36 protein-coding genes (2 of these 36 cut by a window edge) are annotated in these 57,671 nt (G+C 74.7%); 29 read left to right on the forward strand and 7 right to left on the reverse strand.

Annotation, left to right across the window (positions count from 1 at the left end):
• The 11 genes in view from ACFY9E_RS38765 to ACFY9E_RS38815 are tightly spaced (at most 34 nt apart) and all read left to right on the forward strand, a layout consistent with a single transcriptional unit that may run on beyond the window.
• Window positions 1-886, forward strand: partial view of a beta-ketoacyl synthase N-terminal-like domain-containing protein gene (locus ACFY9E_RS38765; RefSeq protein ID WP_390993088.1) — the 3' portion only. It extends 6,425 nt beyond the left edge of the window; the window shows 886 of its 7,311 coding nt (coding positions 6,426-7,311); its start codon lies beyond the left edge, outside the window; it ends in the stop codon at window positions 884-886.
• A 23-nt stretch (window positions 887-909) separates the two neighbouring features.
• Complete coding sequence (locus ACFY9E_RS38770; RefSeq protein WP_390993089.1) at window positions 910-1,161, forward strand: phosphopantetheine-binding protein; 252 nt, start codon at window positions 910-912, stop codon at window positions 1,159-1,161.
• Window positions 1,158-2,420, forward strand: a complete 1,263-nt coding sequence (locus ACFY9E_RS38775; protein WP_390993092.1) for a beta-ketoacyl synthase N-terminal-like domain-containing protein — start codon at window positions 1,158-1,160, stop codon at window positions 2,418-2,420. The genes ACFY9E_RS38770 and ACFY9E_RS38775 overlap by 4 nt, the downstream gene beginning before the upstream one ends.
• A gap of 27 nt (window positions 2,421-2,447) precedes the next feature.
• A complete protein-coding gene (locus ACFY9E_RS38780) occupies window positions 2,448-3,698 on the forward strand; it encodes a hydroxymethylglutaryl-CoA synthase (protein WP_390993095.1) in 1,251 nt (416 codons plus the stop codon).
• Window positions 3,695-4,429: an enoyl-CoA hydratase-related protein gene (locus ACFY9E_RS38785; RefSeq protein WP_390993098.1), complete on the forward strand. Its 735-nt coding sequence runs from the start codon at window positions 3,695-3,697 to the stop codon at window positions 4,427-4,429. Before ACFY9E_RS38780 ends, ACFY9E_RS38785 begins: the two co-directional genes overlap by 4 nt.
• Entirely contained in the window at window positions 4,426-5,202 is a 777-nt protein-coding gene (locus tag ACFY9E_RS38790; RefSeq protein WP_390993101.1) for a polyketide synthase, read from the forward strand. The genes ACFY9E_RS38785 and ACFY9E_RS38790 overlap by 4 nt, the downstream gene beginning before the upstream one ends.
• A gap of 34 nt (window positions 5,203-5,236) precedes the next feature.
• The gene (locus tag ACFY9E_RS38795) at window positions 5,237-11,272 is read left to right on the forward strand and encodes an SDR family NAD(P)-dependent oxidoreductase (protein ID WP_390993103.1); all 6,036 of its coding nucleotides are present in this window, start codon (window positions 5,237-5,239) and stop codon (window positions 11,270-11,272) included.
• A 21-nt stretch (window positions 11,273-11,293) separates the two neighbouring features.
• Entirely contained in the window at window positions 11,294-18,979 is a 7,686-nt protein-coding gene (locus ACFY9E_RS38800; protein ID WP_390993106.1) for an amino acid adenylation domain-containing protein, read from the forward strand.
• Between the two features lie 19 nt (window positions 18,980-18,998).
• Window positions 18,999-19,901, forward strand: coding sequence for an ACP S-malonyltransferase (gene fabD / locus ACFY9E_RS38805; RefSeq protein WP_390993109.1), 903 nt, complete (start codon window positions 18,999-19,001; stop codon window positions 19,899-19,901).
• Window positions 19,898-20,752 (forward strand): 4'-phosphopantetheinyl transferase superfamily protein, encoded by an 855-nt coding sequence (locus ACFY9E_RS38810; protein WP_390993112.1) that lies wholly within the window; start codon window positions 19,898-19,900, stop codon window positions 20,750-20,752. The genes fabD and ACFY9E_RS38810 overlap by 4 nt, the downstream gene beginning before the upstream one ends.
• Window positions 20,749-21,270: a flavin reductase gene (locus ACFY9E_RS38815; protein ID WP_390993115.1), complete on the forward strand. Its 522-nt coding sequence runs from the start codon at window positions 20,749-20,751 to the stop codon at window positions 21,268-21,270. Before ACFY9E_RS38810 ends, ACFY9E_RS38815 begins: the two co-directional genes overlap by 4 nt.
• Window positions 21,271-21,289: 19 nt before the next feature.
• Here the strand turns inward: ACFY9E_RS38815 and ACFY9E_RS38820 are convergent, their stop codons facing one another.
• From ACFY9E_RS38820 to ACFY9E_RS38840, 5 genes are all read right to left on the reverse strand, one after another.
• A complete protein-coding gene (locus tag ACFY9E_RS38820; protein ID WP_390993118.1) occupies window positions 21,290-22,279 on the reverse strand; it encodes a BTAD domain-containing putative transcriptional regulator in 990 nt (329 codons plus the stop codon).
• Between the two features lie 43 nt (window positions 22,280-22,322).
• On the reverse strand, window positions 22,323-23,471 hold the full coding sequence (gene solA / locus ACFY9E_RS38825) for an N-methyl-L-tryptophan oxidase (protein WP_390993120.1): 1,149 nt from the start codon (window positions 23,469-23,471) through the stop codon (window positions 22,323-22,325).
• Complete coding sequence (locus ACFY9E_RS38830; protein ID WP_390993121.1) at window positions 23,468-24,208, reverse strand: alpha/beta fold hydrolase; 741 nt, start codon at window positions 24,206-24,208, stop codon at window positions 23,468-23,470. Before ACFY9E_RS38830 ends, solA begins: the two co-directional genes overlap by 4 nt.
• Before the next feature lie 11 nt (window positions 24,209-24,219).
• A complete protein-coding gene (locus ACFY9E_RS38835) occupies window positions 24,220-25,317 on the reverse strand; it encodes an LLM class flavin-dependent oxidoreductase (protein ID WP_390993123.1) in 1,098 nt (365 codons plus the stop codon).
• A 112-nt stretch (window positions 25,318-25,429) separates the two neighbouring features.
• Complete coding sequence (locus ACFY9E_RS38840) at window positions 25,430-25,735, reverse strand: phosphopantetheine-binding protein (protein ID WP_390993125.1); 306 nt, start codon at window positions 25,733-25,735, stop codon at window positions 25,430-25,432.
• A gap of 251 nt (window positions 25,736-25,986) precedes the next feature.
• Between ACFY9E_RS38840 and ACFY9E_RS38845 the strand changes: the two genes are divergently transcribed.
• The 7 genes from ACFY9E_RS38845 to ACFY9E_RS38875 all read left to right on the forward strand — a co-directional run bounded on the left by ACFY9E_RS38845 (window position 25,987) and on the right by ACFY9E_RS38875 (window position 33,301).
• A complete protein-coding gene (locus ACFY9E_RS38845; protein ID WP_390993126.1) occupies window positions 25,987-26,808 on the forward strand; it encodes a BTAD domain-containing putative transcriptional regulator in 822 nt (273 codons plus the stop codon).
• Between the two features lie 83 nt (window positions 26,809-26,891).
• Window positions 26,892-27,650 carry an alpha/beta fold hydrolase gene (locus tag ACFY9E_RS38850; RefSeq protein WP_390993127.1) on the forward strand — a complete coding sequence of 253 codons (759 nt, stop codon included), beginning with the start codon at window positions 26,892-26,894 and terminating at the stop codon, window positions 27,648-27,650.
• Window positions 27,651-27,660: 10 nt separating this feature from the next.
• Window positions 27,661-28,926 carry a beta-ketoacyl-ACP synthase II gene (locus ACFY9E_RS38855; protein WP_390993129.1) on the forward strand — a complete coding sequence of 422 codons (1,266 nt, stop codon included), beginning with the start codon at window positions 27,661-27,663 and terminating at the stop codon, window positions 28,924-28,926.
• A complete protein-coding gene (locus ACFY9E_RS38860) occupies window positions 28,923-30,173 on the forward strand; it encodes a beta-ketoacyl synthase N-terminal-like domain-containing protein (RefSeq protein WP_390993130.1) in 1,251 nt (416 codons plus the stop codon). The genes ACFY9E_RS38855 and ACFY9E_RS38860 overlap by 4 nt, the downstream gene beginning before the upstream one ends.
• Window positions 30,174-30,237: 64 nt before the next feature.
• Window positions 30,238-30,501: a phosphopantetheine-binding protein gene (locus ACFY9E_RS38865; RefSeq protein ID WP_390993132.1), complete on the forward strand. Its 264-nt coding sequence runs from the start codon at window positions 30,238-30,240 to the stop codon at window positions 30,499-30,501.
• A gap of 3 nt (window positions 30,502-30,504) precedes the next feature.
• Window positions 30,505-31,857 (forward strand): FAD-dependent monooxygenase, encoded by a 1,353-nt coding sequence (locus ACFY9E_RS38870; RefSeq protein WP_390993135.1) that lies wholly within the window; start codon window positions 30,505-30,507, stop codon window positions 31,855-31,857.
• Window positions 31,841-33,301: an FAD-binding protein gene (locus ACFY9E_RS38875; RefSeq protein ID WP_390993137.1), complete on the forward strand. Its 1,461-nt coding sequence runs from the start codon at window positions 31,841-31,843 to the stop codon at window positions 33,299-33,301. Before ACFY9E_RS38870 ends, ACFY9E_RS38875 begins: the two co-directional genes overlap by 17 nt.
• Window positions 33,302-33,434: 133 nt before the next feature.
• Here the strand turns inward: ACFY9E_RS38875 and ACFY9E_RS38880 are convergent, their stop codons facing one another.
• On the reverse strand, window positions 33,435-33,653 hold the full coding sequence (locus ACFY9E_RS38880) for a DUF6059 family protein (protein WP_390993140.1): 219 nt from the start codon (window positions 33,651-33,653) through the stop codon (window positions 33,435-33,437).
• Between the two features lie 249 nt (window positions 33,654-33,902).
• On the opposite strand from ACFY9E_RS38880, the gene ACFY9E_RS38885 reads away from it, so the two are divergent.
• Window positions 33,903-34,835, forward strand: coding sequence for an MBL fold metallo-hydrolase (locus ACFY9E_RS38885; RefSeq protein ID WP_390993143.1), 933 nt, complete (start codon window positions 33,903-33,905; stop codon window positions 34,833-34,835).
• A 16-nt stretch (window positions 34,836-34,851) separates the two neighbouring features.
• Here ACFY9E_RS38885 and ACFY9E_RS38890 read toward each other — a convergent pair whose 3' ends face one another.
• Window positions 34,852-35,304, reverse strand: a complete 453-nt coding sequence (locus tag ACFY9E_RS38890; protein ID WP_390993145.1) for a nuclear transport factor 2 family protein — start codon at window positions 35,302-35,304, stop codon at window positions 34,852-34,854.
• 191 nt (window positions 35,305-35,495) lie between these two features.
• Here ACFY9E_RS38890 and ACFY9E_RS38895 point away from each other — a divergent pair, with 191 nt between their 5' ends.
• From ACFY9E_RS38895 to ACFY9E_RS38940, 10 genes are all read left to right on the forward strand, one after another.
• The gene (locus tag ACFY9E_RS38895; protein ID WP_390993148.1) at window positions 35,496-37,088 is read left to right on the forward strand and encodes an AMP-binding protein; all 1,593 of its coding nucleotides are present in this window, start codon (window positions 35,496-35,498) and stop codon (window positions 37,086-37,088) included.
• A gap of 83 nt (window positions 37,089-37,171) precedes the next feature.
• Complete coding sequence (locus ACFY9E_RS38900) at window positions 37,172-37,495, forward strand: antibiotic biosynthesis monooxygenase (protein ID WP_390993151.1); 324 nt, start codon at window positions 37,172-37,174, stop codon at window positions 37,493-37,495.
• Window positions 37,492-39,231, forward strand: coding sequence for an FAD-dependent oxidoreductase (locus tag ACFY9E_RS38905; protein ID WP_390993154.1), 1,740 nt, complete (start codon window positions 37,492-37,494; stop codon window positions 39,229-39,231). Before ACFY9E_RS38900 ends, ACFY9E_RS38905 begins: the two co-directional genes overlap by 4 nt.
• Window positions 39,228-40,031 carry a 3-oxoacyl-ACP reductase FabG gene (fabG, locus tag ACFY9E_RS38910; RefSeq protein ID WP_390993157.1) on the forward strand — a complete coding sequence of 268 codons (804 nt, stop codon included), beginning with the start codon at window positions 39,228-39,230 and terminating at the stop codon, window positions 40,029-40,031. Before ACFY9E_RS38905 ends, fabG begins: the two co-directional genes overlap by 4 nt.
• Window positions 40,032-40,077: 46 nt before the next feature.
• Window positions 40,078-41,034 (forward strand): SRPBCC family protein, encoded by a 957-nt coding sequence (locus ACFY9E_RS38915; protein ID WP_390993159.1) that lies wholly within the window; start codon window positions 40,078-40,080, stop codon window positions 41,032-41,034.
• Window positions 41,031-42,821, forward strand: coding sequence for an acyl-CoA dehydrogenase family protein (locus ACFY9E_RS38920; protein WP_390993161.1), 1,791 nt, complete (start codon window positions 41,031-41,033; stop codon window positions 42,819-42,821). Before ACFY9E_RS38915 ends, ACFY9E_RS38920 begins: the two co-directional genes overlap by 4 nt.
• A gap of 128 nt (window positions 42,822-42,949) precedes the next feature.
• Window positions 42,950-43,756, forward strand: a complete 807-nt coding sequence (locus tag ACFY9E_RS38925) for a 4'-phosphopantetheinyl transferase superfamily protein (protein ID WP_390993163.1) — start codon at window positions 42,950-42,952, stop codon at window positions 43,754-43,756.
• 124 nt (window positions 43,757-43,880) lie between these two features.
• On the forward strand, window positions 43,881-44,582 hold the full coding sequence (locus tag ACFY9E_RS38930; protein WP_390993166.1) for a LuxR C-terminal-related transcriptional regulator: 702 nt from the start codon (window positions 43,881-43,883) through the stop codon (window positions 44,580-44,582).
• Window positions 44,583-44,686: 104 nt separating this feature from the next.
• The gene (locus ACFY9E_RS38935) at window positions 44,687-52,477 is read left to right on the forward strand and encodes an amino acid adenylation domain-containing protein (RefSeq protein WP_390993168.1); all 7,791 of its coding nucleotides are present in this window, start codon (window positions 44,687-44,689) and stop codon (window positions 52,475-52,477) included.
• Window positions 52,474-57,671 carry the 5' end (the start) of an amino acid adenylation domain-containing protein gene (locus ACFY9E_RS38940; protein ID WP_390993170.1) on the forward strand. 9,337 nt of this gene lie beyond the right edge of the window, so the window shows 5,198 of its 14,535 coding nt (coding positions 1-5,198); its start codon is at window positions 52,474-52,476; its stop codon lies beyond the right edge, outside the window. The genes ACFY9E_RS38935 and ACFY9E_RS38940 overlap by 4 nt, the downstream gene beginning before the upstream one ends.

Below are 57,671 nucleotides of genomic sequence, written 5' to 3' on the forward strand. Positions count from 1 at the left end.
CCCCGTGCCCGAGCCCGCCCCTGCCCCGGCCGCCGCTCCCGCCGCCGCTCCGGCCGCGGCCCGGGACGGCGCCCTGAGGGACCGGGTGGCCGAGGGAGTGGGTGAAGTGCTCGCCGGAGTGCTCTACATGGACCCGGCCGACCTCGACCCGGAGCAGACGTTCCAGACGCTCGGCGTCGACTCCATCCTCAGCGTGGAGTTCGTGGCGCTGGTGAACGCCCGGTTCGGCACCGACATGAAGGCCACCGAGCTCTACGACCACCCCACACCGAGCGCCTTCGCGCGACAGGTCGCCGCCAGGGCCACCGGCGGACAGCCGACCGCTCCGGCTCCCGTGGCGCAGACACCCGCCCCCGCGTCCGTGGCGCAGACACCCGCTCCGGCTCCCGTGGCGCAGACACCCGCCCCCGCGTCCGTGGCGCAGAACGCCGCTCCGACTCCCGTGGCGCAGAACGCCGCTCCGGTTCCCGTGGCGCAGACCCCCGCCCCCGCACGCGCCGACGGTGACCGCGCCGCCGCCGTGCTGCAGACCCTGCGTGAGCAGCTCGCCGAGACCCTGTACTGCGAGGTCTGGGACATCGACGTGCACGCCACCTTCAACACGCTGGGCCTCGACTCGATCCTCGGCGTCGAGTTCGTCGCGTTCCTCAACAACGCGTACGGCCTCGACGAGAAGGCGGGGGTGCTCTACGACCACCCGAGTCTGACGGCCCTCGCCGCGCACGTCGCGGCCCGCACCGCCGCCGCCGCGCCCGCCGCCGAGGCCCCGGCCGCTCCGGCCGCCGGCCAGATCAGCGCCGCCGACCTGGAAGCCCTGCTCGGCGCCGTACGCGGCAGCCGGCTCACCGTGGAGCAGGCGCTCGCCCTGCTGCCCCAGCACTCCTGAGCTCCGGAAAGGACCCGCCCATCATGACCGACGAAGAGATATTCGCCGTGCTCCGCACCCAGATCGTGGACGTCCTGCCCGAGGCGGCCGACATCGAGATCACCCTCGACCACAGCATGCGCGACCTCGGCGCCAACTCCATCGACCGCATGGACGTCGTCATCGCCGCCCAGGACGAGCTGGGCATCAAGGTGCCCAACGCGGAGCTGACCCGGGCGAACGACCTGCGCTCCCTGGTCGCGGTGTTCCGCGCGCACGCGAGCGCCCACGCGTGAGGCACATACCCGGCGCCGTGGCCGTCACCGCCGCCTCGGTCCTCAGCCCGCTCGCCGACGACCTCGACGGCTTCACCGCCGCGCTGCTCGCCGGCCGCAGTGCCGTGCAGCTGTCGCCCACGGACGGCGGCAGCGGCCTGCCCGTCGCCGCGCTCGACGGGTTCGCCCTCGCCGACTGGGCGCGGCGGCACCTGCCGGACGATCCGGCCACGACGGCCCGGTTGCGCAAGGTCGCGGGCCGCGCCGCGCTGCCCGCGCGCACCGCCGCGTGCGTCGCGCTGCGCGCGGTACGGGACAGCGGACTGAGCCGGGACCGGCTCGCGGACGGCACTGCCCTGCTGGTCGCCGGGAGCAACCTCGCCCTGGCCCACCAGGCCGAGACCGTCCTGGGCCACGACCGCGCGCCGGGCCGGCTGCGTGCCTCGTACGCGCTCACCCACCTCGACGTGGACGTGGTCGGCGTGGTCAGCGAGCTGACCGGCATCCGCGGCGAGGGCTGGACGCTGGGCGGCGCCTCCGCCAGCGGCACCCTCGCCCTGGTGCAGGCCGCCCGCACCATCGCCGCCGGCTGGGCCGAGCGTGTCCTGGTCGTTGCGCCGGCCGCCGAACTGTCGCCCGTGGAAGCCGAGTCCTTCCGGCGTACCGGCGCCTTGGCCCACGAGCACCTGAGGGCCGAACCCACCCGGATGTGCCGCCCCTTCGACCGCGACCGCCAGGGCTTCGTCCGCGGCCAGGCGGCGGCGGCCGTCGTCCTGGAGCGGGCCGACGCGGCCCGGGAGCGCGGCGCCGGGGTGCTCGCGGAGATCGCCGGGCACGGGCAGCGCCTGGACGCCCGGCGTGGCACCGAACCGGACGCCGAGGGGCAGGCGGCGGCCATGCGCGCCGCCCTGGCGACGGCCGGCCTCGCCCCCGGCGACATCGACTACGTCAATGCCCACGGCACCGGCTCGGTGCTCGGCGACGAGACCGAAGCCGCCTCGCTGCACAAGGTGTTCGGCGGGTGCACGGGCCTGCGCGTGAACTCCACGAAGCCGCTGACGGGCCACTGTCTCTCCGCGGCGGGTCTCGTCGAGGCCGTGGCCACGATCGCCCAGTTGCGGGCCGGGTCGGTGCACCCCAACCCGAACCTCGAACACCCCGTCGCGGACCTGCCGTGGGCCGGCCGGACGGCCGAACGGCGGCCGCTGCGCACCGCCCTCAGCAACAGCTTCGCGTTCGGCGGCATCAATGCCTCCGTCGTCATCCGCGTCCAGCCCTGAAGCAGCCCTGTAGTTACGGAGAAGACCATGAAGCAGGTCGGCATCGAAGCCATCAACGCCTACTGCGGTGAGACCTACATCGACGTCCCGACCCTGTTCGCGGCCCGCGGCCTCGACGACAGCCGGATCGGCAACCTGATGATGGCGCGCAAGAGCGTCGCGCTGCACTGCGAGGACGCCGTGTCCTTCGCCGTGAACGCGGCCAAGCCCCTCGTCGACGCCCTCAGCGACGAGGAGCGCGACTCCATCGAGCTGCTGATCGTCGGCACCGAGTCCGGGGTCGACTTCGGCAAGTCGCTGGCCACCTACGTCCACGACCACCTGGGACTGTCGCGCAGCTGCCGCCTGTTCGAGACCAAGCAGGCCTGCTACAGCGGCACCGCCGCTCTGCAGATGGCCGCCGCCGTCGTCGCCGCCAGCCCCTTCGAAGGCGCCAAGGCCCTGGTCATCAGCAGCGACGTCGCCCGCCCGGTGCCGCACACCTACGTCGAGCCCAGCCAGGGCGCCGGGGCCATGGCGATGCTGGTGAGCGACAAGCCGGTCGTCGCCGCCTTCGACCACGGGGCCAACGGCTTTCACAGCTACGAGGTCATGGACACCTGCCGCCCCGACCCGGAGCGCGAGGCCGGCGACACGGACCTGTCACTGCTGACCTACATCGAATGCCTCAAGGGCTCCTTCACCGACTACGCGAGCAAGGTCGACGGGGCCGACTTCGTCGACTCCTTCGACCTGCTCGCCATGCACACCCCCTTCCCCGGCATGGTCAAGGGCGCCCACCGGGCCGCGCTGCGCAAGCTGAAGCGCGGCCTGTCCCCGCAGGCCATCGAGGACGACTTCACCGACCGCCTCGGCGCGGCCATCCGGTACCCGCAACAGGTCGGCAACATCTACGCGGGCACCGTCTTCCTCGCTCTCGCGTCCACCATCGACAACGCCGTCATCGACCGCGAGCGCCGGATCGGTGTCTTCTCCTACGGATCCGGCTGCGCCTCCGAGTTCTACAGCGCCGTCGTCAACCCCGCGTCGCAGCGTGCCGTACGGGCCATGGGCATCCGCGAGGCGCTGGACGCGCGATACCCGCTGAGCATCGAGGAATACGACGAACTGCTCACCGCGACCGCCGAGCTGAAGTTCGGGACGCAGGACTTCACCTTCGACCTCGACCGCTTCCCGCAGATCACCAAGGCGCGCTTCGACGCCGGCCGCCGCCTGGTCCTGCGCGGAGTGCGCGACTACCACCGCGAGTACGTGTGGCTGGGAGGCGAGCAGCGATGACCGCCGTCACCCTGACCCGGGCCCGTGGGGTGATCCACGCCCGGCTCGACCAGCCCGAACTGCGCAACGCCGTCACCCCGGCGCTCCTCGACACCCTGCACGCGGCCGTCGACAGCGCCGAGGCGGACCCGCACTGCCGGGTTCTGGTCCTCCGCGCGCGTGGCGAGGACTTCTGCGCCGGCACCGACCTGTCGGACGGCGCCCCCGCCGAGGTGCCCGCTCCGGACGCGGACGAGCTGCCGTACTGGACACTGCTGGAGCGGCTGACCCGCACTCCCGTGGTCACCGTCGCCCTCGTCGACGGCCGCGCCACCGCGGGCGGCGTCGGGCTCGCCGCCGCCTGCGACCTGGTGATCGCCGGGCCGCGCGCCCGTTTCCGGCTGACCGAGGCCCTCGTCGGCCTAGTGCCCGCCATGGCGCTGCCGTTCGTGGCCCGCAGGACCGGTGAGCAGCGGGCGTTCTCGGCGACGTTGCTCGCCGAGGAGCTGGACGCCGCCGCGGCCGTGGCCGTGGGGCTGGCCGACACGGCCGCCGACGACGCCGAGGAGGCCCTGCGGCGCGTCCTCGTGGGCCTCAGCAGGGTCGACCGTGCCACCGCCGGCGCGCTCAAGGAGTACCGGGCGCGGCTCTTCCCCCGCGACGAGCGGCTGGGCCGCGACGCGGGCCGTGCCTTCCTCGACCGTCTCACCGACCCCGCCGTGCACCGGCTGATCGAGGAGCGTGCCGCATGACCGCACCGACTGTTCCCGCCGGTCTCTCCGTGGTCCGGCTGGCCTGGCAGGGGCCCGTCGCCGTGGTCACCCTGGACGACCCGGACGGCCGCAACACGTTCTCGGCCGGGCTGACGACGGGGCTCGTCGACTCGATCGAGCGGGCCGCCGCCGACCCGCGCACCCGGGCCGTCGTCGTCGAGGGCAGGCCCGAACTGTTCTGCGCGGGCGGGACCCAGCGCGAACTGATCAACTTCGCGCGGGGCAACGGGAGTTTCGACACCGACGACTTCTTCCGGGTGTTCGCGCGGTGCCCGCTGCCCGTGATCGCCTCGGTGCAGGGGCATGCCATCGGCGGCGGGCTCGTGCTCGCGCTCTACGCCGACTTCGCCGTCTTCAGCGAACGGTCCTTGTACGCGGGCAACTTCATGAAGTACGGCTTCACGCCCGGCATGGGCGCCACCCATCTGTTCCCGAGCCGCTTCGGGCGAGAGCTGGGTACGGAGATGCTCTTCACCGCCCGCACCTACCGGGGCGCCGAACTGCGCGATCGGGGCGCGCCGGTGCGGGTCGTGCCGCACCAGGACGTGCCGGGCACCGCCCGCGAACTGGCGCGGTCCATGACGCACGCCCCGCGGGCCTCGCTCGAGCTGCTCAAACGGGAGCTGGCCGCACCGCTGCTGGCCGCGACGGGCGAGGCGGTGGCCCGCGAGGCGGCGCTGCACCGCACCTCGTTCCGGCTGCCCGAGGTGATGGAACGCATCGTCGGCGCGTACGGCGCCGAAGCCCACTGACCGAGCACCGGCAACGAAGGAACCGAAGGACGGCATGGACGCGAAAGAGATCCTGACCCGAGTCAAGACCGGTGCGCTGGACGCCGCGTCCGCCGCCGCGCTGCTACGCGCCCCGCGCCCGCCCGAGCCTCCCGCGGGCGTGGACCGCGCCACCGCGGAAACGCTCCTGCGTGCCGCGGCGCTCCAGGCCCAGGCCCAGGCTCAGGCACCGGCAACGGCGACGGGGGCGGGGCCGGGCCAGGCCCGACCCCCGGCGGCCCAGGCCCCGGGCCCGGCACCCGCGCCGGCCCCCGCCGGGTCCGCTCACCGGTTCGAGCCCGTGGCCGTCGTCGGCTACAGCGCCCGGTTCCCCGGGGCCGATGACGCCGACACGTTCTGGCAGCGGGTCCTGGACGGGGACGACCTGGTCACCGAGGTGCCCGCCGACCGGTGGCGCGTCGGTGAGCACTACGACGCCGACCCCGGCGCGGAGGGCAAGTCGGTCTCCAAGTGGGGCGGGTTCGTGGACGGCGTCGACCGGTTCGACGCCGACTTCTTCCGGATGACGCCGCGCGAGGCGGAACTCACCGACCCGCAGGCCCGCCTCTTCCTCCAGGAGGCCTGGCGCGCCCTGGAGCACGCCGGGCAGCGCACCGGCTCGCTCGCCGGAGCCCGGGTCGGCGTACACGCCGGCGTCATGATGAACGACTACCAGGACCTCATCGAGCGGGAGAGCGCACACACCCGGCTGGCCCAGGTCATGCAGGGCAACTCCAACTCGCTGCTCGCCGCCCGCATCGCCTACCACCTCGACCTCAAGGGCCCGGCCGTCACCGTCGACACGGCGTGCTCGTCGTCCCTGGTCGCCCTCCACCAGGCGTGCCAGTCGCTCTGGCTCGGCGACGCGGACATGATGCTCGTCGGCGGCGTCACCCTCTACCTCACCGAACTGCCGCACGTGTTCATGAGCCGAGCCGGGATGCTCTCGCCCGGCGGGCGCTGCCGCCCCTTCGACGCGTCCGCCGACGGCATCGTCCCCGGCGAGGGCTGTGCCGTCGTCGTCCTCAAACCCCTGTCGAAGGCGCGCGCCGACGGTGACCCCGTGCACGCGGTGATCCGCGCCAGCGGCCTCAACCAGGACGGCAGGACCAACGGGATCACCGCGCCCAGCGCCGCCTCGCAGGCCCGCCTCATCGGCGGCACGCTCGACCGGTTCGGCCTGGACCCGCACGGCATCGACTACGTCGAGTGCCACGGCACCGGCACCCCGCTCGGCGACCCCATCGAGGTCACCGCCCTCAACCAGGTGTTCGCCCCCGCCGGCCGCCCCGCGGGCAGTGTGCCGATCGGCTCGGTCAAGGGCAACGTCGGTCACACCTCCGCCGCGGCGGGCCTCGCCGGACTGCTCAAGGCCATCGGCGTCGTACGGACCGGACAGGTGCCCCCGTCGCTGCACTGCTCGCCCGCCACCCTCAACCCGGGCATCCCCTTCGCCGACGGACCGTTCACCGTCGCCACCGAGCGGCAGACGCTGCCCGACACCGGGGGCCGGCCGCGCCGCGCCTCCGTCAGCTCGTTCGGCTTCAGCGGCACCAACGCCTACGTCGTGGTCGAGCAGGCCCCGCCCGTCGCGCACACCCCGGCGCCCGACGGTCCCGTCCTCGTGCCGCTGTCCGGCCGCCGCCCCGCGGCGATCGCCGACCGCGCCGCCGAACTCGCCCGCTGGCTGCGTTCGCCCGGCGGCGCCGACGCCGCCCTCCGGGACCTGGCCCACACCCTGTCCTGCGCCCGTGACCACCACCCGTACCGGACCGCCCTGCTCGTCGCCGACCGGCCCCAACTCCTGGACGCTCTCGACCGGCTGACGGCGGGCGACAGCGACGACCGGCGCATCGACGGGCCGGCCGCCGAGACGCGCGACGTGGACCGGGAGACCCGCCGGGCCCGCGCCGCCCGGGTGGACCGCCTCCTCGACCGGGCCGCCGACGAGCCCGGCCACCCCGGGCACCTTCGCGAACTCGCCCGGCTCTACACCGAGGGCCACGACGTCGACTTCACCCGGCTCTGCCCGCCCGGCCGCCACCGGCGCATCCCGGCCCCCGGCTACGCCTTCGCCCGCGACCGCCACTACGTGACGGCGGCAGAACCCGCGCCGGGCGAGGACCACCGGTCCGGCCTGGACGACCTCGTCCTGTACACGCCCGGCTGGCAGGACGACCCCCTGCCGGCCGAGGCGCCGCAGCCCGCCGGCGGACCGCTCCTCGTGCACGACCCCCAGGGCGACCTCGTCACCGCGCTCGACGGCACCGGCCTCGACGCGATCGACACGGTGCGGGCCACGAACCCGGACGCCGTCACCCTCGTGGTGCGCCTCGGGCCGGAACCGGACGCCGACACTGCCGCGTTCGCCGCGCTGCGCACCGCGCTCGCCGCCTTCCGCACGCAGCGGCTCACCGTCCTCGTCGTCACCGCCGACGCGCTGAAGGCCGACGCCGCCCGCGCCCTCGTACAGACACTGCGCCAGGAGAACCCGCGGCTGGACGGGCGGGCCCTGCTCGTCGCCGACGACCTGGCCCTCGCCCCGGCCGTCCGAGGCGAACTGGCCGTCCCGCAGGCGGAGTGGGGCCACCTCGCCGAGGTGCGCGACGGCCGGCGGGCCCGCCGCGTGCTGCGCCCCGCCGCCCTGCCCGAGCAGAGCTTCGTCCCCCGCCCCGCAGGTGTCCACCTGGTCACCGGCGGCATGGGCGGCATCGGCCGCGTACTGGCCCGTCGGCTCGCCGCGCAGCCCGGCACCCGCGTCGTCGTGTGCGGGCGCACTCCCTGGGACGAGCTGGATCCGGCCGAGCGCCCGCCGGCGGACGGTTCCGGAGGCATCCGCTACGTACGCGCCGACGTCACCGTCCCGGACGGCGCCCGGGCGCTGGTCGACGACATCCTCAGCCACGAGGGCGCCCTGCACGGCGTGTTCCACGCGGCGGGTGTGGTGCGCGACGCGTACCTGCTGCGCAAGACCCCCGACGACGTGGCAGCGGTGCTCGCCCCCAAGACGGTCGGTGCCGCTGCCCTCGACGAGGCGACGGCCGGGCTGCCGCTCGACGTCTTCGTCCTGTTCTCCTCGGTCGCCGCGCTCGGCGGCAACATCGGCCAGGCCGACTACGCCTACGCCAACGGCGTTCTGGACGCCCTCGCCGAGCACCGCGCGGATCTCGTCGCCGCGGGGGAGCGGCACGGGCGGACCCTGTCGGTGCAGTGGCCGCTGTGGGACGTGCCGGGGATGACGATTCCCGACCCGGTGCGAGAGGTGGTCGAGGAGCGCGTCGGCATGGTCCCGCTCCCCGCGGAACTGGGTCTGCGGGCACTGGAACGGCTGCTCGGCGCGGACGGCCCGTGCGTCGTGTCGCTCTTCCACGGCCGCGCGGACGCCTGGCGCCGAAACCTGGCCGACCTGCACCTGCTGCCCCGCCGCCGGACCCCGGCCCCGCCTTCCGCTTCCGCTTCTGCTTCGGTCCGGGTTCCGGGTGCGCTCCCGGCCTCGACCCCGCCCCCGCCGGCTTCCTCGCCCGCCGCGGCCCCCGACGGCCTGCTGGAGCGGGTCTGCCGCACGGTCGCCGACACCCTGGGCCACGACCCGGCCGCGGTCGGCCCGCGCACGTCCCTGGAAGCGCTCGGCCTGGACTCGGTGATGATCCGTACGCTGGCGTCGAAGCTGAGTACGCACGTGGCGCCCGTCGGACCGGAAATGCTCTTCGGCCTGCGCGATCTGACCGAGCTCGCGGACCACCTGGCCCGCCTCGCGCCCGCGCGGGAGCCCGCCGCGCCGCCGCCCACGACGCCCGCCGTCCCGGCCCCCGGGAACGCGCCGGACACCGGCGCGGACTCCGGTGCCCAATCCGGTGCGGGCCCCGGCGCGGACTCCGGTGCCCCGTCCGGCGCGGACTCCGGTGCCGACGACGCCGTGGCCATCGTCGGCCTCGCCGGCCGTTATCCCGGAGCGGACGACCCCGAGGCGTTCTGGGAGAACCTGCTCGTCGGCAAGGACACGGTCGCCGACCTGCCCACCGGCCGCTGGCAGAACACCGGCGGCGTCCACGCCAAGGGACACTTCCTCGACGGCGTCGAGGCGTTCGACCCCGCGTTCTTCGGCCTGTCGCCCCGGGAGGCCGCGTTCACCGACCCCCAGGAACGGCTTTTCCTGGAGGTCGCCTGGGAGGCCCTGGAGGACGCCGGGCTCGCCGGCGCCCGTCTCGACGCCCTCACCGCGCCGGACGGCGAACCGCGCAGCGTCGGTGTCTTCGCGGGCATCACCTCGGCCGACTACCCGTTGCTCGGCGCCGAACGCTGGGCTGCGGGCCACCGGGACATGCCCTCCGGCCACTACTGGTCGCTGCCGAACCGGCTGTCGTACCTGCTCGACCTGCGCGGCCCCAGCCAGCCCGTCGACACCGCCTGTTCGTCCTCGCTCGTCGCGCTGCACCAGGCCGTCGAGGCGCTGCGGCGCGGCGAGTGCGCGGCCGCGCTCGTCGGCGGTGTCAACCTCTATCTGCACCCCTCCCGGTTCCGCATGCTGCGGCAGTCGGGCTTCCTCGCCGAGGACGGCCTGTGCCGCAGCTTCGGCGCGGGCGGCGCCGGGTTCGGGCCCGGTGAGGGCGCCGGGGCCGTCGTCGTCAAGCCACTGGCCCGCGCCCTCGCCGACGGCGACACCGTGCACGCCGTGATCCGCGGCACCGCCGTCGCCCACGGCGGCCGCACCAACGGCTTCACCGCGCCCAGCCCGAGGGCCCAGGCCAGGGTGCTGCGTGAGGCCCTGCGCCGCTCCGGCGTGGACCCGGCCACGGTGAACCTGATCGAGGCGCACGGAACCGGCACCGCACTCGGCGACCCGGTCGAACTCGCCGGGCTGCAGGAGGCGTACGGCCGGGGCACGGCCGTCGAGGTGCCCTGCTCTCTCGGCTCGGTCAAGTCCGCAATCGGCCACGGGGAGTCCGCCGCGGGCATCGCCGCGCTCACCAAGGTGCTGCTCCAGATGCGGCACGGCATCCTCGCACCCACGCTGCACGCCGAACCCGTCAACCCCGACCTGAACCTGGCCGGCACACGCTTCCGGCTCCAGCACGACGCCGCGCCCTGGCCGCGGCTGTGCGATGCCGCGGGCCGCGAACTGCCCCGCCGCGCCGGCGTCAGCTCGTTCGGCGCCGGCGGCGTCAACGCCCACGTCATCGTCGAGGAGCACCTGCCACGCCCGGCGGCGGACGAGAGCGCCCCACGGCCGGACGGGCGGCAGCTCGTCGTACTGTCCGCGCCGAGCGCCGCCCACCTCGCCGCCACCGCCGCACGCCTGGCCCGGTGGCTGACCGGCGCCGGGGCGGGCACCCCGCTCGCCGACATCGCCCACACCCTGCACAGCGGGCGAGCGCTCCACGAACACCGCCTCGCCGTCGTCGCCGACTCCGGCCCCCGGCTCGCTGCGGAACTCGCCCGCTTCGCCGAGGACGGCACGGCCTCCGACGCGCTGCGCACAGGCACCGCCACCACCGCCCGGGGTCAGGCTCCCGAGACCGACGACCTGGTGGCCGCCCTGTGGCGGGCGGGCCGCCTGGAGCAGATCGCCGACCTGTGGGTGGCCGGCTGGCAGATCGACCGGACGGCCCTCGACGCCGGGCAGGGACGCATCGTGTCCCTGCCGCCGTCGGCGTACCTCAGGAGCCGCTACTGGCTCGCCGAGGAGGAGCCCGAGGCCGCCCGCCGGCCCGCGGAGCCGCACGCCCCAGCGGCGGAGACCGCCGCACCCGCGCCGTCCGCCGCACCCGCGCCGTCCGCCGCACCCGCGCCGTCCGCCGCACCCGCGCCCGCCGTCGACCCCCGGCTCGACCAGCTCGTCGCGTTCGTCGGCGAACTGGCCGCGGGACCCGGAGCCGAGGGCCCCCTCGACACCGGACGGACCCTCGTCGAACTCGGCGTGGACTCCATCGGCGCGATGAACCTGCGCTTCGAGATCACCGAGCGGTTCGGCCGGACGCTGCCACTCCAGATGCTCAGCGAGTTCACCGTCGACGAACTTGTCGCCCACCTGTCCGCCCTGCAGAGCCAGTAGAGGGAACCGGAGAACCCAGCCATGCCGCAGACCGATCCCACCGACCGGTTCGAGCCGTTCGCCCTCACGGAAGTCCAGGAGTCGTTCTACGTGGGCCGCACGCTCGATGGCGGTACCGGTGCCGGAACCCAGATCCACCTGGAGTTCGAGGCCGACGACTTCGACACCGACCGCGCCGAGACCGCCTGGAACGACGTCGTCGCCGCCACCGACATGCTCCGCGCCCACGTCCTGCCCGACGCCCGACAGGTGGTGCGCGCACAGGTGCCCACCCACCGGTTCGTCCGGGCCGACCTGAGCACCCTCGAACCCGCCGCCCGGGACGCCGAACTGGCGCGGCTGCGCCGCGAGGCGCTGGCCGGCTTCGACCCGCACCGCTGGCCGCTGTTCGCGATCCGCGTCGCCCGCCTGGCGGGCGGCCGGGCCAGGGTGCTGTTCACCGTGGACGAGCTGATCGCCGACGGACCGAGCGTGTCCCTGCTGCTGCAGCAGTGGTACGAGCGGTACGCGCGGGGGACCGCCGTCACCGCGCCCGCGCTCACCTTCCGCGAGTACTGCGCCGCCGGCGCCGGCGCCGAGGTGCCGCGGGCCTCCCTGGCGTACTGGCGCGAGCAACTCGCGGACGTCAACCTCGACCGGCCGCTGCCGCTGGCGGGCGGCTCGGCGTCCGGCCCCGCGCACCGGAGGATCGCGCTGCGCCTGGAGCCGGAGCGCTGGGAGCGGGTGAAGGCCGCGGCGAAGGAGGCCAGGGCGACGCCCACCGCGCTGCTGCTCGCCCTGTGCACGGCCGCGGTGCAGGGGACCGAGGGCGACCCGGCGGCGCTGCCCGTCGTCCTGACGACGTACAACCGGCGTCGGGTGCACCCCGACGTGCCGCGCCTGGTCGGTCCCTTCATCTCGACCTCCGTCTTCGTCGCGCCGCCGGCCACGGGCACGGCCGGCGAACGCCTCGAACTGGTGCGCGCCCGGCTGTGGAGCGACCTGGAACACGCGGCCGTCAGCGGGGTGCGCGCCCTGCGCGAACGCGCCAGGAACGAACCGGGGCGCCGCGGCAGCTCGGTCCCGATGGTCTTCACCAGCCTCCTCGGCAGCCTCACCGCGCTGGGCGACGACCCGGACAGCTGGGCGGCGCGGGTGGACCTGGAGGCCTCCGCGACGCTCACCCCGGGCGTCCACCTGGAGAGCTGCGTCCAGGAACGCGACGGCGCCCTCCTGGTGTCGTGGGACTTCGCGCCGACCGCCGTGGAGGAGACTCGGACCCGGGCCGCCTTCGGCGCGCTGCGCACGGCACTCGAGCGGATCGCGGACGAGGGCGCAGCCGCCTTCGCCCGGCCCGCCGCACTGCCCGCCGCGCCTCCCCCCGCGGGCCAGGACCCGGCCGCCGGAGGAACGGCGGAGCCCATCCCGCTCACCGAGGTCCAGTCCGCCTACCTCGTCGGCCGGATCGGCGGACTCGGCGGGGGCGCCGAGACGCGGGTGTACCAGGAGTTCCTGCTCCGCCGGCACGACGTCGACAGGCTCGAGCACGCCTGGAACCGGCTGGTCGCGCACCACCCCATGCTGCGCGCCGCCGTCCACGAGGACGGCACGCTCAGCGTCGCGCCGGCCGCCGGCCCGTACCGCATCGCCCGCCACGACCTCACCGCGGCGGCCGACCCCGAGGCCGCGCTCGCGCAGACCGCCGCGCGGCTGCGCGACACCACGTTCCCGCTGGGCAGCAGCCCCATGTACGCCCTGGAGGCCAGCACGCTGCCCGACGGGACGGTCGTGCTGCACGTGGTCCTCGACGCCCTCCTCGCCGACGCCCGCAGCTTCGCACTGTTGTTCGGTCAGCTGTTCGCCCTGCACGACGGCGACGACCGGGTGCCGGCAGCCCCCGCCGACCCGACAGCGCACCTGCGCGCGCTGCCCGGGCTGCGGTTCACCGAGGCCGGCCGGCAGGCACGCGAAGCCTGGCGCGAGAAGTTCGCCGCGCTGCCCTCCGGGCCCGCTCTGCCCGAGCCCGCTCCCGGCGCGGCGCGGGCCCACCGCAGGGCACCGCTCGGCTCGTGGCGCGCCCTCACCGAACGCGCGGCGGCCATCGGTGTTCCGGCCGACATCGTCCTGCTCACCGCCTACACCGACGAACTGCGCGCCGAGTTCGGGGACGCGGGCCCGTTCACCGTCACCGTCGTCTCCTGGGACCGCCCCGGCGGGCTCGCGCACGCCGACGCGATGGTCGCCGACTTCACCCAGCTCGCCTGGGTCACCGTCGACGCAACGCTCCCGGACGCCTTCGCCGACCGCGCCCGCGCCCTGTGGGACCGGGTCCGCGCCGACCTGGAGCGGGCCGAACTGGTGCCCGGTCTGACCGAGTTGCGCACGCGTGTGTTCCGCTCCGGCGGCGCCCTGCGGCTGCCCGTCGTCTTCACCCGCGTACCGGAGATCGACCCCGCTCTGCATCCCCGCGACGTGGAACTGCGCACCAGCCAGTCGCAGACCGCCCAGGTGGCGCTCGACCACGTGCCGCTGCTCGTCGGCGACGACCTGGTGGGGCAGTGGGACGCGGCCGAGGGCTCCCTCGCACCGGAGCGTCTCACCGCGATGTTCGAGCGGTACGCCCGACGGGTGCGGGAGTTCGTCATCGGCGAGCGCGAGCCGGCCCGTCGCCCGGCCGTCCCGCAGGACGCCGACGCGCCCGCCGGCGCCCGCGTCGACGACCGCCCCGCCGTCGTCGGGCCCGTGGACGACCGGGTGACACCGGCCCCCACCCTCGTCGAACTCCTCGAGGCTGCGTTCACCGGGCGCGCCGACCGGGACGCCGTCCACTACGCCGGGCACACCCTGACCTACGGCGAGCTCGACCGGCGCACCGCCCGGCTGGCCCGCCACCTGCACGCCCTCGGCGTCCGCCCCGGTGACCACGTCGCCGTCCACATGGACCGCTCCGAACGCCTGGTGGCCGCGCTGGTCGGCATCGTGCGCGCGGGCGCCGTCTACGTGCCCGTCGACCCGGCCAACCCGCCCGAGCGCGTGCGGTACCTGCTGGAGGACAGCGGTGCCCGCGTCGTGGTCGCCGACGCCGCTCTCGCCGCCGTGCCCGCACAGGCCGGCGCGGTGGTCGTCTGCCCCGACCGGGACGCCGACCGGGCCGCACTCCACGCGCTGCCCGGCACGCCGCCGGCCGTCTCGGTGGGCCCCGACGACCCGGTCTACACGATCTACACCTCCGGGACGACCGGCCGGCCCAAGGGCTGCCGCAACAGCCAGCAGGGTGTGGCCAACCGGCTGCTGTGGATGCAGGACCGCTTCCGCCTCACCCCCGAAGACCGGGTCGCGCAGAAGACCCCGTACGGATTCGACGTCTCCGTCTGGGAGTTCTTCTGGCCGCTCATCGCCGGCGCGTCCATCGTGGTGGCCCGGCCCGGCGGCCATGTGGACCCGGCCTACCTCGCACGGCTGCTGCGCGAGGAGCGGGTGACCGTCACCCACTTCGTGCCGTCCGTGCTCGGCATGTTCCTGCGCCACCCCGGCGCCGCCGACGGCACCGCGCTGCGCCTGGTGTTCACCAGCGGTGAGGCGCTCCCGGTCGCCACCATGCGGCGGTTCTACGAAGTGTTCGACGCGCCGCGGCCGCAGACCCCGGTCCCCGAACTGCACAACCTCTACGGGCCCACCGAGGCCGCCATCGACGTCACCCACTGGGCGTGCCGCCCCGACTGGGACGAACCGACCGTGCCGATCGGCCGCCCCGTCGCCCACACCAGCATCCACGTGGTGGACGACCGGCTGCGCCCGGTCGCCCCCGGCGTCGCGGGGGAGATCCTCATCGGCGGCCGGCAGGTCGCTCTCGGCTACCACCAGCGGCCCGAGCTGACGGCGGAACGCTTCGTCACCTCGCCCTTCCCGGACCTCGACCCGTCGCCGCGGCTCTACCGCACGGGGGATCTGGGACTGGTCGGCGAGGACGGCGAGATCCGCTACCTCGGCAGGATCGACGGCCAGTTCAAACTGCGCGGGCTGCGCATCGAGCCGGAGGAGATCGAGGCGGCCCTCGCCGACGTGCCCGGTGTCGCGGAGGCCCGCGTGCTCCCGGTCGACGACCCGGCGTCGGGCGAACAGGTCCTGGCTGCCGTCTGCGTTCCCCGTACACCCGGCCACGCCCCGGCGGTGCCGGAGATCCGCCGCGCCCTGGGCGACCTGCTGCCCGCCTATCTGGTGCCCAGCCGTTTCTGCTTCGTGGAGGACCTTCCGTTGACGACGAACGGCAAACTGGACCGCCCGGCCGCCGCCCGGCTCCTGGGCGCCGGACCGGCGTCCCGGCCGGATCCCGTGACGCCCGCCGCGCCGGCCCCCCTCTCCACCCCGGCGCCGGTCGCCGGGGTCCGCGCCGATCTGCGTGCCGACATCCGCGCCGCCGTCGCCGAGGTGCTCGGGGTCGCCGAAGTCGACGACGGAGCCGACCTGTTCGACCTCGGCGCCACCTCCTTCACCATGATCCGCATCGCGCAGGAGATCGAACGTCTCACCGGCACCGCGCTGCCCGTCGACGCCCTCATCAGCAGGCCGACACTCGACGCGCTCACGGCGGCCGCCCTGCCGGCACCGGACGAGGCGGCCACGGCCGGCGGCGCCTCGCCCGTCACCGCCGGATACGTCGCCCGCCGGGCGGCCGAGGTACTGGGCGTGGACCAGGTCGCGGTGGGCGACGACCTGTTCGACCTGGGCGCGACATCCTTCACGATGATCCGGCTGGCCCAGGAGATCGAGGCGGCGACAGGCGCACAGGTCCCGGTGGACGTCCTCATCCAGAGCCCCACCCCGCGCTCCATCGCGCAGAGCGTCGCCCCGCCGACCACGACCACCGCCGCGTCCCCGCCCGCCACCGGCACCGACGTCCGCATCGCACTGGACCCCCGGGCGAAGGCCGCCTTCAAGGAGGCCAGGGTCGCCGAGCGACGGCTCCCCGCGTCCCTGCGCCGGGTCCCCGTCCCGCCGGCCACCCCCGACGAGACCCGCGCCCTGTTCGACGCCGCTTCCTTCCGGGAGTTCGCCGACGGTCCGCTGCCCGCCGGGGACCTGCTCGCCCTCCTCGCCACCGTCACCTGGGGCGAACTCGACGGTCGCGCCAAACGCCGCTATCCGTCCGGCGGCGGCTTCTACCCGGTCCAGGTGTACGTGTACGTGGCCCCCGGCGCAGTACAGGACCTCGCCCCCGGCCTGTACTACCTGCACCCGGCCGAACGCGCCCTGGTCGCGCTGTCCCCCGGCGCCCGGTACGGCACCGACCTGCACGTCCACCACAACCGTGCGCTCGTGGCCGGCTCCGGCTTCGGCGTCTTCCTGGTCTCGACCCCGGCCGCCATCGCCCCCGCCTACGGCGAACGCAACGCCACCCGCTTCTCCACCATCGAGGCCGGGCACATCGCCCAGTTGCTGCTCACCGGGGCGCCGGAGCGCGGACTCGGGCTGTGCGCGGTCGGCGAGATGGACTTCGACGCGGTGCGCGCCGACTTCGGCGTCACCGACGAGCAGGAGCTGCTGCTGTCCCTGTGGGGCGGCGCGCTCACCGAGGACACGCGCGCCCGCCGCGCCGCGCTCACCCGCACCGCCACCGGGCTCCCGCGGCCCGCCGACCGGCCCGCCGGCCGACCCGCCGACCGGTCCGGCCGGGCTGTGGCCGTCGTCGGCTTCGCGGCCGACCTGCCGGGCGCCCGCACCCTCGACGAACTCGACGGCCTGCTCACCGCCGCCGCCCCGGCCACCGGGCCCGCGCCCGCCGAACGGTGGGCGCCGCTGCGCTCACGGGCGCGGCGGTCCGGGGCGGCCGTCGGCGGCTACCTCGACGACGTACTCGCCCTGGAGGCGGAGGAGTTCCGCATCCCCGAGGACGAGGCCGGCGCCATCGACCCGCAGGAACGCCTCCTGCTGTCCGTCGCCCGCCGCTGCTTCGAGGACGCCGCGCTCACCCCGGACCGCCTCGGCGGCCGGGTCGGGGTCTTCGTCGGATCGATGTGGCACGACCACGCGCTGTACGGGATCGCCGCCCGTGCGGACGGGCGGGCCGAGGACGGCACCCACGCCACCCGCGGCGGCCTGGCCCACCGCACCTCGCACGCCTTCGGCCTGACCGGGCCCAGCGTGCTGATCGACAGCGGCTGCGTGTCCGGGCTCGCCGCGGTCGAAGCCGCCTACCGGGCCGTCGCCGACGGCCGCTGCGAAGCCGCGCTCGCCGCCGGATCCAACCTGGTGCTCCATCCCGACCACCTCGACGTCCTGTCCGAGATGGGTCTGCTCGCCGAGGACGGCGACTCCTGCGCCTTCACGGACCGGGCCAGCGGCTGGCTGGTCGGCGAGGGCGTCGGCGCGCTCCTGCTCAAGCCCCTCGACCGCGCCCTCGCCGACGGGGACCCCGTGCACGCGGTGCTGCGGGGCGGCGCCCTCCAGCACTCCGGCACGACCCGCCAGTTCGGCATCCCGGACCCGCAGCGGCAGGAGGCCACCATGCGGGCCGCGCTCGACGACGCCCGGCTGCGGCCCGCCGACGTGGGATACGTCGAGGCCGCCGCGGCCGGGGCCGCGCTCGCCGACGCGCTGGAGTTCACCGCACTCGGTCGGCTGTTCGGCGACGACGCCCCCAGCGGGGCACCGGTCCCGGTCGGCACCGTCAAGCCCCACACCGGACACCTGGAAGCGGCCTCGGTCTTCGCCCAGCTCGGCAAAGTCATCGCCCAGTTCCGCCGCCGCGACGTGTACCCGACGCTGCTGACCTCGGCGGTGAACCCGGCGCTCGCCCGTGCCGCGGGCCCGGTCGCCCTGGCCGCCGACGGCAACCGCGGATGGCGCACCGCCCCCGGAGCGCCCCGCCGCGTCCTGGTCAACGGCTTCGCGGGCGGCGGCTCGTACGGCAGCCTCGTCGTCGAGGAACCGCCGGCCGTGCGGCCCGGCCCCGACGACCAGGGGACCTGGGCGCTGCCGCTGTCCGCCGACACCCCGGAGAACCTCGCCGCGCTCGCCGACAGCCTCGCCGACATCTGGGAACGGGACCCGTCCCTGGGAGCCGGCCGTGTCGCCCGGGCCCTGCGCGAGGGCCGCACCCACCGCTCGGTGCGCGCGGGTCTGGTCACGGACGCCGCCGCGGCGGCCGGGGCCCTGCGCACCATGGCCCACCGCATCCGCACCCACGGCGCGGGCGCCGTCGACACCGCCGCCGACGCTCCCGCCCAGGAGCGGGACACCCTGCTCGCGTGGGTCGCGGGGGAGCCGGTCGACTGGGCCCCGATCGCCGCGTCCAAAGCGGCGCTGCCGGCCACCCCTCTCACCCGTACCCGCCCGCCGCTTCCGGCCGGCCCGGCCCCCCTGGCCGCCCAGGTGGAGCCCGCCGCGCCCCCGGCCACCGACACGCTGTCCACCCGGCTCGGCTCGGTGTGGGGTATCGGCCTCGCCGAGGAGCCGGCTCCGGCAGCGTCCGACGGCGGCGCCGCGCCCGCCGGTGACCACTTCGCCCGCCTGTCGGCGCTGGTCGCCGCCGAACTCGGGACCGACGTCGGCAGGCTGAGCCCCGACCAGGACCTCTTCACCCTCGGCGCCACCAGCAGGCAACTGCTGCGCCTGGCCGCCCGTATCACCGCCGACGGCGGACGGGAGCTCCCGCTGGAAACCCTGTTCACCGCCGCCGACCTCGGAGAACTGGCCGACCGCGCCTTCCCCGCCCCCGTGACCGTCTGAACCGAAAGCAGTGACCACCATGACGCGGATCCTCATGTTCCCCGGCCAGGGCGCCCAGAGCGTCGGCATGGGCCGGGACCTGTTCGCACGCTTCCCCCACCTGGTGCAGGAGGCCGACGACGTCCTCGGTTACAGCCTGCGCCGGCTCTGCCTGGAGGACCCCGGGGGACAGCTCGGCAACACCCGCTACACCCAGCCCGCCCTCTTCGTCGTGAGCGCCCTGGCCTACCGCGCCCACCTGGAGGAAGGGGGCGACCGGGCGGACCTCGCCGTCGGCCACAGCCTGGGCGAGTACAACGCCCTGCACGCGGCGGGCGCGTTCGGCTTCGCCGACGGGCTGCGGCTCGTCGCCGCACGGGCCGCGGCGATGGCGGACGTCACCGGCGGCGGCATGAGCGCCGTCATCGGCCTGCCCGAGACCCGGCTGCGCTTCCTGCTGCTGCGCGCCGGGTTCGGCTCCCTGGACCTGGCCAACCTCAACACCCCCGGGCAGACCGTGCTCGCCGGGCCGGCCGGCGACCTGGCCGAGGTGGGACCGATCCTGGAGGACGCGGGAGCCCGCATGGTTCGACGGCTCGACGTCAGCGGCCCCTTCCACTCGCGCTACATGGCCCCGGCCGCCGAGCGCCTGGAGCCCCTGGTGCGGGCGACCTCCTTCGGGCCACTGGCGTTCCCGGTGATCGCCAACGCCACCGCCCGCCCCTACGTGCCGGACCACCTCGGCGCGACCCTCCTCCAGCAGATCCACCAGCCGGTGCGCTGGTACGAGACCGTGGAGTCGATCCTCGACGGCACGTACGGGCCCGAGCCCGAGTTCACCGAGATCGGCACCGGCAAGGTGCTCACCGGCCTGCTGCGGCAGATCCGCCGGGAGCGGGACCAGGGCCGGGACCGGGTGCTGACCGGGGCGGGCGCCCGATGAGCGCTGTGCACCCCGACGGCGGGCAGGACACGGTGGGCATCTGGTTCTGTCCCAACGAGGGCCTGGACGAGGCGACCAGCACCCTGCTCGCCCGGCACTGGCTGGACGAGCACGAGCGGGAGACCGCCGGACGGTTCCTCTTCGACCGGGACCGGCGGCAGTACCTCGTCGCCCACTGCCTGGTCCGCCGCGTGCTGTCCCTGGAGACCGGCATTCCGGAGGCCGAGGCCGTCCTCTGGCGGTCCTCACGCGGCCGCCCGTTCCTCCAGACGCCGCCCGGCGGTCTGCCCGGCGGCGGGCGCGAGCTGGACTTCAACCTCTCGCACGCCCACGGCTTCAACGTCGTCGCCGTCACCCGCGACTGCCGCGTCGGCATCGACATCGAGCGCCTCGACCGGGGTGGCGAGCGCGGCTTCGACTGGATCGTGGAGTCCTTCGCCCCGGAGGAGCGCTCCTACCTCGCCGGCCTCACGGCGGGCGGCCGGCGCGACCGGGCCACGCTGCGGCTTTGGACCTTGAAGGAGGCCTACGCCAAGGCCCGCGGGCTCGGCCTCGGGCTGCCGTTCGACTCGTTCGCCTTCGAGCTGGACGAGGAGCAGGGCGTGGTGGGGTTCCGCCCGCCGGACGGCGACAGCGCGGACCGCTGGTGCTTCACCGAACTCGCGCCGCGACCGCAGGTCCTGGTGTCCCTCGCCGTGGAGCGGCGGCCGGACGGTGCCGGACCCCGGCGGATCGAGGTGCACGACGGTTTTCCCTGGGGCCGCGCCGCGCCTCGCGACATCCCGCTGCCCCGGCCGCACCGCGCACTGCCCCCGCGCGCCGGCCGACCCACGATCAAGGAGTTCGTATGACAGCAGTCGAGGAGAAGACCCGCCCCGAGCTCGCCGCGCAGACCTTCCGGGACGCGATGGCCCTGCTGGCCGCGCCGGTCAGCGTGGTCACCGCTCTCGACCCGGACGGACGCCGGCGCGGATTCACGGCCAGCTCGGTCGTCTCCGTCTCGCTGGACCCGCCGCTGATCATGGCGGGTGTGGCGCTGACCTCCAGCTGCCACGCGACGCTGACGACCGCACCGGAGTTCGTGGTCAACGTGCTCGGCGAGCAGCACCGGCACCTCGCGCGGCGCTTCGCGGCCCAGGACGTCGACCGGTTCGCGGGCGGCGGGTTCGCGCCGTGGGAGGGCTCCGGCACGCCGTGTCTGCCGGACGCGGCGCTGCTCGTCCGCTGCCGCACGGCGCGGATCGTCCGCGCCGGCGACCACGACCTGGTGCTCGGCACCCCGGTCGAGTTCCGGCACGGCCCCGAGGCGACCGCTCCGCTGCTCTGGTACCGGCGCGGCTTCCACACCGCGCGCGAGCACCGGGGCTGAGCCGGGCGCCGCAGCGTGCCTACAGGCCCGCCGCGGGGTGCGCGACCAGCCGGTCGAACCGGCGCATCAGCTCCTCCTGCTCCAGGGAGAGCCGCTCGATGCGATGGTGCAGCTGGGCGATCTCCCCGCTCAGGCTCAGTACGGTCGCGTCGGGCCCGGCGCGACCGGCCGGCCCCGGCGGACGGGCCGGCGGTGGTATCGGGTGCACCGAGGCCACCTGGTCGACCACCCCCGGCGCCGCCAGGCCCGGGTCGTGCTGGAGGATCGCGTTCATCCGGCCGCGCAGCGCCGGCCCCGGCTCCACCCCCAGTTCGTGCACCAGGCGCTTGCGGGCCCGGTCGTACACGCTGAGCGCCTCCCCCTGCCGCCCGCACCGGTAGAGCGCCACCATCAGCAGGTCGTAGAACCGCTCCCGCATCGGGTGATCGGTGGTCAGTTCCTCCAGCTCGCCGATGATCTCGTCGTGCCGGGCCGCGCGCAGACTCGCGTCGTACAGGGTCTCCAGAGCGGTCAGCCGGTTCTCCTCCAGCTGCGCCGCCTCGGCCGCGCAGATGTCTCCGCGCACACTGCCCTCCAGCGCCGGGCCCCGCCACAAGGCCAGGGCGCCGCGCAGCAGTTCGGTCGCCTGCTGCGGGTCCTCCGCGGCGGCGGCCCGGCCCCGCGTGGCCAGCTCGTTGAACCGGTCCGCGTCCGTCGTGCTCCGTCCCAGGCGCAGGACGTAGCCGAGCGAGCGCGTCACGATCCACTCGTGGTGCGGCTCGCCCGACCCCGGTTCCGGCACCGGCAGCAGGCGGCGCAGCCGGGCCACGTGCGCCTGCAGCGCGTTCGTCGCGTTGGTGGGCGGGTGTTCCCCCCACAGCTCGTCGATCAGCCGGTGCACCGACACGACGTGCCCGGACTTCACCACGAGCGCGCCCAGCAGGGCGCGTTGCTTGGCGCCCGTCGGAAGGATCCTCAGACCGGTGCGCTCGTCCTGGATCTCCACGGGACCGAGAATGCGGAACTGCATCTGCATCTCTCCCTCGTATCTTCCTCGCGCGTCACGCCGCGCGTCACTCGAACCGGTCGGGATCGGTGAAGCCCAGGGGGAACACCGGCTCCTTGCCCTGAACGAGGTCGGCCAGCACCTCCCCGATGCCCGTGGCGTGCTTGAATCCGTGGCTGCTGCAACCGCCCGCGACGACCAGGCGCGGGTTGCCGCGGGGCCTGCCGATGACGAACTGGCCGTCGGGCGTGCGTGCGTAGATGTTCGCGATGGCCCGCGACGGCTCCCGGCCCACGCCCGGCACCGCCTGCGCCAGCCGGCGCGTGAGCACCGACCAGTCGGCCGGCGAGACGGAGCGGTCCAGGCTTTCGGGGTCCACGACCCTGAAGTGCTTGCCGCCGTCCTCCAGGCCCAGTTTCACCTCGGTGCCGCCCGGCAGCGTGCCGTGACCCCACAGCACGTCCCCGCCGTCCAGTTCCCGCATGAACACGGGCAGCCGCCGCAGCGTGAACCGCTCGTGCGGCGCCTCGGGCGTGAACCACGTGGTGGGCATGCGGACGACCTCCAGCGGCAGGCCGGGCACCAGCTGGTCCAGCCACGGCCCCGCCGTCACCACGACCTGCCCGACGTGCAGGACGCGGCCCGCCGCCGTATGCACCGCAACCCGCGACCTCTCGGTCTCCAGCGCCGTGACCCGCGTGTCGGTGATGACCCGCGCGCCCGCGGCCCGGGCCGCGCCGAGCGCCGCCCGGATCGTCGCCTCCGGCAGCGTCAGGCCGCCCGCGGGCTCGATCACCGCGAGGTGGCCGGGTGACAGGTCCTCGTGCGCCGGACAGCGGCGGCGCAGCGCGTCGCGGTCCACCACCTCGATGTCCAGGCCGTGTTCCCGGGCCGCCCGCAGCGCGCCGCCCACGATCCGGCCGTCCTCGGGACCGATCAGCATCGCGCCGGTCGGCTCGAGCAGCCGGGTGCCGCTCTCCTGCTCCAGCTGCCGCCACAGTGCGCGCGAGCGCTGCGCGAGGGGCACCAGACCGGGGTGCTCCAGGCACGCCGTGCGGAACATCCGGCTCTCACCGTACGAGGAACCGTTGATGTTGGCCGGGCCGTAGCGCTCGACGCCGATCGCGCGGATGCCGCGCCGGGCCAGCTGCCACAGAGCGCTCGCCCCCCAGGCACCGAGACCGACGACGGCTATGTCCGCGTCCGGTCCGCTCACCACGGACTCACCGCCGCCGACAGGGCGGCCGTCGCGTCCCTCTGGATCAGGTCGAGCAGCGGGCGCGGGTCGGCCTGGAAGTAGAAATGCCCGCCCTCGGACATCCGCAGCCCCTGGAAGTGTTCGGCGAACTGCTCCCAGGCCGCGAGGCGCTCAGGCCCCACGACCACGTCCCGCGTGCCGCCGTACACCGCGACCGGCATCGTCAGCGCCGGGGTGCCCGGCAGCGGGCGCCAGCTCTCCACCAGTTTCAGGTCGTTGCGGATCGCGGGGGAGAACATCTCCCACAAATCCGCGTCCCGGAGCACTTCCACGGGCGTGCCGCCCATCGCCGCCAGATGCAGGCGCAGTTCCTCGTCGGGCAGTGCGTGGCGGCGGGTGGCCTCGCCCTGCGGGCGGGGCGCGCCGCGCGCCGACAGACCCAGCCATAGGGGCAGTTCGCGGCCCTCGGCGGCGAGGCGCTGGGCCATCTCGTAGGCGACGAGCGCGCCCATGCTGTGACCGAAGAAGGCGAACGGGCCGGGCCCGTCGGCGGCCAGCCGGCGCAGGAAGAAGCCGGCCAGCTCCCGGGCGTCGTCGATCTGGGGTTCGCCCGTGAGCCGGCCCCGTCCGGGCGCGTCCATGAGCCGGACGTCCCAGTGCGCGGGCAGCAGGCCGGGCCAGTCGCGGTACAGCAGATGGGATCCGCCCGCGTGATGGAAGACGTACAGGCGCAGGGGCTGGTGCGTGCCGTGCATGCCGGCCCCCGTCACGCGGCCACGGCGGCGGGCTCGGCCGCGCCGTCGTGGGTGTCGGCGAAGGCGGGGGCGACCTCGGCGGCGAACAGTTCCATGGCGCGCTCGGCGCGCTCGTAGGGCATGTGTCCGGGATTGAACTGCAGGCTCAGGCAGATGTCCGGGCCGTACCAGCCGCGGATCGTCCCGATCTGCGCGCGCACCTCGTCGGGCGTCCCGGCCAGCACCTTGTGGTCGGCGAGCGCGGTGTCGAAGTCGTAGGCGCGCGCCTTGTCCGCGAACCTCTCATAGCCCGGGTACTGCGCGGAGCGCGCGTCCGCCCAGGAGGCGACGGCGTCCGCCATCATCTCGACGTAGTTGCGCTCGTTGGCCCGGGCGTCCGCGAGGACCACCTCCCGGTCCTCGCCCAGATAGCAGGTGTACTTGATCTGGATGCGGCCCGGGCCCTCGTGGCCCGCGGCGCGGCGCGCGGCGCGATAGGCGGCGGTCATCTCCGTGAGCTGCTCACGGCTGGTCACCGAGGGCACGACCTGGAGGTGGTGTCCCCGGGTGCCGGCCAGCGCACAGGACTCGGCGCTGGTCGCCGACGCGACGAACACCGGCGGGTGGGGGCGCTGGTAGGGCAGGGGGAAACCCGTCACCGGGCCGAACCGGTGCGCCTCACCCTCGAAGCGGACCTCCTCACCGCTCCACAGGGCGACGCACGCCTCGACCACTTCGGTGAAGCGGGTGCGGCTTTGCTCCATGGACACGCCGAACAGGTCGAACTCGTCGGGCAGGAAGCCGCGGCCGAAACCGACGTCGAGGCGGCCGTGCGAGAGGTTGTCGAGAAGCGCGAGGCGCGCCGCCGTCTGGACGGGGTGCGCGAACGACGCGATGACGGCACCGGTGACCAGTCGTATACGGCTGGTGCGGGCCGCGGCGGCGGTCAGGAACACGACCGGATCGGGGCTGTAACCGCCGTACGGGGAGCCGTAGTGCTCGACGGTCTGGACATGTTCAAAATCTAGCGCCTCGGCCAGCTCGACCAGCCGGAGGCTTTCGTCGTAGTAGGTGCTCGCACTCTTCTTCGCCGGGTCGATGACCGGGAAGAAGTTCACGCCGAATTTCATGGGGGCTCCGTCTGGTGATCCGTTTCCGGCTTCCCGGAAAACCATGGAAAGCTCTTCGGCTATCGGACCTTAAGCGGAGCGGGAGCGATCGCGGGGCGGACGCGAGTGCTTCTCAAGGGGCTTTGTGCGCCGCCTCGAGGCCGTGCGGGCCGTCGGCACGCGACATCAGTTCCCACCAGTGGCCGAGCGTGGGCCGGGCCATCAGCTCGGGGAAGCCGACCTCGATACCGCGCCGGTGCCATGCGGAGATCAGCTGCATCGTGCGGATCGAGTCCAAGCCGTGGTCGACCAGGTCATCCTCGTCACCGGGGAGTTCGGACGGGTCGAGCTGCATGGCGCGGGCCACCATCTGACGCAGCAGCTGCTGCGTCAGCGGATCGGCGCCCGCCGGCACATCATGCTTTTCACGGGTATCCATGGAAGGGAAAATAATGGCATTGCGGATCCTGTTGAAGGCAAAGTCGGTGTTCTCTTGGAAAGGGTCAGGTGCGCGTCAGTGCCGTGTCAGGAAGCAGTGCGTGGAGAACTGCTCGAAGGCGGCTGGAGGATGCCGCCGTGAAAGGTCGAGGGCGGCTACGGTTCGTCTCGTTCCACGGTTGTGAGGACGGGACAGGCATACGTTCCGCGGCGCAATATCGACGCTCATCGGATACCGGTACGGAGGAGACCATGAAAATTCGGGTTCTGGGTCCGCTGAGTGCCGACGTCAACGGGATGTCGATCGTTCCGACGGCGGGCAAGCCACGGCAGATCCTCGCACTGCTCGCGCTCTACCCGGGGCGGGTCGTGCCCGTTCCCACGCTCATGGAGGAGATCTGGGGCACCGAACTGCCGCAGAGCGCGCTCACCACGCTGCAGACGTACATCCTCCAACTGCGCCGCAGGCTGGGCACGGCCATGGGTCCGGGCGTGCCGGGCGCCGCCAAGGACGTCCTGGCCACCCGGCACGGCGGCTACCTGCTGCAGATCCCCTCCGAGGCCGTCGACGTGCACGAGTACGAGCGTCTCGTGGCCGAGGGGCAGCAGGCCTCCGACGAGGGCGAGGACGACAGGGCAGCCTTGGCCTACCGCAAGGCGCTCGGCCTGTGGGAGGGCCCCGCGCTGGTCGACGTGCGCGTCGGGCCCATCCTGACGATCGAGGTGATGCGCCTGGAGGAGAGCCGGCTCGTCACCCGTGAGCGCCGCATCGACGCGGATCTGCGGTTGGGCCGCCATGTCGAGGTCATCGCCGAACTCACCGACCTGATCGCCCGTCACCCCCAGCACGAGGGGTTGCACTCGCAGGCGATGGTCGCGCTGTACCGCTCCGGCCGGCAGGCCACGGCGCTCGACGTCTACCACCGGCTGCGGTGCCGCCTCATCGAGGAACTCGGCGTCGAGCCCGCGCCCCAGCTCCAGCGCCTGCACCAGGCGATGCTCGCCGTCGACCCGCAACTCGACATCCCGTGCGGGCCGCGCCGCTCCTCCACCTTCGACCTGTACGCCGCCTGAGGGGGCCGCCCGGTGCCCGCCGCGAAGCCTCCCGGTGGCGGGTTCGAGCCGTTCTCCAGAGAGGTCGGCGAGGCTCGGGTGTCATGGACGTAAGGCTGTACTGCTTCGCGCACGCCGGTGCGGGGGTGTCGAGCTTCGGCCGCTGGCCGCAGCGCTGCGGGCCCGGCGTCGACGTCGTCCCCGTGCTGCTCCCCGGGCGTGAGGCCCGGCGGCGTGAGCCGCGCCCCACCGGACGCGACGAGCTGCTGGACGACCTGCTGGGCGGGATCGCCGACGCCGCCTTTGACGGCCCGTACGTGTTCTACGGGCACAGCCTGGGCGGCATGGTCGCCTACACGCTCGCCCGGGCCCTGCTCGACGCGGGTCTGCCCGGCCCGCGGCTGCTGGCCGTCGGCGGCTCCCCGGCCCCGCACACCGTCGCGCCCGCCGCCGCGACGGACGACATCACCGACGACCAACTGCTGGGCTTCGTCAGTGACATCGGCTCCGCGCCGGACGGGGCGCTCGCCGAGAGGAACAGCGTCTGGCACCGCGCGGTCCTGCCCGTCCTGCGGGACGACCTCAAGCTGGCACGCGCGCTGCGGGCCGCCGCCATGGAGGACGGCGCCCGGGGCCGGCTGCCGGTCCCCGTGCTCGCCGTGGGCGGCAGCCACGACCCCGTGGTCGGGCCGCGGGCACTCGACGGCTGGCAGCGCTGGACCAGCGCCCGCTGCGTGCGCCGCACCGTGCCGGGCGACCACTTCTTCGTACGCGGTCCCGAGCTGCCCCGGCTCATCGGGCGCGCCTGCCGCGTGGCACGCCGCATCGCGCTCGTACCCGAACCTGCTGGAGGACAACTGTGAGGGGCTACCGATGAGACGGGTCGTCATCACCGGCATCGGGGTCGTCGCCCCGGGCGGCGTGGGCACCGGCGCGTTCTGGGAGATGCTGACCGCGGGCCGCACGGCCACCCGCGGCATCACCCTGTTCGACGCCTCCGCGTTCCGCTCGCGCATCGCCGCCGAGGCCGACTTCGACCCGGCCGCCCATGGGTTCACCCCCGGTGAGGCCGCCCGCCTGGACCGGGCCGCGCTGTTCGCCCTGACCTGCGCCCGCGAAGCGGTCGCCGACGCGGGCATCGAGCCCGGCCTGGATCCGGTCCGCACCGGTGTCACCCTCGGCAGCGCGGTCGGCTGCACCACCGGGCTCGACAGCGAGTACGGAGTGGTCAGCGACAACGGCACCAGGTGGGAGGTCGACCACACCAAGGCCGTCGGCCACCTCTTCGACTACTTCGTGCCCAGCTCCATGGCCGCCGAAGTGGCTCGCGCCACCGGCGCGCAGGGTCCCGTCTCGCTCGTCTCCACCGGCTGCACCTCCGGCCTGGACTCCATCGGACACGCCGTCGACCTGATCCGCGAGGGCAGCGCCGACGTCATGATCACCGGGGCCACCGAGGCCCCGATCTCCCCGATCACCGTGGCCTGCTTCGACGCCATCAAGGCGACCAGCCCCCGCAACGACGACCCGGCGACCGCCTCGCGCCCCTTCGACCGCACCCGCAACGGGTTCGTCCTCGGCGAGGGGGCGGCCCTTGTCGTGCTGGAGGAGTTCGAGAGCGCCCGCCGACGCGGCGCCCATGTGTACGCGGAGATCGCCGGATTCGCCGGGCGTTCCAACGCGTACCACATGACCGGACTGCGCTCCGACGGCGAGGAGATGGCCGAGGCCATCCGGGCCGCGCTCGACGAGGCACGCCTGAACCCCACCGACGTCGACTACGTCAACGCCCACGGCTCCGGCACCAAGCAGAACGACCGGCACGAGACCGCCGCGTTCAAACGCTCCCTCGGCGACCACGCGTACCGGACTCCGATCAGCTCGATCAAGTCGATGATCGGGCACTCGCTCGGCGCCATCGGAGCCCTGGAAGTCGCCGCGAGCGCCCTCGCCATCGAACACGACACCGTGCCGCCGACGGCGAACCTCCACGAGGCCGACCCGGCCTGCGACCTCGACTACACCCCGCTCATCGCACGCCGGCAGCGCACCGACACGGTGCTCAGCGTGGGCAGCGGGTTCGGCGGCTTCCAGAGCGCCGTCGTCCTGACCCGGCCGCGACTGAAGGAGGCAGCATGAGCACGGCCACCCTGGAACGCCCGGCCGCCCGGGCCCTCGCGCCGTCCGGCAGGGCGCCCGTCGTCACCGGCGTCGGCGTGGCGGCCCCCAACGGTCTGGGCGCCCAGGCCTGGTGGGCCGCCGTACTGCGCGGCGAGAGCGGGATCCGCCGCCTCACCCGCTTCGACACCTCCGGCTACCCGGTGCGTATCGCCGGCGAGGTGCCCGGATTCGTGGACGAGGACCATCTGCCCAGCCGGCTGCTGTCGCAGACCGACCGGGTCACCAGGCTGTCCCTGGTCGCCGCCAAAGAGGCCCTCGACGACTCCGGAACGGATCCGGCCGACCTGCCCGGCTACGGCGCCGGCGTGGTCACCGCCAGCTCGGCGGGCGGCTTCGAGTTCGGCCAGCGCGAGCTGGAAGCGCTGTGGAGCAAGGGCGGCCGGTACGTCAGCGCCTACCAGTCCTTCGCCTGGTTCTACGCCGTCAACAGCGGCCAGATCTCCATCCGGCACGGGCTGCGCGGCGCCAGCGGAGTCGTGGTGTCCGAACAGGCCGGCGGTCTCGACGCCGTCGCCCACGCCCGCCGCCAGCTCCGCAAGGGCGCGCAGGTCATGGTCACCGGCGGCGTCGACTCGGGGCTGTGCCCCTGGGGCTGGACCGCGCACCTGGCCGGCGGCGGCCTGAGCACGGTCGAGGACCCGGCCACCGCCTATCTGCCGTTCGCCGCCGAGGCGTCGGGGCACGTCGTCGGCGAAGGCGGGGCCCTGTTCGTCCTGGAGGACGCCGCGCTCGCCCGCGCGCGCGGCGCCTGCCCGTACGGCACCGTCGCCGGATACGCCGCCACCTTCGACGGCCCCGGCACCCCCCGCCTCGCCGATGCCGCCCGGCTCGCGCTCGCCGACGCGGGCGTGCGGCCAGACGAGATCGACGTCGTGTTCGCCGACGCGGCGGGCGCCCGCGATGCCGACCGAGCCGAGGCGGCCGCCCTCGCCGAGGTGTTCGGCCCGTACGGCGTCCCCGTCACCGCTCCCAAGTCGATGACCGGCCGCCTGCTGGCCGGCGGCGCCTCGCTCGACCTGGCGGCCGCCCTGTTCGCCGTGCGCGACCAGGTGATCCCACCGACCACCGGCACCGTGCGGCCCGCCGCCGACTGCCCCGTCGACCTGGTCACCGTCCCCCGCACCGGAATACGGCTGCGGCACGCGCTGGTCCTGGCACGCGGACGGGGCGGCTTCAACTCGGCAGCCGTCGTCGGCGCCGCCTGACCGCGCGGCCCCCCGTTGTGGAACGCCCCCGTACCGCCGCTCGAGAAACCGAAAGGGAGAGGCCATGGACCGCCTGGAACTGAGTGATCTGAGGACCCTGCTGCGCGAGTGCGCGGGCGAGGAGGAGGGCGTCGACCTGGACGGCGACGTTCTCGACGTCCCCTTCATGGAACTCGGCTACGACTCGCTCGCGCTCCTGCAGACCACCGGACGCATCGAGCGTGACCACGGCACCACCCTGGACGAGGAGGGGCTCGACGAGGCCGAGACCCCGCGCGACTTCCTCGCCCTGGTCAACCGGGCCCTTGCGGCCAGGACCGTGGGCTGAGGCATGACCGGGCAGGACGACGCCCCGACCGCCACCGCCACCACCGACGTCTGTGTCGTCGGCGCGGGCCCGGCCGGTCTCGCCCTGAGCCTGATGCTGCTGCGCTCCGGCGTACGCGTCACGCTCCTGGAGAAGTCGACCCGTTTCGCACGCGAGTTCCACGGCGAGATCCTGCAACCCGGCGGCCAGCGGATCCTGGACGAACTCGGGGTGCTGGCCGCCGCCCGCGCCCGCGGGGACCGCACCCTGCACGGCTTCCAGGTGCTGGAGGGCGACCGCCTCCTGCTCGACATCGACTACCGGCGGCTTTCCGCCCCGTACGACCGTCTCCTGGCGCTGCCCCAGCGGCACCTGCTGGAGACTCTGCTCGCGGCCTGCCGGGGACTGCCCGGCTTCACCTACCGGGACGGGCACCGGGTCTCGGCGCTGACCGAGGAACACGGCCGGTACACGGGGGCGGTGGCGAGCGGACCGGACGGAAGCCGGCTCGCCGTGCGCGCCCGGGTGGTCGTCGCCGCCGACGGGCGGTTCTCCCGGACCCGCGCGCTCGCCGGCATCGACGCCGGACGCACCGAGGCCTTCGACCAGGACGTGGTGTGGTTCTCGCTGCCCGCCCCCGGCCGGGCGACCGGGCGGGTGCGCATCCACCGCGCGGCCGGTACGGCCGTCCTCGTCCATGACACCCACCCCGACCGGATCCGCGTCGGATGGACGCTGCCGCACCGCTCCTGGCCCGCCGTCGCCGGCCGCGGCATCAGCGCCGTCAAGGACCGGCTCGCCGCGGCCGTACCCCAGTTCGCCGACCTCATCGCCGAGCACCTGACCAGCCGGGCCGATCTGAAACTGCTCGACGTGTTCGCCGCCCGGGCCCCGCAGTGGGCCCGTGACGGGCTCGTGCTCATCGGGGACAGCGCGCACACCCACGGGCCCCTCGGCGCCCAGGGCATCAACCTCGCGTTGCAGGACGCGGCCGTCCTGCACCCCGTCCTCGTGGCGGCGCTGCGGTCCGGCGACGTGTCCCGCGCCCGCCTCACCCGCTTCCAGGAGCTGCGCGCCCCGGCCGCCGACGCGGTGACCCGCGCCCAGCGCCTCCAGGCCAGGGCGTTCTTCGGGACCGCCGGACGCGCCGCGACGCTGGCCCGGGCCGGCGCCGCGAAACTGGTCACCCGGACCCCGATCGGCGCGCGCATCACCGCCGAGGTGGCATACGGCCGCTCACCCGTCCACGTACGGACGGACCTGTTCACGCACCCCATCGCCGAGCCCGTCCTCCTCGACGCGGGTGCCGCCTGCCCCGCGAGCCACGCGCCTCATGCGACACATGCGAGAAAGGTGCACGATGACCACCGCTCCTAGCCTTCGACGCCGCGTCGGCCACCCCACGACACCCGGCGCCGTGTTCCCTCCCCCCACCACGACCGAGGAGGTCGTCCGGGCCGTGGCCGACGCCGCACGCCGGCGGCAGCGCGTCGAGGTCCGCGCCGGCCGGCGCCAGGAGAACCCCGTCGCGGACCCGGAGGCCCGTGCCGTCATCGACCTGAGCGCGATGACCGCCGTCGCCCACGATCCGGCCCGGCGCGCCTTCATGGTCGAGGCCGGCGCGCGCCTGACGGACGTGTACCGGACGCTGTACGAGGGCTGGGGGGTCACCCTGCCGGGCGGCGCCGACGCCGACGCGGTCATCGGCGGGCACGTGACGGCCGGCGGCCATGGCGCCCTCACCCGCTCCTTCGGCCTGGCCGCCGACCACCTCCACGCGATCGAGGTCGTGGTCGTCGACCTCTTCGGGCACGCCCGCGCGGTGGTGGCCACCCGCGAGCGCAACGACCCGCACCGCGACCTGTGGTGGGCCCACACCGGTGGTGGCGGCAACTTCGGGGTGGTCACCCGCTGCTGGTTCCGTTCCCCGGACGCCACCGGCACCGACCCCACGACACTGCTGCCGCGCCCGCCCGGCACCCTGCTGTCCAACGCGGTGATGTTCCCCCGCGCCGGCATGGACCGGGCGGCGTTCCGCCGGCTCGTGCGCAACCACGGGCTGTGGCACGAGCGCAACAGCGGCGCCCACTCCCCGTACGCCGCACTCCACAGCAGCCTCGTCCTGTCCGGCCGGCACGCGCAGAAGGACCCCGGCCACAGCGCGATCGTCAGCACGCACCTCGACGCCACGCTGCCCGACGCCCACGGCATGCTGCGCCGCTACGTCGACGACCTCACCGCCGGGGTCGCGGCCACCGCCCTCGTCAGCGACACGACCACCGCGCCGTGGCTGACCGCGGCGACCGCGCCGCAGGACACCGGCAGCAGCCGCCACCGGACCAAGTCGGCCTATCTGCGGCGCGGCCTCACCGACGAGCAGACCGACGCCCTCCGCACCCATCTGGACGCGGCCGGCGGCTCGGGAACGCTGTCCGTGACCCTCCGGTCCTTCGGCGGCCGTGCCAACACGCTGCCCACCTACGCCACCGCCGGCTCCCACCGCGACTCCGTCCTGGACGCCGCCTTCACGGTCACCTGGCAGGACCCGTCCGTCGACGCCGGCCCTCTCGACCGGCTGCGCCGCTTGTACCGGGACGTGTTCGCCTCGACGGGCGGTGTGCCCGTGCCGGGCGAGGGCGGCAGCGACGGCTGCTGCGCCGACCACCCGGACACCGACCTCGCCGACCCGGCGTGGAACACCTCGGGCGTGCCCTGGCACCGCCTCTACCACAAGCACAACTACCGCCGCCTGCAACGCGTCAAGGCGAAGTGGGACCCGCGCGGCATGTTCCGGCAGGGGCTCGGCATCCGCCCGGCCTAGAAGCGCCCTGCACACCTCGCTCCGGCCGCCCGGCTCGTCGGGGACCGCCTGCCATGCCGGTCGGGACGAACCCGGGCGAGCCGGGCGCGATGTCACGATCCGCGGGACGCTTCCGGGGGAGCACGCCCACGGGTCAGCGCTCGCCCAGCTCCCGCAGCAGTGTCCGCTCCAGGCGGGTCAGCGGCACGTCGGGGCACAGCCGCTCCGGATGGCCCGCGGGCGGCCCGGCGATGGGCGCGTCCGGTGTGTGCGGGCGGCTCGTCTCGCCGGCCAGGTAGACGGTGCCCATGGCGACGAGCCCGGACCACGCCTGCCGCAGCAGGCGAGCCGGCCATCGGCGGCGCTGGCTCATGTGGCTCCCTCGTTCGGTGAACCGGTCGTCCGCAACGGTCTCCGGAATCAGTCGACGTCCGGTCGAGACCCGCTGGTGCCGCGGCGGGCGCCGTCGCCCGTCGCGACGCCCGGCACGCGCTCCGGCCACCCTCCGAAAGCCCGAGCACCTCCAGCAGGAGGGCATCACCGGGCTCGCCCACCGCGCCGCGAGGCGTTCCCAGAAATCCCGACACCCTCGACAGAGGAGAACTTCGTGAGGAGACCGGCCGTGCGCCCCAGTCCCACCCGCCCTGCCCCGGCCGGCCGGGCGACCGAGATCGCCGCAGGCGTGTACGCCTATCTCCAGCCGCCCGGCGGCTGGTGCCTCAACAACGCGGGCCTGCTCGTCTCCGCCGGCGAGAGTGCTCTCGTCGACACCACCGCGACCGAGGTCCGGGCCCGCCATCTGCGCGCCACCGCGCTCGAGCTGAACCCGGCTCCGCCGCGCACCATCGTCACCACGCACTTCCACGGCGACCACGCCTTCGGCAACTTCGTCTTCCCCGAAGCCGTCGTGATCGGCCATGAGCGCACCCGTACCGAGATGCTGGCCGCCGGGCTGCACCTGACGGGCCTGTGGCCGGACGTGGCCTGGGGCGACATCAGGCTCGCGCCGCCCACCGTGACCTACCGCGACGGCCTCAGCCTGCACGTCGGCGCCCTCCGCGCCGAACTGGCCCACGTCGGCCCCGCCCACACCTCGAACGACACCGTGGTCTGGCTGCCCGAGCAGCGGGTCCTGTTCACCGGCGACCTGGTGATGAACGGCGTGACACCCTTCTGCCTCATGGGGTCGATCGCCGGGTCCCGTACGGCGCTGCGAGCGCTGCGCCGATTCGGCGCCACCACCGTCGTACCCGGCCACGGCCCGGTCGGCGGCCCCGAGCTGTTCGACGCCGTCGACGGCTATCTACGGCTGGTGCAGTGCCTCGCCGAGGACGGTCTCCGGGCCGGCCTGACCCCCGTCGAGGCCGCGCACGGCGCACATCTGGGGCCCTACGCGGACCTACTGGACCCGGAGCGGCTCGCCCCGAACCTCCGCCGCGCGTACGCCGAACTGCAGGGGCTGCCCGCCGACGCCCCGCTGCCGATGCCCGAGCGGCAGGCCGCACTCGGCGAGATGATCGAGTTCAACGGCGGGCCGCCCTGCTGTCTGGCCTGAACCGGAACGCCGCGGCTCACACGAGGTCGTCGCGGGTGACCTTGCGCGTCGCCACGAGCAACTGCCCGTCGGCGTCCCGCACCAGCACGTCTTCGCACACACACACCCGGTGCACCCGGGAGGCGCCGCCGACGGCCGAGGCGTAGACGGTGGTGTACGAGCGTACGTCCAGGGCGCCGTCCGGCCGCTCGACAACGTCGAACATGCCCATGAAGTGACGATGCCGCTCGCCCGCCTCGGCCAGCCGCGCCGCGGCGCCCCGGCCGGCGGCGGCCAGCTCGGCACGACCGCGCACCGGCTGCGGCAGTGTCGGCACGTCGAACAGCGCGTCCTCGGTGAAGGTGGCCGCCCACTCCCGCGAGGCGTGGCGGTCCAGGAGCTGCATCTGGTGCGCGTAGAACTGCTGCACCTGCGCGTACAGGGCGGCGAACGCGGCGCCGTGCGGGGCGGTTTCGAGCTGCGTGGTCATGGCCACTCCGTTCGGTGAGGAGCCGCACCGTGCTGTGCGGTGCCGCGCTCCGGCGGGTCCGGTCAGCATCTGTGGCCGGGATCGAGCGGCTTTCGAACATCCCTCAAGCCCCGGCGCCGAGCGTGGTGGGTGACAGCCGGCCAACCCGCCGGCCCGTCAGCCCGTCAGCCCGTCGAAGGGGGCCGCTCGCCGTGCCGCGCTTCACGTACCCGGAACTGCCACTGGACGGACTCCTGCGTCGCGCGGCCGCACGCGCCCCCCGAGCAGCCGCCCTCACGACCGAGCGGGACACCGTCACCTACGGGCAGCTCGACGCCCGCGCCGACCGGATCGCCTCCTTCCTCGCACGGGCGGCGGGCCGCCGGGGCGCGGTGATCGGCGTGGCCAACACCCTCGACACGGTCTTCCCCGCCGCCTACTACGGCGCGAGCCGCGCCGGCGGCACCGTCGCGCTGATCAACCCGCTGCTGAACGACAACGCGCTGCACCACGTCTGCGCCACCGCCCGCGTCGAGATCGCCCTGGTGCCGAGGGCCACCGCCGAGCAGCTGACGAAGCTGCGCGACCGGCTGCCTGCGCTGCGCACGGTCGTCGTCACCGACGCCGACGACGGCACGGTCCCCGCCGACGCCGTGCCCCTGCACGCGGCGCTCGACGGCGTGCCCGACCTGCCGTACGCGGCCGGGGACGGGCCCGAGCCCGGTGCGGTGGCGTGCCTGCAGTTCACGACGGGCACGACCGGACGCCCCAAAGGCGTCCGGCTCACTCACCGCAACCTCGTCGCCAACGCCCACCAGATCGCCCGGGCCCATCGCCTCGGCTCCGGCTCGGTCACCCTCAACCACCTGCCGCTGTTTCACGTGATGCACCTCAACTCGGCGGTGTGCGCGGGTGCTTCACAGATCCTGTGCCGCGACCCGGACCCGGTGGCCTCGCTCGCCGTGGCCGAGCGCGCCGGCGCCACCCATTACTACGGGCTGCCCGCCCGGCTGCACCGGCTGGCCGACGACCCGCGGCTGGCCACCGCCCGCGAGGGCGTCCCCGCGGGCCCGCGGCTGACAGCGGTCCTGTCCGGGGGCACCGCACTGGCTCCCGCGGCTGCCCGCCGCCTGCACCGAGCCCTCGGCGTCCCCGTCGTCCAGGGTTACGGCCTCGCCGAACTCTCCCCGCTCTCGCACACCCAGCGCCCCGGCGACCTGCCGGTGAGCGGCTCCGTCGGCCAGGCACTGCCCGGCACCGCATGCCGCGTCGTGGACCTCGGCTCACGAGCGCCCCTCGGAGTGCGGTCCACCGGGGAGGTGCAGGTGCGCGGCCCGCAGGTCATGGCCGGGTACCTGGACGACGACGGGCCGTCCCCGATCGACGCCGACGGCTGGTTCTCCACCGGGGACGTCGGCTACCTCGACGAGGATGGCCGCCTGTTCCTGGTGGACCGGCTCGGCGACGTCTTCAAGCACGACAACGAGCTCGTGTCGCCGAGCACGGTCGAGCGGATCGTCGAAGACGACCCGAGGGTCGCCGAGTGCGTGGTCGTCGGCCGGCCGGACGCGGTGCACGGCGCCACCGTGTGGGCGGGCGTCGTCCTGCGTGACCCACCCGCCGGAACGCCGGACCCCGTTCTCGACTCGATCGCCGCGCACGCCAACCGGCGCCTCGCACCGTTCGAGCGCATCCGCACGATCGAGGCCCTGGACGCCGTGCCCCGCACCCCCACCGGGAAGCCCGAACGGCAGGTACTGCGACGCCGCTTGCGCTCCGGCGCACAGCCCGCGGCCGCGGCCTGAACCACCCGCCGCCCCGCCTCGTCCCGCCGCCGTCCGTTTCCCGCCGCCGACCCACCCCTCACCACCCGACTGGAGGCCCCATCATGGTGACGTTCGTGAACAAACTGACCGTCCACGGCGACGTCGAGGAGTTCCTCGCCGCCAAGGACCGCGTCACGGCCTACATGAGCGCCCAGCCCGGTTACGTCGGCCACCAGACGCTGCGCCTGGTCGGCAGCGAGCCGGTGTTCCTCGAACTCGCCCAGTGGCAGGACGCCGCAGCCCACCGCGCCGCCGTCACGAGCCCGGCCTTCCGGGAGCTCGTCGGCGGCCTCCGGCAGCTGGCGACCCCCGACCCCGGCCTGTACGAGACGTTGCCCGAGCGCAGCGGCGCCCGCGCCGAGCCGGCCGCGGCGGGCCTGCGATGAGCCCCGGTGCCGAGGTCCTCGTCGTCGGCGCCGGACCCGTCGGCCTGACCGCCGCCCACGAACTCGCCCGCCGCGGTCTGCGTGTCCGCCTCGTCGACGCCGCGGCCGGCCCCTCGCGCACCAGCCGCGCCGTTGCCGTCCATCCGCGCACCCTGGAGACGTTCGACCAGATGGGCACGGTCGACGGCATCCTGCGGCACGGCCGCCGCAACCAGGCGTTCACCATGTACGCCGCCGGGCGCCGCCTGGTGCGTCTCGAGGCCGACTACCGGTCGATGCCGACCCGCCACCCCTACAGCGTCATCATCGAGCAGACTCGCACCGAGGCCGTGCTGCGCGCCGCCGTCACGCGGCTGGGCACCGACGTCGAATGGGGCGTCCGCCTGACCGGGTTCGAGCAGGACGCGACCGGTGTCCGCGTGCGGCTGCGGCACGCCGACGGCACCGAGGAACACTGCGAGGTGCCCTGGCTCGTCGGCTGCGACGGCGGCCACAGCACCGTGCGCAAGACCCTCGGCCTGCCGCTGCTCGGCGAGAGCCGCGACACCTGGATGCTCGCCGACGCCCCCGTCCGCACGGACCTGCCGCCCGACAGCATCTACTGGGTCCACACGGGGGGCCAGGCCCTGATGATGGTCCCCTACGCCCGCGAGGGGCGCTGGCGGCTGCTCGACACGGCCCCCGGGGCGTCCGGCGCGACCGGGGCGGCGGACCGGTTCACCGCCAAACTCACCCGGGGGCTCGGCACGGACGTGCGAGTGGGCGAACCCGAGTGGGCGTCCGTGTTCACGTTCCAGCAGCGCATGGTGCCACGGATGCACGAGGGCCGGGTGTTCGTCGCCGGGGACGCCGCCCATGTGCACAGTCCGGCCTCCGGTCAGGGCATGAACACCGGCATCCAGGAGGCGTACAACCTGGCCTGGAAGCTGGCCGCCGTCCAGCAGGGGTACGCGCAACGGCAGCTGCTCGACACGTACGGGCTGGAACGCGTCCCCGTCGGCCGGGCGCTGCTCGGTTCGACCCGCACCGCGACCGCCCTGGTCCAGTTCAAGAACGCCCTCGCCACAGTGGCCCTGCCGCTCGTCTTCTCCGTCGTGCGCAAGGTGCCCGCGCTGCGCCGCGCCATCCAGCGCAAGGTCCTGGGCGGCATGTCGGGACTGCGCCTGGACTACGCCGCTTCACCCCTGACCACCGGCGGCGGACCCGAGCCCGTGCCCATCGCCGCTCCGATCGCCTCTCCCGTCATGGTGCCGCGCCGCGCCTCCGTGCCCGCGCCCGGCGAACGGGTGGCCGGCGCCGCCACCGTCAGCGACGCCCTGGTGCGCGAACTGCGCGACGTGCGCTGGACCCTGCTCGTCGCCCCCGGTGGCCACGACGCGGCGGGCGCCCCCGTCCGCGCGGCTCAGGAAGCCGCCGACGCCCACGGCGCCTGGCTGTCCGTGCGTTCCGTCGGCGGCAGCGGCGCCGGCCCCGCGCCGCTGCCCGACCCGGACGGCGCGCTGTGCGCCGCACTGGGCTTCGCGGCGGGTGCCTGGGCGCTGGTGCGGCCCGACGGCTACCTGGCCGCACGCGGCGACTTCCTGACCCGGGGCGCGCTCGCCCGGGCCATCGCCCCCGTGTACCGGGCGGCCGATGGTCCTGCGGCGTCACTCCAGCGCCCCTCCGGTGGCCGTCGAGCCGTTCAGGACACGGTCGAGACCACTACCGGTGCCATGGAAAGGGAGAGCGCACGATGACGTCACCCTCGTCTTCACCGTCGTCCACGAAGCCGGTCGCCCTGGTCACGGGCGCGACGAGCGGCATCGGGCTGGCCGTCGCCCGCGAACTTGGCGCCCGCGGCCACCGCGTCTTCATCTGCGCGCGGACCGCCGAGGAGGTCGAGCGGACGGTCCGGGACCTGCGCGCGGAAGGGCTGGAGGTGGCGGGCACCGCAGCCGACGTGCGCTCCGCCGCATCGGTGACGGCGCTGGTCCGGGCCGCCGTCGACGCGTTCGGCCCGATCAGCGTCCTCGTCAACAACGCCGGACGCAGCGGTGGCGGCCCCACCGTCGGCATCTCCGACGAGCTGTGGCACGACGTCATCGCCACCAACCTCGACAGCGTCTTCCTGCTCACCCGCGAGGCGCTCCGCAACGGCGGCCTGGCGGACGCCCGGGGCGGCCGGGTGATCAACATCGCCTCGACGGCCGGCAAGCAGGGCGTCCTGCTCGGTGCCCCGTACTCCGCCTCCAAGCACGGAGTCGTCGGCTTCACCAAGGCACTGGGCAAGGAACTCGCCCCCACCGGCGTCACCGTCAACGCGGTCTGTCCCGGCTATGTCGAGACGCCCATGGCCGAACGGGTCCGCCGGGGCTACGCCGACGCCTGGGGCACCACCGAGGAACAGGTGCAGGAGCAGTTCGAGGCGAAGATCCCGCTCGGCCGCTACTCCACCCCGCAGGAGGTCGCCGGTCTCGTCGGATACCTGACGACCGAGCACGCCGCATCCATCACCGCGCAGGCGCTCAACGTCTGCGGTGGCCTCGGCAACTTCTGACCGCCCGGCCCGGGGCGGCCTCCTGACCAGGAAGTGAGGAACGGACATGTCCGCTGAGCGAGTGCACCGCACGACGCACGAGGTGACCGTCGCCGCGCCCGCCGGCGTGGTCTACGGGCTGATCTCCGACGCGGTCCGCTGGCCGCTGTTCTTCCCGCCCAACGTGCACGTGGAGCAGCTGGAGTTCGACGGCGACAGCGAGCGGCTGCGCATGTGGGCCACCGCCAACGGCCAGGTCCGGTCCTGGACCTCGCGCCGCCTCCTGGACCCGGCACTGCGGCGCGTCGAGTTCCGCCAGGAGCTGCCCGCCGCCCCCGTCCAGGCCATGGGCGGTACGTGGACCGTCGACGCGCTCGGCGCCGACCGGTCCCGGCTGACGCTGCTGCACGAGTTCACCGTCGCCGACGACGCCCCCGACGACGTGGCCTGGGTGGAGCGGGCCACCGACACCAACAGCCGCACCGAGCTGGACAGTCTGCGCCGGCTGGCCGAGCAGTGGGGGCGCCTGGACGAACTGGTCCTGTCGTTCGAGGACTCGGTGCGCGTGCACGGTCCGGCCGAGCTGGTCTACGACTTCCTCTACCGGATCGGCGACTGGCCCGAGCTGGTGCCGCACGTCTCCCGGCTGGACTTCACCGAGGACGAGCCGGGCGTGCAGGTCATGTCGATGGACACCCGCACCGCCGACGGCTCCTCGCACACCACGCGATCCGTCCGGGTGTGCTTCCCGCACGCCGGACGCATCGTCTACAAACAGACGGCCACGCCGCTGCTCATGTCGGCGCACACCGGCGAATGGTCCGTCGTCCCCGACGAGACGGGCGTGACGGTCTTCGCGCAGCACAGTGTCGTGCTGCGCGAGGAGAACATCGCGCGGGTGCTGGGCGAGGACGCGGACCTCGCACAGGCCCGGCGCTATGTACGGGAGGCCCTGGGCCGCAACAGCACGGCGACGCTCGAACTCGCCAAGAAGCATGCGGAGAGCGCGGTAACGGTCCTGTGAACACGACGCCGACCGCCGTTGCCCGTGCGGCGGCGGACACCGCGGGCCCGCCCGCCCCGCCCCTGGACGCGGCCGAGGACAGCCCGCACGGCGTCGAGCGGGCCGCGCGGCTCGAGCGCCTGCTCGGCGACCCCTGCGATCCGCACAACCCGCACGGCTACCGGGCCCTGCTCGACGCCGACGCACAGCGTCGCGTACCGGAAGCCACCGAGGCGCTCCTGACCGACGTGCGCCTCGGCGCCGAGTTCGTCCCCCGGGACCTCGGCGGACGGCTGGCCCGCCCCGATGTACTCGCACGCGCGCTGCGACCGGTCTTCCGGCGCGACGTCGCGCTCGGATTCGGCTACGGCATCACCTCCCTGTTCGGCGCCTCCGCCGTCTGGGCGGCGGGTGACGAGCGCCGACGCGCCGACACCGCCCGGCTGCTGCTCTCCGGCGGCCGGGTCACGATCCTGCACCACGAACTGGCCCACGCGAACGCCATCCTGCGCGACGAGTTCACCGCTCGCTCCGCGCCCGGTGGCGGTTTCGTGCTCGGCGGGCGCAAGGACGTCGTCATCAACGCCGACCGGGCGGACGGGTTCGTGATGTACGCCCGCACGGCGACCTCGGCAGGCCCAAGAAGCCATTCCGTGCTGTTGCTCGACCCCGAGCGGCTCCCGCCGGGCGGCCTGCGCAGGCTGCCGCGCGTCCCCACCCACGGGATGCGCGGCAGCCGGTTCGCGGGACTGGAGTTCACCGACTGCCCCGTCCCCGCGGGCACGCTGGTCGGCGACGTCGGCGACGGTGTCCAGCTCGCCCTGCGTACGTTCATGGTCAACCGGTGCCTGATCCCCGGCACCGTCGTCGCCGGGGTGGACAGCGCCCTGCGCTTCGCGGTGCGGGCCGCGACCGCCGGCCGTCCCACCGGACAGCCGGCCCGCCGTCACCACGCGGTGCTCGCCGGGGTCTTCGCCGATCTGCTGGCCTGCGACAGCATGGCGGTCACCGGGCTGCGTGCGCTGAGCCTGCTGCCCGACAGCGCCCATCTCCTGGCCGCGGCCGTCAAGCTGACCATGCCGGACCTGCTGCGCGAGGACCTGGAGGAGCTGGCCACCGTCCTCGGCGCGCACGGCTACGACCCCGGGCCGCTGTACGGCGGCTTCCAGAAACTCGTCCGGGACCTGCCCGTCGCCGGTCTCGGCCATGCGGGCAGCGCGGCCTGCCAGGCCGTGCTCGTGCCGCGGCTGCGCGCGCTCGCCCGCAGGTCCTGGTTCTCCGACGAGGAGCCCACCGCGCGCCTTTTCCTGCTGTCGGCGCCCGTCCCGCCCCTCGACTACCGGAAGCTGTCCCTGTCGGGCGGCGACGACGTGCTGACCGCGTCCCTCGTCGGCACCGCCGAGCGGCTGGGACCGCTGCGCGGCCACGGCCCTCTGTGGGCGGCACTCGCCGATCTCGCGGACGCCTTCGTCCAGGAGATGCGCGCCCTGCGCGAACAGTGCGCCGCGCTACCGGAGTCGGCGCAGGCCACCCTCGCCGACCCGCGGGCCTGCACGCTCGCCGACCGCTATGTGCTGGTGCTCGCCGCCGCCGCGTGCCTGGGGGTGTGGGAGGGCCAGGACGGCATGGACTCCTTCCTCGCTCAGCCCGAATGGGTGGTGCTCGCCCTCACCCGGATCGGCCGCAGGCTGGGCGCGCGGGTCCCCGAACTGCCCGACACCGCCACCGGGCCCATCCTGGAGGAGGTGCTCCTGCGGTACCGCGAAGGACGCAGCTTCGACGTGTACGACACCCGCATCGCGGGTTAGGACCTGTCGTCGGGATCACGCCGAAGGCGCGGGGGACCGGCACGCACACCGGCGGCGGCGTCGTCGGTCGCCGACTCCCCCGAGCTCTGGACGAACGACAGGCCCTTGGAATCCGGAAGGGAGCCACCATGGACCAGCCGGGAATCGGCGCGCCCCTCCACGTCCGGCCCGACGGGCCGTGGCGCAAGGTGCCCGAGCACCTGACGGCGTACGGCAACGCGGTGGTCCACACCACCTGGGGCGAATGGCTGCCCACGGCGGTCACCCAGCCCCGGCTGCGCCAGCTGCTCGGACGGGACTGGACCCGCTGCCGGCGCATCCCCGACCCCACCGTCCGCTACCGGTTCATCGCCTCGCGCCTGCTGATGAAGTACACGGCGGCGGCCGCCCTGCGGGTCGAACCGGAGTCGCTGGACGTGTCGTACCGGCTCGGCGGCCGGCCGTACCTGCGCGGCTTCGACCAGATCGACTTGAGTCTCACGCACACCGGCGACCTGATGGCCGTCGGGCTCAGCCGGGACGGACGCATCGGTGTCGACGCCGAGCCCGCCGACCGCAGGATGCGCTTCGACGTGTTGCAGGCGCAGATGTGCACGCCCACGGAGGCGGCCGAGCTCGCCCGCCTGCCGCAGGACGAGCAGGCCGCCGAGACCCTGCGGTTGTGGACACTGAAGGAGGCGTACACCAAGGCGCTCGGCCAGGGCATGCGGCTGGGTTTCACGGAGTTCGGCTTCGGCCTGCGCACCGGCCGGCTGCTCGCCCCGGACGGCACCCGCGGCTCGCGCGGGGAGTGGAGCTTCGCCACCCACCGGGCCCTCGGCCGCTATCTGCTCAGCGTCGCCTGCCACGACACGGGCCTGGACACCGCGCACGACACGTCGGCGCGCACCATGCTGGACCCGGGGTTCGCCGCGGCCATGGCCGAGACCTCGTAGCGGCGCGCCGGCCCCTGCTCCAGAGGCGCTCGCCGGGCTCTCGAAACCGGCTGGAGGCGGGGCGGCGGCGTGCCCCGCGCCGGATAGCGTGCTCGGCATCCACGAGTGCGTGAGGGGGCGCGTCATGCCGGAAGCGGGAGTCGACTTCGTACCGGCCGCCAGGCTGCGGGTGCTGCCCGGCGGTGCCGCCGCGCCCGCGCCCGGAGCGGTGCGGATCTTCCTCATGGGCGGCGACGCGCTCGCCCGTGCGGGAGTGATGTCCCTGCTCGCCGGCCACGACGGCCTCACCGTCGTCGGCGACGACGAGCCGGGCCCCCGCGCGCTCGCCGCGCTGCGCGCGCACCGCCCCGACGTGCTCGTCCTGCACGCACCGCGCGACCTGCGCGAGGTCGCCGCCCTCCTCGACGGCATCGATCCCGAGCTGCCCGTGCTGACCGTCGGCGGCTGCGAGCCCGACGCGCGCTGCGCCCAGAGCCTGCACGGCCACCTGCCCGCCACCACCACCGCGCGGCAGCTCGCCGCCGCCGTGTCGCTGGCCGCGGCCGGCTACGCCCTGACCCGTGGCCGACCGCCCGCCGCCGACGGCGCCGCCGGCCGGCCGAGGGGCAAGACCTCCGTCTCCGACGTGCCGCCCGAGGCGCTGACCGACCGCGAGGGGGAGGTGCTCGACCTCGTCTCGCGCGGTCTGTCCAACACGGAGATAGCGCAGTCGCTGACGCTGTCCGAGCACACCGTCAAGACACACGTGCAGAACCTGCTGCACAAGCTGCGCCTGCGCAACCGCGTGCACGTGGCCATCTACGCCTTCGAGGCCGGCCTGCGCTGACGCGCACCGCATCAGGTCCGGGTCAGCGTGCCGTCAAGGCGCCCCGCGAGGCTGAGCCGGTACTGCGCCGACCAGCAGCGGACGGCCCGGACTTTGGGGGAAGAGTGCCTGTTCCCGTTCCCGACGACGCGCGCCTGCCGCTGACGGCAGCCCAACTCGGCATCTGGTTCGCCCAGGCTCGGGACCCGCGCAGCCCCGTCTTCAACACCGGCGAATACGTCGAACTCACCGGCCCGCTGGACGCCGACCGCTTCGAGCGGGTGCTGCGCGAGGTCATCGCCCGCACCGACGCGCTGCGGCTGCGCTTCCACACCGACGCCGACGGGACGGTCACCCAGAGCGCCGACCCGGACCCCGCGTACACCGTCCACCGCGTCGACGTCAGCGGGGCCCCCGACCCGGCCGCCGCCGCCGACGCCTGGATGCGCGACGTCATCGCCCGCCCCCTCGACGTCACCGCCGGCCGGCCCCTGTTCACCCAGGCGCTGTTCACGCTGGGGGAGGGGCATCACCGCTGGTTCCAGCACGTGCACCACCTCCTCCTCGACGGCTACGGCTTCCGGCTCGTCGCCGAGCGGGTCGCCCGCGCCTACACCGGGACCGACGGCCCCCTCGACGGCTCCGTGAGCGAGCTGACCGCCGCGGAACAGGCCTGGCGCGACTCACCCGCCCACGACCAGGACCGCGCCCACTGGCTCGCCGCGCCCCGCACCGTGCCCGTGACCCTGGCCGGGTCCACCGCGCCCGCCGTGCCGCACGCCCGGCGGCGCACCGCCTTCCTCGGCCCGGAGGTGCTGGCCGGCCTCCACACCGTCGCCGCCGCCGCCGAGACGGCCTGGCCGGTCGTCGTGCCGGCCGCCGTCGCCGCGTATGTGCAGTGGCTCACGGGGGAGCCGGGCATCACGCTGAGCCTGCCGGTGGCCGCACGCCTGACCCCGCCGGCCCGCCGCACCCCCGGCACCGTCGCCCATGTGCACCCGCTGTACGTCGAACCGCGGCCGTCCGCCCCGCTCGTCGACCTGGTCGCCGCCGTCCGCGACGCGTTGGTGCCCGTCCTGCGCCACCAGCGCTGTCCGCAGGAGGAGGTGCGCCGCGAACTCGGTCTGGTGGGCGCGACCTCGCACGGCCCCGTCGTCAACGTGATGCCCTATCAGCGGGCCCTGGACTTCGGGCAGGTGCGCGCCGCGGTGCACCCGGTGTCCACGGGACCCGTCGACGACCTGAAGTTCTCCTTCTACGAGGAGCCCGGCGACGCCGGTCTGCGCATCGACGTCGAGGCGAACCCGGACCTGTACGGCGAGACCGACACGGATGCCCACCTGGAACGCTTCACCCGCTTCCTGCGCGCGCTGGCCGAAGCCGGCCCCGATGTGCCGCCGGCCCGGCTGCCCGGTGAGGAACAGCCGCCCGACGGCGCCGCCCCCCCGGCCCCGGCCCCCGGCGACACCCTGCACGCCCTGTTCGCGGCCCGCGCCGCCGCCACCCCCGACGCCGTCGCCGTCAGCCACGAGGGCGAGCACCTCACCTACGCCGAACTCGACACCCGAGCCAACCGCCTGGCCCACCACCTCGTCACGGCCGGCGCCGGACCCGACCGGCTCGTCGCCGTCACCCTGCCGCGCTCCCTCGACCTGGTCGTCGCGCTGCTCGCCGTCCTGAAGTCCGGAGCCGCCTACCTGCCGCTCGACCCCGACTACCCGGCCGACCGGATCGCGTGGATGCTGCAGGACGCCCGGCCCGTCCTGGTGCTCGGGCCCGAGGCGATGGCCCGGGACCTGAGCGGCCACCCGGACACCGACCCGGGCGCGGCCGTGGCCACAGGCCACCCCGCGTACGTCATCTACACCTCCGGCTCCACCGGCCGGCCCAAGGGTGTCGTCGTCCCGCACGCCAACGTGGTGCGGCTGTTCTCCGGCACCGACCACTGGTTCGGCTTCGGGCCCGACGACGTGTGGACGCTCTTCCACTCGTACGCCTTCGACTTCTCCGTCTGGGAGATCTGGGGCGCCCTGCTGCACGGCGGCCGTCTCGTCGTCGTCCCGTACACCGTCAGCCGCTCACCCGGCGACTTCCTCGACCTGCTCGCCCGCGAGCGGGTCACCGTGCTCAACCAGACCCCTACCGCCTTCCACCAGCTGGACACCGCCGACCGCGAGCGCGGAGCCGACGCGCCGCCACTGGCCCTGCGCCACGTGGTGTTCGGCGGCGAGGCGCTGGAGCCCGCACGGCTCGCCGACTGGTACGCGCGGCGCGGCACCGCCGCCCGGCTGGTCAACATGTACGGCATCACCGAGACGACCGTGCACGTCACCTGCGCCCCGCTCGGCCCCGAGCACGCGGTGCCCGGCACCGCAAGCCTCGTCGGCGGCGCCCTGCCCGACCTCGGCACCCGGGTCCTGGACGCGGCGCTGCGACCCGTACCGGCCGGATTCACCGGTGAGCTGTACGTGTCCGGGGCCGGTCTGGCCCGCGGCTACCTGCGCCGTCCCGCCCTGACCGCCGAGCGCTTCGTCGCCGACCCCTACGGACCGCCCGGCTCCCGCATGTACCGCACCGGCGACCTGGTGCGCCGCCTCGACGACGGCACCTTCACCTACCTGGGGCGCGGCGACGACCAGGTGAAGATCCGCGGCTTCCGCGTCGAACTCGGCGAGATCGAGAACGCGCTGGCCGCCCACCCCGGTGTGGCCGAGGCCGCCGTCGTGGTCCGCGAGGACCGGCCGGGCGACCAGCGGCTCGCCGCCTACGCCGTGCCCGTCGCCGGCCGCGCTCCCGAACCGGCCGACTGGCGCCGGCTGCTCGCCGCGACACTGCCCGCGCACTGCGTGCCCGCCTCCTTCACCCCGCTCGACGCGCTGCCGCTGACCGCCAACGGCAAACTCGATCGCACCGCGCTGCCCGCCCCCCTCACGCCCGCGGACGACACCGCGCACCCGGAACCCGCCGCCGGGCCCGAGGAAGAGACGCTGCGTCAGGTCTTCGCCGACGTCCTCGGCCTCGGCGGCGGTGCCCGGATCGGCGGCAGCAGTGACTTCTTCGCCCTCGGCGGGCACTCCCTGCTGGCCGGGCGGCTCATCGGCACCGTGCGCGAGCGGCTCGGCGTCGAACTCACCGTGCAGGACCTCTTCGAGGCCCCGACCCCGGCGGCGCTCGCCGCCCGCGTGGCCGGCGCCGCCCGCGCCGCCCGGCCGCCCCTGCGCCCTGTGCCACAGGGCGACGAGCTCCCCATGTCCTACGCGCAGCACCGCATGTGGGTCCTGCGCGAGGTCGAAGGGGCCGCGCCCACCTACAACATGCCGCTGGCGCTGCGCGTCACCGGTCCGCTGCACCGCGGCGCGCTGGGGGAGGCCCTGCGCGACCTCGTCATCCGCCACGAGAGCCTGCGCACCGTCTACCCCCGCGGCGAGCGCGGCGCCGCCCCGCGGCTGCTGCCGCCCGAGGAGGCCGGGCCCCGGATCGTCGAGTCCGTGAGCGAGCCGGACGAGCTGCCCGCGGCGCTCACGGCCGCGGCCCGCACGCCCTTCGACCTCGACCGCCAGCCTCCCCTGCGCGTGCACCTGTTCACGCTGCCCGACGGGGACACGGTGCTGCTGCTGCTGATGCACCATGTGGCCGGGGACGGCTGGTCGCTGCGTCCCCTGCTCGCCGACCTGTCCACCGCCTACCGCGCCCGGCTCGCCGGGCACGCGCCCGACTTCCCGCCGCTGCCGGTGAGCTATGCCGACTTCGCCGTCTGGCAGCGCGAACTGCTCGGTGACGAGCGGACCGACGACAGCCTCGCCGGACGCCAGCTCGCCTACTGGGAACGGACCCTGGCGGGCCTGCCCGACCAGCTGGACGTCCTCGCCGACCGGCCCCGCCCGCCGGTGGCCGAACACCGCGGCGGCTCCGTCCCGCTCGGCATCGACCCCGCACTGCACGCCCGGATCGACGCGTTCGCCCGTGAGCGGGGAGCCACCTGCCACATGGTGCTCCAGGCCGCGCTGGCCGCCCTGCTCACCCGGCTGGGCGCGGGCACCGACATCCCCATCGGCTGTCCGACCGCCGCCCGCCCGGACAGCGCCCTCGACGGTCTGGTGGGCTTCTTCGTCAACCCGGTCGTGCTGCGCACGGACACCTCCGGTGACCCCTCCTTCACCGAACTCCTCGCCCGCGTCCGCACCGCCGCCCTGGGCGCCTACGCCCACCAGGACGTGCCGTTCGACCGGGTGGTGGAGCGCCTTCAGCCCGAACGCTCCGCCGCCCGCCACCCGCTGTTCCAAGTGGTCCTGTCCTACCAGGACTTCGAGGCCCGTGCCGAGCTGAGCGGCCTGCACGTCCGGCGCGAGCCGGTCGACTTCGGCGTGGCCAAGTTCGACCTCACCTTCAACCTCGTCGAGCACCGGACCGATGCCGGCCGGTTCGCGGGGATCGACGGCGATCTCGAGTACGACGTCGCGCTGTACGACCGGACCACCGCCGAGTCCGTCGTGCGCCGCCTTCTGACGTTGCTGGACGCGGCCGTCGCCGCCCCGGACGCCCCCGTCGGCGGGCACGACCTGCTCGACGCCACGGAGAGCGAACTGCTCGCCCACTGGAATGACACGGCCTGCCCCGTCCCGGCCGGCGGGCTCGCCGAGCAGTTCGCCGCGCAGGCTGCCCGCACCCCCGACGCCGTCGCCGTCGCCGACGACAGCGGCCGCGCACTCACCTACGCCGAACTCGACCTGCGGTCCGGGCGGCTCGCCCGCCGGCTCGCCGCCTCCGGCGTCGGCCGCGAGTCCGCCGTCGCCGTCCTTCAGCAACGCTCGGCCGACCTGGTCGTGTCCCTGCTCGCCGTCCTGCGCGCGGGCGGCTTCTACGTGCCGCTCAACACCCGCTACCCGGCCTCCCGGATGCGCCTGATCACCCGCGACGTCGGCGCGCGGGTCCTGCTCACCGACAGCGCCACCGACGCCGAGCACGCCTGCGCCTCCTGGGCGGGCGACGCCGAGGTGCTGGTCGTCGACGCGCTGCCCGACGAGGGCGACGCGCTGCCCGTCGTCCCCGTGCACCCGCACCAGCTCGCGTACGTCATGTACACCTCTGGCTCCACCGGCGACCCCAAGGGCGTCGCCATCACGCACGGCGATGTCGCCGCGCTCGCCGCCGACCGCTGCTGGCGCACCGGCAACCAGGAACGCGTGCTGCTGCACTCGCCGTACTCCTTCGACACCTCCCAGTACGAGCTGTGGGTGCCGTTGCTGTCCGGCGGCGCCGTCGTCGTCGCACCGCCCGGCGACCTGGACACCCGGGCCCTGGAACGGGCCATCGTCGACGGCGGGGTCACCGGCATGTGGCTCACCTCCGGCCTGTTCAACCTGCTGGCCGAGGAGTCCCCGGGCTGCTTCACCGGCGTACGCGAGGTGTGGACCGGCGGCGACGTCGTCTCGCCGGCCGCCGTCAGCCGGGTACTCGACGCGTCCCCGGCCACGATGGTCGTCGACGGCTACGGGCCGACCGAGGCCACCACGTTCGCCACCCACCACTTCATGCGGGCGCCCTGGCAGCAGGAGACCACCGTCCCCATCGGCACCCCCCTCGACAACACCACCTGCCACGTCCTCGACGACCGGCTGCGCGTCGTGCCGCCCGGCGTCACCGGCGAGCTCTACATCGGCGGCGCCGGCCTGGCCCGCGGCTACCTCAAACGGCCCGGCGCCACCGCCGAGCGGTTCGTCGCCGACCCGTTCGCGTCCGCCCCGGGCGCCCGCATGTACCGCACCGGCGACCTCGTGCGGCGCCGTCCCGACGGGGTCCTGGAGTTCCTCGGCCGCGCCGACCACCAGGTCAAGGTGCGCGGCTTCCGCATCGAACTCGGGGAGATCGAGTCCGTGCTGGGCGCCCACCCGCGCGTCGCCCAGTGCGCCGTGCTGGTGCGCGAGGACCGGCCCGGCGACAAGCGGCTCGTGGCCTACGTCGTCGCCGCACCCGGCGCAGGAGCCGACGCGGCCGCGCTGCGCACGCACGTCGCGGCCGCGCTGCCCGACTACATGGTGCCCGCCGCGTTCGTGGGCCTGGACGCGCTGCCGCTCACACCCAACGGCAAGCTCGACCGGCGGGCCCTGCCCGCCCCGGACTTCGGCGCCGCCGACGCGGCCGGCCGCGCACCGCGCACCCCGCGCGAGGAACTGCTCACCGTGCTGTTCGCCGAGGTGCTCGGCGCCGGCGAAGTCTCCATCGACGACAGTTTCTTCGACCGGGGCGGCGACAGCATCATGGTCATCCAGCTCGTCGGCAAGGCTCGCCGCGCCGGGCTGGCCCTGAGCGCCGCGCAGATCTTCGAGCACAAGACGGTCGCCGCGCTCGCCACCGTTGCCGAGTCCCTCGCCGAGGAGCCCGGCCTGCCCGGGCAGGGCGCCCTCGCCGCGGCGGCGACCGGCGAGGTGCCGCTCACCCCGATCATGCACTGGCTGCGTGAACGCGGCGGCCCCGTCGAGGCGTTCAGCCAGTCGATGGTGGTCGCGGTCCCGCCGGACCTGGGCGAGGCCCGGCTGGTCGCGGCGGTGCGCACACTCATCGACCACCACGACGTGCTGCGCGCGGTGTTCTCACGCGGGGACGACGCCGGCGGCGCCTGGTCCATGCGCATCGACGCCCCCGGCGGGGTACGCGCCGAGGACTGGGTGCGCCGCGTGGACGCCACCGGTCTCGACGACGCGGCGCTGCGCGCCCTGGCCGCCGAGCAGGCGGCGGCCGCCCGGGACCGGCTCGATCCGTTCGCCGGCCGCAACGGCCAGGCCGTCTGGCTCGACGCGGGCCCCGGCCGGCCGGGCCGGCTGCTGCTGACCCTGCACCACCTGGTCGTCGACGGCGTCTCCTGGCGCATCCTGCTGCCCGACCTCAAGGAGGCCTGGGAGGCCGCGGAGCCCGGCGCCACGGGCGTCCTGCCGCCCGTGGGCACCCCCTTCAGGGCCTGGGCGCACCACCTCGCCGCGGAAGCCGCACGCCCCGCCCGCAGCGCCGAACTCGCCCTGTGGACGCAGGCGTTGGCGGGCGGTGGCGCCCCCGTGACCGTACAGCCGCTCGACCCCGCCCTCGACACCGTCGCCACCGCCCGCAGCCTCAGCCTCGATCTGGACACGCAGACCACGTCCGCGTTGCTCACCACCGTCACCGCCGCGTTCCACGGGCGCGTCGACGACGTGCTGCTCACCGCCTTCGCGCTCGCCGTCGCCGACTGGCGCCGGCGCCGCGGCCTCGGCGACACGGACGCCGTCCTCATCGACCTCGAAGGGCACGGTCGTGAACCCGGCGACAGCGGCGCCGAACTCTCCCGCACCGTCGGCTGGTTCACCAGCATGTACCCCGTCCGTCTCGACCCCGGCCCCCTCGACCGCGCCGACGCCCTCGCCGGCGGCCCCGCCGCCGGACAGGCCGTCAAGCGGATCAAGGAGCAGCTGCGCGAGATTCCCGACGGCGGCATCGGTCACGGGCTGCTGCGTCACCTCGACGTCCGCGCCGGCCGCAGCCTCGCCGCGCTCGCACCGCACGGCACTCCCGCCCTCGGGTTCAACTACCTGGGCCGGTTCCCGGGCGAGGACGGCGGCCTGTGGACCGCCGCCCCCGACGCCGACGCGATCGGCGACGGCTCCGGCCCCGGCCTGCCGCTGGCCCACACCGTCGAGGTCAACGCGCTGACCCGCGACGAGAGCGCGGGCCCCCGCCTGCGGGCTGTGTGGACCTGGGCGGGCCGGCTCCTCGACGAGGCCGCCGTGCGCGACCTCGGCGAGAGCTGGTTCCGCGCCCTCGACGCCCTCGTCACCCACGCGATGCGTCCCGACGCGGGCGGCATCACCCCCTCCGACCTGTCCCTGGTCGCGCTCAGTCAGGACCAGATCGACCAGCTCGAAGCCGCTTGGAAGGTAGCCCGATGACGCAGTCCGGACTCGCCGACGTCCTGCCCCTGTCCCCGCTCCAGGAAGGTCTTCTCTTCCAGGTCACCTACGGTGCCGAGAGCGAGGGCACGGACGTCTACACCGTCCAGATGGTCTTCGAGCTGCGCGGCCCGCTCGTCGAGGACGACCTGAAGGCCGCCGTCCGCACCCTGCTGCGCCGCCACCCCAACCTGCGCGCGGGCTTCTGGCAGCAGAACGTCGAGCGGCCCGTCCAGTTCGTACCCCACGAGGTGCCGCTGCGCTGGCGCACCCGCGACCTCACCGCGCTGAGTGAGGAGGAACGCGAGCGCGCCGTCGCCGCGTACGTCGACGACGACCGTGCCGAGCGCTTCGACCCGGGCGCCCCGCCGCTGATCCGCTTCGGCCTGCTCGCCCTCGGCCCCGGCCACCACAAACTCGTCCTCACCACGCACCACCTCCTCCTCGACGGCTGGTCGATGCCGCTGCTCGTGCGCGAGCTGTTCACGCTGTACGGGCAGTCGGGAGACGACGCCGGCCTGCCGCCCGTCACCCCCTACCGCGCCTACCTGGGCTGGCTCGCCGAACGGGACGGCGACGCGGCCCGCTCGGCCTGGCGCACCGCCCTCGCGGACCTGGAGGGGCCGAGTCTGCTCGCGGCCGCCGGGGCCGGCCGGGGCGCCGCCGGAGGCGCGGCCCTGCCCGGCCAGATCTGGCACGAGACCGACGCCGCGACCACCACGAGGCTCACCGCCGTGGCCCGCTCCCTCGGCCTCACCCTCAACACACTGGTCCAAGGCGCCTGGGCGCTGCTCCTCGGCCATGAACTGGGCCGTGACGACGTCGTGTTCGGCGCCACCGTCGCCCACCGCCCGCCGGAGATCCCCGGCATCGAGTCGACCATCGGCATGTTCATCAACACCCTGCCGGTCCGGGTCCGCCTCCGCCCCTTCGAGACGCTCGGCGAGCTGCTGGGCCGCGTCCAGCGGGAACAGGCCGCTCTCATCGAGCACCGTCACCTGTCCCTCACCGAGGTCCAGGCGGCGGCCGGCACCGGCGAACTCTTCGACACGGTAGTGGTGTTCGAGAACTATCCGCTCGACCCGGCCGTCCTGCGCGGCGAGTCCCGGGGCCTGCGCCTGGCGGGATTCGAGGTCGGCGACGCCACGCACTACCCGCTGAGCCTGCTCGCCATCCCCGGCGACACCCTCCGCTTCCGTCTCGACCACCGCGGCGACGTCCTCGACGAGGCGGGCGCGCGGCGCCTGCTGCGCCGCCTCGACACCCTGCTCGACGGCATCGCCGAACACGGCGCCGACCAGTTCGTCGGCCGCCTCGACCTGCTGCCCGACGACGAACGCCGGCTGGTCGTGGAGGACCTCGACGCGAGTGGCCACCCGGCCCCGCGGCGCACCCTGCCCGCCCTGTTCGAGGAGCAGGTGGCCCGCACCCCCGACACCACGGCCCTCGTCGTCGGAGCGCAGCGCCTGACGTACGCCGAGCTGAACACCCGCGCCAACCGGCTCGCCCGCCACCTCGTCGAGCGCGGCGCGGGCCCCGAGCGCATCGTCGCGCTGCGTCTGCCCCGCTCCCTCGACCTGTACGTGGCCCTCCTCGCCGTCCTGAAGACCGGCGCCGCCTACCTCCCGGTGGACGTCGCCCTGCCGGCCGAGCGCATCGCGTTCATGATGGACGACGCCCGGCCCGCCGTCGTCCTCACCACCGAGGACATCGGCCCGGACCTGTCCGCCCACGCCGGAACCGATCTCACCGACGCCGACCGCACCGCGCCGCTGCTGCCGCAGCACCCGGCGTACGTCATCTACACCTCCGGCTCCACCGGCACCCCCAAGGCCGTCGTCATGCCGGGCGGCGCCCTGGCCAACCTGCTCGCCTGGCACGGGCGCGAGATACCCGGCCGTGCGGGCACGGCCGTGGCGCAGTTCACCACCATCGGCTTCGACGTCGCCGCCCAGGAGATCCTCGGCACCCTGCTCCACGGCAAGACCCTCGTCGTCCCCGCAGAGGACGTGCGACGCAGCGCCGAGCAGCTCACCGACTGGCTCGACACCCACGAGGTCGCCGAACTCTACGCACCGAACCTCGTCATCGAGGCCGTCGCCGAGGCCGCCGCCGAAGCGGGCCGCACCCTGCCCGCGCTGCGCCACATCGCCCAGGCCGGCGAGGCACTGGCGCTCGGCGCCACCGTGCGCGCGTTCGTGGCCGCCGTGCCCGGCCGACGGCTGCACAACCACTACGGGCCCGCCGAGACCCATGTGATGACCGGCACCGCCCTGCCCGAGGACCCGGCGGCCTGGGGCGAGAGCGCCACGATCGGCGGGCCAATCCCCGGCGCCCGGGCGTACGTCCTGGACAGCGCGCTGCGCCCGGTGGCGCCCGGCGCCGTCGGCGAGCTGTACCTGGCCGGGGCGGGCCTCTCACGCGGCTATCTGAACCGGCCCGTGCTGAGTGCGGCCCGCTTCGTCGCCGACCCGTACGGCGCTCCCGGCACCCGGATGTACCGCACCGGCGACCTCGCCCGCCGGACCGCGGACGGGCAGCTGGAGTTCGCGGGCCGCGCCGATCACCAGGTCAAGATCCGCGGCTTCAGGATCGAGCCCGGCGAGATCGCGGCGGCGCTCACCGACCTGCCGGCCGTCGCCCACGCCGCCGTCCTCGCCCGTGAGGACCGGCCCGGCGACAAACGGCTCGTCGCGTACGTCGTCCCGGCGCACGGCCCCGTCGACCCCACCGCCCTGCGCGCCCGACTGGCCGAGCGACTGCCCGAGTACATGGTCCCCGCCGCGATCGTCGTCCTCGAGGCGCTGCCGCTCACGCCGAACGGCAAGCTCGACCGGGCAGCACTGCCCGCGCCCCGGGTGACCACGGCACGGCGCGGGCCGCGCTCGCCTCGCGAGGAGATCCTGTGCACCCTCTTCGCGGCGGTCCTGAACATCCCGCAGGTCGGCATCGACGACAACTTCTTCGACCTGGGCGGGCACTCGCTGCTCGCCACCCGGCTCATCAGCCGTATCCGCACCGTCCTCGGCGCCGAGGTCTCCCTGCGCGACCTGTTCGAGGCGCCGACCGTCGCCGGGCTCGGCGACCGCCTGGACGGCGCGGCGGGGGCCCGCCCCGCCCTGGAGCCCGCTGCCCGCCCCGACCGGTTGCCGCTGTCGTACGCCCAGCGCCGCCTGTGGTTCCTTGGCCGTCTGGACGGCCCCAACAGCACGTACAACATCCCGCTGGCCCTGCGGCTGCGCGGGGACCTGGACCGGGCCGCACTGCGCGCCGCGCTCGCCGACCTGAGCGCCCGCCACGAGACGCTGCGCACCCGCTACCCCAGCCACGCGGGTGAGCCCTACCAGCACATCGTGCCGCCCATCGAGGCCGTGCCCCCGCTCGACGTCGTGCCGGCCGAGGAGGCCACGCTCGCCGACCGGCTCTGCGAGGCCGCCGCCCATCCCTTTGATCTGACGCGCGAACTTCCCCTGCGCGCGACGCTGTTCGAGCTCGGCGAGCGCGAGCACGTGGTGCTCCTGGTGCTGCATCACATCGCGGGCGACGGCTGGTCCCTGGCGCCGCTCACCCGTGACCTCGGCCGCGCCTACGCCGCTCGCCGCGCCGGCCGGGCCCCCGACTTCGCGCCGCTGCCCGTGCAGTACGCCGACTACACGCTGTGGCAGCGCGACCTGCTCGGCGACGCGGACGACGCACAGTCGCTCCACGGCGCCCAGCTCGCGCACTGGCGTGAGGCGCTGAAGGGCTCGCCCGCCCATCTGGAGCTGCCCACCGACCACCCCCGGCCCGCCGTCGCGAGCCACCGCGGCGAGACCGTGCCGCTGCGGATCGGCGCCGAGCTGCACGAGAAGCTGACCGCGCTCGCGAAGGCCGGCGACAGCAGCCTGTTCATGGTGTTGCAGGCCGCGTTCGCCGCGCTGCTGACCCGGCACGGCGCGGGCACCGACATCCCGGTCGGCAGCCCGATCGCGGGCCGCACCGACGACGCCCTCGACGACCTCGTCGGCTTCTTCGTGAACACGCTGGTGCTGCGCACCGACACCTCCGGCGACCCCACGTTCGCCGAACTCCTCCAACGCGTACGGCGGTTCGACCTCGCCGCGTACAGCCACCAGGACCTGCCGTTCGAGAAACTGGTCGAAGAGGTCAACCCCGAGCGCACCCTCGCCCGCAACCCGCTCTTCCAGGTCGTCCTCGCCCTCCAGTCCATGCCCGCCGCCGACCCGGCCCTGCCCGGCCTGGACGTCGCCGCCGAGCCGGTCCGCGTCGGCTTCGCCAAGTTCGACCTGGGTCTCGCCGTCGTCGAGGAGCACACCCCCGACGGCGCCCCGGCCGGTATCCGCGGCGACTGGGAGTTCAGTACGGAACTCTTCGAGCGCGCCACCGTCGAGGCGCTCGGCGAGCGCCTGGTGCGGCTGCTCGACGCGGTCGCCGACGACCCGCGGCGCACGATCGGCTCCATCGATCTGCTCGGCGCCACCGAGCGCCACCGGCTGCTCGTCGACTTCAACGCCACGGCGGACGGCCCCGCCCCGCGGGAGGCCACCCTCACCGCGCTCTTCGAGGAGCAGGCCGCCCGCACCCCCGACGCCACCGCCCTGGTCATGGGGGAGCGCTCGCTCACCTACCGTCAGGTCGATGCCCACGCCAACCGGCTCGCCCGCCACCTCGTCGCGCAGGGCGCGGGACCGGAGCGGATCGTCGGCCTCAGGCTGCCCCGCTCCCTGGACCTGATCACCGCGCTGCTCGCGGTGTGGAAGGCCGGCGCGGCCTACCTCCCCATCGACCCGGACTATCCCGCCGACCGCATCGCCCACATGTGCGCGGACGCCCGCCCGGCGCTCGTCCTCGACGCGCTGCCGCCGGACCTGGCCCGCTATCCGGACACCCGCCTCACCGACGCCGACCGCCGCGGTCCGCTGCTGCCCCAGCACCCCGCGTACGTCATCTACACCTCCGGCTCCACCGGCCTGCCCAAGGGCGTCGTGGTGCCGCACCGGGCCGCCGCCGCGACACTGCCCGCGCAGGCCGCGGTCTTCGGCCTCGGCCCGCACAGCCGCGTCCTCAACTTCGCCTCGATCAGCTTCGACGCGGCGCTGTGGGAGCTGACCTCCGCCCTGCTCACCGGCGCCGCACTCGTCCTGGGAACGCCCGACGAACTGCTGCCGGGGCCCGGTCTGACCCGTCTCGTACG

Origin of the sequence: Streptomyces sp. NPDC012466 (genome assembly GCF_042955215.1) — a bacterium.
Lineage (GTDB): Bacteria > Actinomycetota > Actinomycetes > Streptomycetales > Streptomycetaceae > Streptomyces.

Excerpts from the sequence above, each read along its gene's own strand:
- ACFY9E_RS38930 (WP_390993166.1), top strand. The coding sequence starts at position 43,881 with ATGCCGGAAGCGGGAGTCGACTTCGTACCGGCCGCCAGGCTGCGGGTG.
- ACFY9E_RS38880 (WP_390993140.1), bottom strand. The coding sequence starts at position 33,653 with ATGAGCCAGCGCCGCCGATGGCCGGCTCGCCTGCTGCGGCAGGCGTGG.
- ACFY9E_RS38845 (WP_390993126.1), top strand. The coding sequence starts at position 25,987 with ATGAAAATTCGGGTTCTGGGTCCGCTGAGTGCCGACGTCAACGGGATG.
- ACFY9E_RS38905 (WP_390993154.1), top strand. The coding sequence starts at position 37,492 with ATGAGCCCCGGTGCCGAGGTCCTCGTCGTCGGCGCCGGACCCGTCGGC.
- ACFY9E_RS38925 (WP_390993163.1), top strand. The coding sequence starts at position 42,950 with ATGGACCAGCCGGGAATCGGCGCGCCCCTCCACGTCCGGCCCGACGGG.
- ACFY9E_RS38855 (WP_390993129.1), top strand. The coding sequence starts at position 27,661 with ATGAGACGGGTCGTCATCACCGGCATCGGGGTCGTCGCCCCGGGCGGC.
- ACFY9E_RS38875 (WP_390993137.1), top strand. The coding sequence starts at position 31,841 with ATGACCACCGCTCCTAGCCTTCGACGCCGCGTCGGCCACCCCACGACA.
- fabD (WP_390993109.1), top strand. The coding sequence starts at position 18,999 with ATGACGCGGATCCTCATGTTCCCCGGCCAGGGCGCCCAGAGCGTCGGC.
- ACFY9E_RS38860 (WP_390993130.1), top strand. The coding sequence starts at position 28,923 with ATGAGCACGGCCACCCTGGAACGCCCGGCCGCCCGGGCCCTCGCGCCG.
- ACFY9E_RS38870 (WP_390993135.1), top strand. The coding sequence starts at position 30,505 with ATGACCGGGCAGGACGACGCCCCGACCGCCACCGCCACCACCGACGTC.
- ACFY9E_RS38795 (WP_390993103.1), top strand. The coding sequence starts at position 5,237 with ATGGACGCGAAAGAGATCCTGACCCGAGTCAAGACCGGTGCGCTGGAC.
- ACFY9E_RS38890 (WP_390993145.1), bottom strand. The coding sequence starts at position 35,304 with ATGACCACGCAGCTCGAAACCGCCCCGCACGGCGCCGCGTTCGCCGCC.
- ACFY9E_RS38790 (WP_390993101.1), top strand. The coding sequence starts at position 4,426 with ATGACCGCACCGACTGTTCCCGCCGGTCTCTCCGTGGTCCGGCTGGCC.
- ACFY9E_RS38865 (WP_390993132.1), top strand. The coding sequence starts at position 30,238 with ATGGACCGCCTGGAACTGAGTGATCTGAGGACCCTGCTGCGCGAGTGC.
- ACFY9E_RS38835 (WP_390993123.1), bottom strand. The coding sequence starts at position 25,317 with ATGAAATTCGGCGTGAACTTCTTCCCGGTCATCGACCCGGCGAAGAAG.
- ACFY9E_RS38800 (WP_390993106.1), top strand. The coding sequence starts at position 11,294 with ATGCCGCAGACCGATCCCACCGACCGGTTCGAGCCGTTCGCCCTCACG.
- ACFY9E_RS38820 (WP_390993118.1), bottom strand. The coding sequence starts at position 22,279 with ATGCAGTTCCGCATTCTCGGTCCCGTGGAGATCCAGGACGAGCGCACC.
- ACFY9E_RS38850 (WP_390993127.1), top strand. The coding sequence starts at position 26,892 with ATGGACGTAAGGCTGTACTGCTTCGCGCACGCCGGTGCGGGGGTGTCG.
- ACFY9E_RS38770 (WP_390993089.1), top strand. The coding sequence starts at position 910 with ATGACCGACGAAGAGATATTCGCCGTGCTCCGCACCCAGATCGTGGAC.
- ACFY9E_RS38840 (WP_390993125.1), bottom strand. The coding sequence starts at position 25,735 with ATGGATACCCGTGAAAAGCATGATGTGCCGGCGGGCGCCGATCCGCTG.
- fabG (WP_390993157.1), top strand. The coding sequence starts at position 39,228 with ATGACGTCACCCTCGTCTTCACCGTCGTCCACGAAGCCGGTCGCCCTG.
- ACFY9E_RS38830 (WP_390993121.1), bottom strand. The coding sequence starts at position 24,208 with ATGCACGGCACGCACCAGCCCCTGCGCCTGTACGTCTTCCATCACGCG.
- ACFY9E_RS38815 (WP_390993115.1), top strand. The coding sequence starts at position 20,749 with ATGACAGCAGTCGAGGAGAAGACCCGCCCCGAGCTCGCCGCGCAGACC.
- ACFY9E_RS38785 (WP_390993098.1), top strand. The coding sequence starts at position 3,695 with ATGACCGCCGTCACCCTGACCCGGGCCCGTGGGGTGATCCACGCCCGG.
- ACFY9E_RS38915 (WP_390993159.1), top strand. The coding sequence starts at position 40,078 with ATGTCCGCTGAGCGAGTGCACCGCACGACGCACGAGGTGACCGTCGCC.
- ACFY9E_RS38780 (WP_390993095.1), top strand. The coding sequence starts at position 2,448 with ATGAAGCAGGTCGGCATCGAAGCCATCAACGCCTACTGCGGTGAGACC.
- ACFY9E_RS38810 (WP_390993112.1), top strand. The coding sequence starts at position 19,898 with ATGAGCGCTGTGCACCCCGACGGCGGGCAGGACACGGTGGGCATCTGG.
- ACFY9E_RS38900 (WP_390993151.1), top strand. The coding sequence starts at position 37,172 with ATGGTGACGTTCGTGAACAAACTGACCGTCCACGGCGACGTCGAGGAG.